The organism is Streptomyces piniterrae, from assembly GCF_005048155.1.
GTDB lineage: Bacteria > Actinomycetota > Actinomycetes > Streptomycetales > Streptomycetaceae > Streptomyces > Streptomyces piniterrae.
Genome location: NZ_SUMB01000008.1, coordinates 114,763 through 172,433, shown reverse-complemented (window position 1 = coordinate 172,433; position 57,671 = coordinate 114,763). Strand labels below are relative to the sequence as shown.

Below are 57,671 nucleotides of genomic sequence, written 5' to 3'. Positions count from 1 at the left end.
TGGCTGGACGACCGCAAGTGGGCCTATGTCCGCCTCGAGGGCCGCGCCTTCGGTGACGTCCCGCTGAACCTCGAGTACAAGCTCGAGGTCTGGGACTCCCCGAACTCCGCCGGCGTCATCATCGACGCCCTGCGCGCCGCGAAGATCGCCAAGGACCGGGGCATCGGCGGCCCGATCCTCTCCGCTTCGTCGTACTTCATGAAGTCGCCGCCGGTGCAGTACTTCGACGACGAGGCTCGCGAGAACGTCGAGAAGTTCATCAAGGGCGACGTCGAGCGCTGAGGCGTCCGCCGCTCAACGCTCCACGCAGGCCCCCGGATATTCCACCCGGGGGCCTGCGGGCTGTGTGAGGCTGTGCCTCATGCATGCTGTGCGCGATCTCCGCGTATTACTCCAGCTCCGGGACTTCCGATCCCTCCTGGCCGCACGGCTCCTCTCCCAAGGCGCCGACGGCGTCTACCAAGTCGCACTCGCGACCTTCGTCGTCTTCTCGCCCGAGAAGCAGACCTCGGCCGCGGCCATCGCCTCCGCCATGGCCATCCTGCTGCTTCCCTACTCGCTCCTCGGCCCCTTCACCGGTGTGCTGCTCGACCGCTGGCGCCGCCGCCAGGTCATCCTGTACGGGAATCTGCTGCGGACTCTGCTGGCCGCGGTGACGGCCGCCTTGATGGTGGCCAAGGTCCCCGACTGGCTGTTCTACGCCTCCGCCCTGTCCGTGACCGCCGTGAACCGCTTCGTCCTGGCCGGCATTTCGGCCGCGCTCCCCCGCGTGGTCCGGGGCGAGAAGCAGCTCGTGATGGCCAACTCCCTTGCGCCCACTGCCGGAACGCTCGCCGCGACCGCCGGCGGCGGGCTCGCCTTCGCCGTCCGCCTCGCCGGCACGAATGTGGACGCCGTCGTCGTCCTGCTCGCGGCGGCCCTCTACCTCTGTTCGGCTCTCACCGCGCTGCGGATGGCGCCCGGGCTCCTCGGCCCCGACCCCTCACTGCTCCAACCGCACCTGCGGGAAGCCCTGTTGAGCACGGTACGGGGGCTCGCGGACGGCCTTCGTCATCTCGCCGAGCGGCGCCCCGCTGCCCGCGCGCTGACCGCGATGACCATAGTCCGCTTCTGCTACGGAGCCGTGACGGTCATGGTCCTCATGCTGTGCCGATACGCCTGGACCGACAACGAGTCCGACGGCCTGGCCCTGCTCGGGATCACCGTCGTGGTGTCGGGAGCAGGTTTCTTCGCGGCCGCTCTCGTGACGCCCTGGGCGGTCGGGCGGCTCACCGCCTTCGGCTGGATTGCCGTTTGCGCCGCCCTGGGCGCGGTGTTGGTACCCACGCTCGGCCTGCTCTTCGCTCCGGTGCCGATGCTGGCAGCCGCGTTCGTGCTCGGTATCAGCACACAAGGCACCAAGATTTCCACCGACACAGTGGTCCAGTCGTCGGTCGACGATGCCTTCCGCGGCCGGATCTTCGCCATCTACGACGTGCTGTTCAACGTCGCCTTCGTCGGTGCCGCGGCGGTCGCCGCCCTCATGCTGCCGCCGAACGGGAAGTCGGTCGTTCTGATAGTCGTTGTGGCCGCGGTCTACGCGGCGGTCGTCGCGGCATTGGTCCGCTTTAGGCGCCGTTAGGCGTCACGTCTTCTGCCGATGGGGCACCCAGCCCCCGCCGACGTCACCCGACCCGATAACTTACGGGCGTCCTACACAAGCCTGTACACATCAATATCGGGGGAATCGCATGACGACGCCGCCTCATGGCCAGAATCCGTACGGTCAGCAGCCCTACGGGCAGAACCCGTATCCGCAAGCGCCGCAAGCTCCGTACGGCCAGCCCCAGGGCGGCTACGCGTACCCGCAGCAGCAAGCCCCGTATGGACAGCAGCCGCAGCCGGGTTACCCGCAGGCACCGCAGCAGCCCTACATGCACGGTGGGGCACCGGTTCCCCCGCCGCCGCCTTCCACCCGCCGGTCCCCCATGGCGATCCTGAAGATCATCGGGCTCATCATCGCCGTGATCTTCGCGGGAGTCATCTGGGTGATGAGCTGGGACGACGCTGACACCGCCGAGGTGGGGGACTGTCTGAAGAACAACGGCAACACCATCAACCCCGATCTCCAGGTGGTGGATTGCGGCACTTCGGAGGCCGAGTTCAAGGTGAAGGAAGTCCACACGGAGACCACCGACATCACTCTCTGCCCCGAGGGCACCAGGGGCTATGGCGAGCAGCAGCGCAGTCGCAGGGGCTCCGGCAAGCGGTTTGTGCTCTGCCTGACAGATGTGAAGTAGAGCGGCCCGAAGCTCTCGGACACAACGAAGGGGCGGTGTTTCACGTGAAACACCGCCCCTTGGTTTCACGTGAAACATTGCGGTTCGACGCCCGCCTGTTTCACGTGAAACATCAGCTCTGAGTGGCCCACCACTCCTTGAGAGCCGCAATCGCGGCCTCGCGGTCCATCGGACCGTGCTCGAGTCGCAGCTCAAGCATCTGCTTGTACGCCTTGCCGACCTGCGGCCCCGGGCCGATGCCAAGAATTTTCATGATCTCGTTGCCGTCCAGATCCGGGCGGATCGCGTCCAGCTCTTCCTGCTCCTGCAACCGCGCGATGCGCTCCTCGAGCCCGTCATAGGCACGGGACAGGGCAGTCGCCTTGCGCTTGTTGCGGGTGGTGCAGTCCGAGCGCGTCAGCTTGTGCAGCCGCTCCAGCTGCGGGCCGGCATCCCGTACGTAGCGACGGACCGCCGAGTCCGTCCACTCACCGGTCCCGTAGCCGTGGAAGCGCAGATGCAACTCCACCAGAAGCGACACGTCCTTGATCATGTCGTTGGAGTACTTCAGGGCGGTCATCCGCTTTTTGGTCATCTTCGCCCCCACCACCTCGTGGTGATGGAAGGAGACCCGGCCGTCCATCTCGAAGCGCCGCGTCTTGGGCTTTCCGATGTCGTGCAGGAGGGCCGCCAGCCGCAGCACCAGATCGGGCCCGTTCTCTTCGAGGGCGATCGCCTGCTCCAGGACCGTCAGCGAATGCTCGTAGACGTCCTTGTGGCGGTGATGCTCGTCACGTTCCAACCGCAGCGCCGGCAGCTCGGGCAGCACCCGGCCGGCTAGCCCCGAGTCGACGAGCAGCCGCAGACCCTTGCGCGGGTTCGGCGCCAGGATCAGCTTGTTCAGCTCGTCCCGCACCCGCTCCGCGGAGACGATCTCGATCCGCTCCGACATCGCCTTCATCGCGGCGACGACCTCGGGAGCGACCTCGAAGTCCAGCTGGGCGGCGAACCGAGCCGCCCGCATCATCCGCAGCGGATCATCGGAGAACGACTGCTCGGGCGTCCCCGGGGTCCGCAGAACGCGGGCAGTCAGGTCCTCCAGACCGCCATGGGGATCGACGAACTCCTTCTGCGGCAGCAGCACCGCCATGGCGTTCACCGTGAAGTCCCGGCGGACCAGGTCCTCCTCGATGGAGTCGCCGTAGGACACCTCCGGCTTGCGCGAGGTGCGGTCGTAGGCCTCGGAGCGGTAGGTCGTGACCTCGATGTCGAACGAGCTCTTCTTGCAGCCCACCGTGCCGAAGGCGATGCCGACCTCCCATACCGCGTCCGCCCACGGCCGGACGATCTTCAGAACGTCCTCGGGGCGGGCATCGGTGGTGAAGTCCAGATCGTTGCCGAGCCTGCCGAGCAGCGCATCCCGGACCGAGCCACCGACCAGGGCAAGCGTGAACCCGGCCTCCTGGAATCGGCGGGCCAGGTCGTCCGCGACGGGGGACACCCGCAGAAGCTCGCTCACGGCACGGCGCTGTACATGGTTCAGCGCGTTCGTCGACTGCGGAGTCTGCTCGGGCTGCGGGGCGGCGATGTCATTGTTGGGGTTCGGCACAACAAAACAGGGTACGTGGCCACGCCGAGCGAAGCGTCACCCTAATAAGGCGACGGGTATCGGGCCGTCCGCCCCGCGATCATGTGGAGCAGTCCCCGGCACCACGCCGCTGCGGGCCTCGTTACCATTCGTGGACGCACAATCCGACGACCACTGACGACGACGAGGGACGGGCGAGCGCGTGGCCGAGGCGGCAGGGTTCCAGGGGACTGAACGGCCGCGTGGTCGATGGCTGCGAAGGACCGTGGCACTGGTCACCGGAGTGCCCCTGCTCGTGGGGGTGCTGCAGGTCCCGCACCCCTCCTCCGCGCAGGCGGCTCCGAGCGGCTCCCGCACGGTCGACGTCACCATCAATGCGATGTCGCCGTCCGCCCCCGCGAAGGACGACAAGGTCACCTTCTCCGGCACGCTGACCAACGACGGCAATACCACGGTCACCGACGCGCACGTCGGAATGAACCGCGGCCCGTCGCTCAACGGCCGCAGCTCCATCGAGACGGCGTCCAAGCGCACCGGCTACCTGGCGAGTGTGGACGGCAAGGAGATCGACGGGCACACAGCGAAGATCGGCAAGCTGGAGCCCGGCGCGAGCCGTCGCTTCACCCTGAGCGTGCCGGTCAAGGATCTCGACCTCGGCGACGACGGTGTGTACCAGGTCGGTGTCTCGCTGTCCGGACGGACCCAAGCCGCGCCCTACGAGCAGGTACTCGGCATCGACCACACCTTCCTGCCCTGGCAGAAGGCCGATGCCGACAAGAAGACCCAGCTCACCTACCTGTGGCCGCTGATCTCCTCCACGCATCTCACCGCCGAGACCGACGCCGACGCCCAGCAGACGCCGGTCTTCCGTAATGACGACCTGGCCGCGGAGCTCGCGCCCGGAGGCCGTCTGCAGAAGATGGTCGCGCTCGGCAGGAACCTGCCGGTGACCTTCGTCATCGACCCCGACCTGCTCGCCACCGTCGACGCGATGACCAAGTCCTACAAGGTCAACGGCCCGGACGGCCCCATGGGCAAGAACCAGGCGGTCGCCAAGCAGTGGCTGCACGACCTCGAGGAATCGGTGAAGACGCACGAGGTCATCGCGCTGCCGTTCGCCGACCCCGACCTGGCCTCGCTCGCCCACCACGGCCGGAGCGTCCCCAGCGCGCTCAGCCACCTCGGTCCGGCCACCGAACTCGCCGGCAGGACGGTGGACACGATCCTGGGCGTGAAGGCGCGTACGGACTTCGCCTGGCCCGTCGACGGAGCCATCGACAGCTCGATCGTCGACGTGGCCACCTCGGCCGGTGCGCACAACGTCATCACCCGCAGCGACAGCCTCCGGGAGACCGGCGGACTGCCCTACACCCCCACGGCAGCTCGGCCCATCGGCGGCGGCAACACCGCCATCGTCGCGGACCGGGGGCTCTCCCGGGCCTTCGAAGGCGATCTGTCGAAGGCCGGGGACGCCACCCACGCGGTCCAGGAGTTCCTCGCCCAGACCCAGATGATCAACCTCCAGGCCCCCGACCGGCAGCGCAGCATCGTCGTCGCACCGCAGCGCATGCCCTCGGCGGGCCAGGCCCAGGCCATGGCCGCCGCCCTGCGGGCGCTGGAGTCGGGGCGCTGGACACAGCCGCTGAACCTCAGCGGTGCGGCGAAGGCAGAGCCCGACCGCGCGGCCACCCGTCGAGTGCCCAGCGGAGCCGCCTACCCAGGCTCGCTGCGCAGGCAGGAACTCCCGACCGACGCCTTCCGGCAGATCCAGGACACCCAGGCCGCGCTGGACGATTTCCAGGTGATCCTGGCCCAGCCGGAACGTGTGGTGACCCCGTTCGGGAACGCCATAATGCGCGAGATGTCGACGGAGTGGCGGGGCGATGCCGTGGGCGCCACCGCGTACCGCAACTCCGTGCGGAGCTACCTCGACGGCCTGACCAAGAAGGTGCACCTGATCCAGAAGTCGGACGCGACGCTCTCCGGGCGCAGCGCGACGATTCCGGTGACGGTCCAGAACAACCTCGTACAGGGCGTCGAGGACATGACGCTGGAGCTCCGCTCCTCGCAGTCCAACCGTCTGGACGTGGGGGAGGCGCAGCGGATCAAGGTGGACGGCGGGCACAGCCAGTCGTTCAAGTTCGACACCACGGCGAACGCCAACGGCCGCGCGTGGGTGACCGCTCAGCTCTATACCTCCGACGGCAAGCCCTACGGTGACCCCATGACGTTCCAGGTGAACGTCACCGAGATCACCGCGACCGTCATGCTCGTCATCGCGGGCGGCGTGCTGCTGCTCGTCCTCGCCGGTGTGCGGATCTACCTCCAGCGCAAGCGGGCTGCCGCCCAGCGCGCCGAAGACGGGTCCGAGGGCGACGACGGCGAGGGTCCCGCCGACGAGGAAGACACGGACGGCGACAACGGCGGCACGGACGGCGACGACCCCGAGCAGCCGAGTGACCCCACGCCGGACACCGGTTCGGAAAACTCCGACCCGTCCGGCTCAGGTGAGAAAGTGGACCGTTGATATATGGCGGGGCCGGATGGCCGGCTACGGATGAGGTGGGGCAGCGATGAATGCGCCGTACGACGGTGACCGCGGCCGGGGCGCCCATGGCGACCCCACGGGGCCGGTCCCTCCGACGCCTCAGGTACCCACGGCCGAGGACCCCTTCGTCCAGGACACCTACAGCGGCGCTCCGCACCACCCGGGCCCGGCTGCCCAGGAACCGGTGACCGAGGCGCTCTACGACCGCGCCGCGCATCCGCCTCAGGGGCAGACCCCGCATCCGCTGTATCAACAGCCCTCCGCCACACAGCACACCGCCAACCCGCAGTTGTGGGCCTCGCCTCCGCCGCCCGAGCCGCAGGGCCCGGCCCGCGACTTCCCGTATGGGGACGACGCCGCGACGACACAGTTCGCTGGCATCCGCGACGAGCGGACCGCTCGGGGCGCCGACGAGCGGCCCGAGAACGACGCCTTCGCGCATCTTTTCCGGGACCAGCAGCAGCCGTACGAGCCCCAGCGCCCCACGCCGTCCCCGGCGGATCCCACCGCCGGGGGAGCCCAGGGGCCCGAGGCCGTGCCGCAGGAGCCCGCAGCGGCCCCTGAGCCGGCCCCCGCCGCTCCCACCGGCAAGTCCTCCGGCGGCCGCGCCTCCAGCCTGCTCAAGTCCAGCGCGCTGATGGCCGCCGGCACGATGGTGTCGCGGCTCACGGGCTTCGTCCGCTCGGCGCTGATCGTCGCCGCGCTGGGTGGTGCGGTCCTCGGTGACTCCTGGCAGGTCGCCTACCAGCTGCCCACGATGATCTTCATCCTGACCATCGGCGGCGGTCTGAACTCCGTCTTCGTCCCGCAGCTGGTCCGCGCGATGAAGGAGGACGACGACGGCGGCGAGGCCTATGCCAACCGGCTGCTCACGCTGGTCATCGTGATCCTCGGCGCCCTGACCGTCCTCGCGGTGTTCGCGGCGCCGCTCCTGGTGAAGCTGGTCTCCTTCGACATCTCCCGCGATCCGGCGGCCAATGAAGTCGCCGTCGCCTTCACCCGCTACTGCGTGCCGACGATCTTCTTCATGGGCCTGCACGTCGTGATGGGGCAGATCCTCAACGCCCGTGGCCGCTTCGGCGCGATGATGTGGACCCCGGTCCTCAACAACATCGTCATGATCGCCACTTTCGGGCTGTTCATCTGGGTCTACGGCACGGCGAAGACCTCCCACATCGGGGTCACCACGATCCCCTCCGAAGGCATCCGGCTGCTGGGAATCGGCACGCTCCTGGGACTCGTGGTGCAGGCCCTGGCGATGATCCCCTACCTGCGGGACGCCGATTTCAAGCTTCGGCTGCGCTTCGACTGGCGCGGCCACGGCCTGGGCAAGGCCGCGAAGCTCGCCAAGTGGACGGTGCTGTTCGTCCTCGCCAACCAGGCGGGCGTCCTCGTCGTCACCCAGCTCTCCACCTGGGCCGGCAACACCGCCGACCAACAGGGCTATCCCGGCACCGGCTTCATCTCGTACGCCAGCGCGCAGCTGATCTGGAACATGCCGCAGGCCATCATCACCGTCTCTGTGATGGCGGCGCTGCTGCCACGGTTGGCGCGGTCCGCCCACGACGGTGACACCGGCGCCGTCCGGGACGACATGTCGCAGGGGCTGCGCACCTCCGCCGTCGCCATCGTCCCGATCTCGTTCGGCTTCCTCTCCCTCGGCATCCCGCTCTGCACCCTGGTCTACGGCTCGTCCGGTGCCGGCGTCCCGATGGGCTACATGCTGATGGCCTTCGGCGTCGGCCTGATCCCGTTCTCCGTGCAGTACGTCGTCCTGCGCGCCTTCTACGCGTACGAGGACACCCGCACCCCCTTCTACAACACGGTGATCGTCGCCGCCGTCAACGCCGTCGCCTCGGCCCTGTGTTTCCTGGTCCTGCCCGCCCGCTGGGCCGTGGTCGGCATGGCCGCTTCGTACGGCCTGGCCTACATCATCGGCGTGGGCGTGGCCTGGCGCCGTCTGGGCAAGCGAATGGACGGCGACCTGGACACGGCGCACGTGGTTCGTACGTACGCCCGTCTGGCGGGCGCCAGCGTCCCGGCCACGCTCGTCTCAGGGGCCGCGGTGTACGGGATCATGCAGGGCCTCGGCACCGGGGTTCTCGGGTCGCTCGCCGCCCTCATCGGCGGCGGTGCGGCACTGCTGGCGGTCTTCTACGTCGCCGCGCGGAAGATGCGTATCGAGGAGCTCAACGCCTTGGTGGGCATGGTCCGCTCGAAGCTTGGGCGTTGATTGAGCACAACCATCGACCGCCACCGTGTGTCGTGCATAGTGGCGGACTGTGGGCACAATTGTCTTGGCTCATTGAGCCTGCAACGGATGGGGAGGCAGGAACGACGGTGGCGGAACGGAGCACGGCTGCCGTCGACGTGGCCGACACGAGCGGTGAGGAACCGCTGACCGCCAAGGCGGGTAAGGCCACGGACGACGGTGCGGAGGCCGAGAAGGTATCCGGCAGGGAAAAGGACGCCGCAGGCACCGACGAGAAGAGTGCCGAGGCAGCAGACTCCCAGCCACCCGAACTGCACAGTGGCCACAAACTCGCCAGACGCTACCGGCTCGAGGAGTGCGTCACCCGACTGGACGGGTTCAGCAGCTGGCGTGCGGTCGACGAAAAGCTGCGCCGGGCCGTAGGTGTGCACATCCTGCCCGCCGATCATCCGCGGGCCCGCCCCGTGCTGTCGGCTGCCCGCTCCTCCGCGCTCCTCGGTGACCCCCGGTTCGTCCAGGTCCTCGACGCGGTGGAGGAGAACGACCTCGTCTACGTCGTCCACGAATGGCTGCCGGACGCCACCGAGCTCTCCACCGTGCTCGCGAACGGCCCGCTCGAACCGCACGACGCCTACCAGCTCGTCAGCCAGGTCTCCCAGGCCATGGCGGCCGCGCACCGCGAGGGCCTGGCGCACCTGCGGATCAATCCCGGCTCGGTGCTGCGTACGGAGTCCGGGCAGTACCGCATCCGGGGCCTGGCCGTGATGGCCGCGCTGCGCGGCATCAGCTGCGACCACCCCCAGCGCACCGACACCGAGGCGATCGGCGCACTCCTGTACGCCGCCCTGACCCAGCGCTGGCCCTACGAGAGCGACGCCTACGGTCTCGCCGGGCTGCCGAAGGGCGTCGGGCTGATCGCTCCCGACCAGGTACGCGCCGGGATCCACCGCGGGCTGTCCGAGCTCGCCATGCGCGCGCTGGTCAACGATGGCGCCACGGCCTCCCGGCAGGAACAGCCGTGCACCACCCCGGAGGAGCTGTCCAAGGCCGTCGCGGCCATGCCGCGTATCCGGCCTCCGGAGACCGCCTTCTCCACACCCCCGCCCTACCAGCGCACCGGGTTCCAGCAGGGCACCTACCGGCAGTCGCCGGCCCGCAACGGTCAGCCCGGCTCGCCGACACAGCCCGTCCCGGCACCGCCGCCCCCGCTGCAGAGCCGCACCGGCAAGGCGCTGAAGTGGTCGGTCTCCGCGCTGCTGATCGCGGCGCTGGGGCTGGGCAGCTGGCAGCTGGCGGACACCCTGTTGAAGATCGAGAACGATCAGGGCGGATCGAGCCCCGCTCAGTCGCACGATGGAGAGAAGCAGAAGCCCTCGAAGCCCCTGCAAATCGAGAATGCCACCGAGTTTTCTCCGCTTGATGTTCCTATCGCCGGCGAGAAGGCTTCCCAGGCCACGGACCGCAACCCGGAAACCGCCTGGGTGACGGCCGGTTTCAAGGGCTGGCCGAATTTCGGCAACCTGCCGAGCCGCAAGGACGGCAGCGGAATCATCGTGGATCTCGGGAGCGTGAAAGAGCTATCCGGCGTCCAGGTCAGCATGTACCGGCCGGGGCAGACCGTGGAAGTCCTGGGCGCGTCCCAGTCCGCCTCGGATCCCACATCGCTCAGCGACTTCTCACAACGTCTCTCGAAGCCGGAAAAGGCCGGTGACAAGCTGACGGTGAAGCTCGACAAGGTGGTGAAGACACGGTACGTGCTGATCCACGTCACTGAGCTGCCCAGCGAGGCGTCCGGATCGTACCGCGGTGGCATTTCCGAAATCACCGTGCTCGGCTGATTTATTTACGGCCTCGCAAGCCGTCCACAAAATAAAATCCTGGGTTGCTCATCGCGGAAACTTCGGGAGATTCTCAGTCCAGCCAAGCGCTGGGCCGGGAATCTCCCGAGCGCCCAAAGGGATACGCACATTCACCCCGCGCATTCACACGCCGTCTCATCTCCCCAGAACAAGGGGGTCCCTGATTGACCGCGGTGCCATAGGGTAGTCCGCAACATGGGCAGTGAATGACCGGCCTCGGTATCACCGAGGTGACGCGCAGGGGAGGGGGCAATAGGTGAACTCGCTGGATGGCTGCAGCGATCAAGACCTCCTCGCTCGCCATGTCGCGGGCGATCCCGACGCCTTCGGAGAGATCGTCCGCCGCCACCGCGACCGGCTCTGGGCCGTGGCCCTGCGCACGCTCGGCGACCGCGAGGAAGCCGCCGACGCCGTGCAGGACGCTCTGGTCTCCGCCTACCGCGCGGCCCACACGTTTCGTGGGCAGTCCGCCGTGACGACCTGGCTGCACCGCATCACGGTGAATGCCTGTCTGGACCGGGCCCGCAAGGCCGCCTCCCGGCGCACCTCGCCCGTCGCCGAGACCGAGCGTCTGGAGCAGCTCCTCGAGCCTCAGGAATCCGCTGCGGTTCCGGCCGAGCGCCAGGATCTGCACCGTGAAGTGCTCAGTGCGCTGCGCACACTGCCCGAGGAGCAGCGTGCCGCTCTCGTCCTTGTCGATATGCAGGGCTATCCAGTCGCCGAAGCCGCCGCGATCCTCGATGTCCCGACCGGAACGGTGAAAAGCCGGTGCGCACGAGGCCGTGCTCGGCTGCTTCCCTTGGTCACCCATCTGCGCGCCGATGGCGGGGGTAGCGGACCCGTGAGCGGGGGAAGGAACCGGGCGCAGGGGACATCCGTCCCACCGACGGCAGGACCGAACGACACAGGTGCCGTGAAGGGCGGAGGTGGGCGAGCGTGACGTCGACGACCGGAACAGGCGAGCACCCGGAGGTCGCCGAGATCTCCGATCTCACCGACGGGCTCCTTTCCCCCTCCCGCACCGCGGATCTGCGAGACCATCTCGCCAGCTGCGCCCTGTGCGAAGACGTCTATGAGTCCTTGGAGGAAATCCGGGGGCTCCTCGGTACCCTTCCCGGTCCTACGCGTATGCCGGCCGATGTCGCGGGGCGCATCGATGCCGCCCTGGCCGCCGAGGCACTCCTGAACGCCACGTCGCCCAGCACGGGGACGCTGGTTTCACGTGAAACATCCGTCGCGCCGGCTTCGGTTTCACGTGAAACCGATGTGGAATCGCTCACCCCCGGTGCCAGGCCCAGCAGGCCGGCCGGTCGTCCCCGGGGCGCCTCCGGACCGGGTCGGCGGACACCGGGTGGCCGCTCGTCCCGTGCGCGCCGCTGGCCCCGAATCCTCCTCGGCACCGCAGCCGCCGCCGCGGTGTTCAGCATCGGTGGGCTCCTCGTCCAGAACGCCGCCCTCAACGGGAGCCAGGCGAGCAACCAGGACCGCAACACCGCGGTCACCGAAAAGAGCGCGGGCGCTGCCGGCGGCCTGACCCGCACGAACCTCGGCTCGCACGTCCACGACCTGCTCGCATCCAAGGCCTCGCACAAGTCACCGGACATCGGCACGCGCAGCTCCCCCGAGACCCCGATGCGCGGTGCGGCCGACACCGTCCCGTCCTGCGTACGGCAGGGCATCGGGCGGACGGAATCCCCGCTCGCGGCCAGCCGCCGCACCTTCGAGGGCAAGGACGCCTACCTCGTCGTGCTGCCCTATCCGTCCGACCCCTCGCGGGTCTCCGCGTACGTCGTAGCCTCCTCTTGTGTCTCCGCCTCTCCGCCGGTCCCCGGGAAGGTCCTGCTGTCCCACTCGTATCAGCGAGACTGAACGACGGAACGTGCGCTGTGACACTCCGGGAATGCTCGACCCGTAGGATCCGTTGGGTGGGGTGAGAGTTCCCAGAGAGCCCCAGCAAGCAGTCGGCAGAGACAAGGAAGACACCCGTGAGCGACGTCCGCAACGTGATCATCATCGGCTCCGGGCCCGCGGGATACACCGCAGCGCTCTATACGGCCCGCGCGTCCCTGAAGCCGCTGGTCTTCGAAGGTGCCGTCACCGCCGGCGGCGCGCTGATGAACACCACCGACGTGGAGAACTTCCCCGGATTCCGCGACGGCATCATGGGTCCGGACCTGATGGACAACATGCGCGCCCAGGCCGAGCGCTTCGGCGCCGAGCTTGTACCGGACGACATTGTCTCGGTCGACCTCTCCGAGGAGATCAAGACCGTCACCGACACCGCGGGCACCGTGCACCGCGCGAAGACCGTCATCGTCAGCACGGGCTCTCAGCACCGCAAGCTCGGCCTGCCGCGAGAGGACGAGCTGTCCGGCCGCGGTGTCTCCTGGTGCGCCACCTGCGACGGGTTCTTCTTCAAGGACCAGGACATCGCCGTCATCGGCGGTGGCGACACCGCGATGGAGGAGGCGACCTTCCTCTCGCGCTTCGCCAAGTCCGTCACGGTCGTCCACCGCCGCGGCACGCTGCGCGCGAGCAAGGCGATGCAGGATCGTGCCTTCGCCGACCCGAAGATCAAGTTCGCGTGGGACAGCGAGGTCGCCGAGATCCACGGCGAGAACAAGCTCTCCGGTCTGACGCTGCGCAACGTCAAGACCGGCGAGACCTCCGAACTCCCGGTGACCGGTCTGTTCATCGCGATCGGCCACGACCCGCGGACCGAGCTGTTCAAGGGCCAGCTGAACCTGGACGACGACGGCTACCTCAAGGTCGACGCCCCCAGCACGCGTACGAACCTGGCGGGTGTCTTCGCCGCCGGTGACGTTGTCGACCACACCTACCGCCAGGCGATCACCGCTGCCGGCACGGGCTGCTCCGCCGCCCTCGACGCCGAGCGGTTCCTCGCGGCGCTGACGGACGGCGAGTCCGTGCCCGAGCCGGACAAGTCGCCTTCCGTCTGAACCCTCGTACCCCCCGCCTCCCACCACCCATCCAGTAAGGAGATTGCCATGGCCGGCGCCACGGTGACCGTGACGGACGACAACTTCGAAGAGGTCGTCCTCAAGAGCGACAAGCCCGTCCTCGTGGACTTCTGGGCCACCTGGTGCGGCCCGTGCCGCCAGGTCGCCCCGTCCCTGGAGGCCATTGCCGCCGAGCACGACGAGATCGTCATCGCCAAGCTCAACACCGACGAGAACCCGGCGACCACCGCCAAGTACGGCGTCATGTCCATCCCGACCATGAACGTCTACAAGGGCGGCGAGGTCGTGAAGACCATCGTCGGCGCCAAGCCGAAGGCGGCGATCGAGCGCGACCTCGCGGACTTCCTCGCCTGAGTCACACGCTCATGTTTCACGTGAAACGGGCCCGCCCCTTTCGAGGGGCGGGCCCGTTCGCCGTTCGCCACCGCTACAAGGGGCGCAGGGCGGGTTCCTTCTGCACCGCCCCCAACAGCCGGTCGAGGGCCAGCTCCACGTCTTCCTTCCACGAGATCGTGGTCCGCAGCTCAAGCCGCAGCCGCGGAAAGCGCGGGTGCGGGCGTACGGTCTTGAAGCCCACTGCGAGGAGATGGTCGGCCGGCAGGACACATGCCGGCTCGGTCCAGCGGGCATCGCCGAATGCCTCGATGGCCTTGAACCCGCGCTGGATGAGGTCCTTGGCAACCGTCTGGACCATCACCCGCCCCAGCCCCTGGCCCTGGTAGCCGGGCATCAGCCAAGCGGTCAGCAACTGCACCGCATCCGGTGACACAGGGCTGGTGGGGAAGGCGGTGGACCGCGGCACATAGGCCGGCGGGGCATACATCACGAACCCGACCGGCACATCGTCGACATAGACAACGCGCCCGCAGGATCCCCACTCCAGCAGCACCGCCGAGATCCAGGCTTCCTTCTCCAGCTCCGGCCGGCCCGCCTTTACCGCGGCTTCACCGCTGACGGGGTCGAGCTCCCAGAAGACACAGGAGCGGCAGCGCTTGGGGAGATCTGGAAGGTTGTCCAGCGTGAGCGGTACGAGCTGACGGCCCATGAAGCCAGGTCCTCACTTCCCTCGCCCGCCGCACCACGAAGCGCCGTCAGCGTTGCTCGCTCTCTGAGCAGACCACCAACGAACCCTCCGACGGCTGCGAGGCCGAACCCCGCCGCCGCCATGAGTCCGGTGCGGCTCACTGATCGCATGGCTCTCTCCTCGATATGAGGTGTCTCCACGTGGATGCGCGCCATACCCGATCGCATCGTATCCACCCTTTACGGGCACGGGTACCGCCAGAGAGCAAAGGGCGGGCCGTGTTCCGGTAAGCCCCCCCGGAACACGGCCCGCCGCGAGCCGAAACGTCAGCTCACTCCTCGTTCTGGTTCTCTTCTGCCAGCGACTTTCCCAGAACGCGTCCTTCGCCGGGGGCCAGCGTGCCGAGGATGCGCTCCAGGTCGTCTATCGAGGCGAACTCGACGACGATCTTTCCCTTCTTCTGGCCGAGGTCGACCTTCACCCGGGTCTCGAAGCGGTCGGACAGTCGCGACGCGAGACCCGTGAGCGCAGGGGACACCCGGGTACCCGCACGGGGCCCCTTCGCCTTGCTCGCGCTCTTGGGAGTCGAGCCCATCAGCTTCACGATCTCCTCGACCGTGCGCACCGACAACCCCTCCGCCACGATGCGACGTGCCAGGTGGTCCTGCTCCTCCGAGTCCTCCACGGAGAGCAGGGCACGGGCATGTCCCGCGGAGAGCACACCCGCAGCGAGCCGGTTCTGCACGGACGGCGAGAGATTCAGCAGACGCAGCGTGTTGGAGACCTGCGGACGGGATCGCCCGATCCGGTCGGCCAGCTCGTCATGCGTGCACTTGAAGTCCTTCAGCAACTGGTCGTAGGCGGCGGCCTCTTCCAGCGGGTTGAGCTGAGCCCGGTGGAGATTCTCCAGGAGCGCGTCCAACAGCAGCTTGTCATCGTCGGTGGCCCGGACGATGGCGGGAATCTTCTCCAGTCCGGCCTCACGGCAAGCCCGCCAGCGGCGCTCGCCCATGATGAGCTCGTACTTGTCCGGGGCGGTCTGACGGACCACAACCGGCTGGAGCAGACCCACCTCCCGGATGGAGGTGACCAGCTCGGCCAGGGCGTCCTCGTCGAAGACCTCACGCGGCTGCCGGGGGTTCGGCGTGATCGCATCCAGTGGCACCTCGGCGAAATGGGCACCCGCGACTTCCGCCACCGCCCCCGCCGTTGTCCCCGCCTCGGCCGGTGGCTCCGTTTCACGTGAAACACCGTGTGCCGGCAGCCCGGCGACCTTGGCCGCCGCGACTCCTCGCTCCGGCGCCAATACGGGTACCGCCGACGGTGACGTCGCTCCCCGCCCCACCGCAGGGCCGGTAGGGTCCGTGCTCTGCGGTGCCGCAGGGATCAGCGCACCGAGCCCACGGCCCAGCCCTCTACGTCGTTCACTCACTGAGTCCCCTCCGACATGCTGTGCTGTGCTTCATAGTTGATGCCCAGGCCCTGGCTCCCGATCTGGGGCACCCCGCGCAACGCGATCTCTCTGGCCGCTTCGAGGTACGAGAGCGAGCCGCTGGATCCCGGGTCATAGGTGAGCACCGTCTGCCCGTAGCTGGGCGCCTCGGAAATGCGCACCGAGCGGGGGATGCTGGTACGGAGCACCTCGCTGCCGAAGTGACTGCGCACCTCGTCGGCAACCTGGGAAGCCAGCCGGGTACGCCCGTCGTACATGGTGAGCAGGATCGTCGAGACATGGAGCTTGGGGTTGAGATGGCCCCGCACCAGGTCGACATTCCTCAGAAGTTGCCCCAGGCCCTCAAGCGCGTAGTACTCGCACTGGATCGGGATCAGTACCTCGGCGCCGGCGACCAGAGCATTGACGGTCAGCAGTCCGAGCGAGGGCGGGCAGTCGATGAGGATGTAGTCCAGCGGCTGTTCATACGCCTGGATGGCCCGGTCCAGCCGGCTCTCCCGTGCCACCAGTGAGACCAGCTCGATCTCGGCGCCGGCGAGGTCGATCGTGGCGGGCGCGCAGAACAGGCCCTCCACGTCCATCACCGGCTGCACCACGTCGGAGAGTGGCTTGCTCTCCACCAGCACGTCATAGATCGACGGCACTTCGGCATGGTGGTCGATCCCCAGCGCCGTCGAGGCATTGCCCTGAGGGTCGAGGTCGATCACAAGAACCCGCGCCCCGTGCAGGGCGAGTGAGGCCGCCAGGTTCACCGTGGTCGTGGTCTTGCCGACCCCGCCCTTCTGGTTGGCGACCACCATGACCCGGGTGTGTTCGGGCCGGGGTAGCCCCTCGCCCGCGCGGCCGAGTGCCTCTACCGCCAGCTGAGCTGCACGACCGATCGGGGTGTCGTCCATCGGGGGCGGCGTTTCACGTGAAACGTCGTCCCCGAACGACTGGCTACGGGGACCGGGGACCGGATCGGTCATCGGTCCCGCGATGTTGGCGTCGGACCGCAAGGATTCACTCTCCTCGACATCAGGCTCGCAATGTGCAGAGCCTGCCATGCTTTCGGTGTCGTGAACCAGTGAGGTCCGTTCTCCTGTGGATGAACCCACATCTGTGGATACTTCCGTGACCCTTGTGGGCCTGCGGTCACGCGGCGCGGCAGCCGCGCGACCACGACTGATAATCCCTTGCAGCAGAGAACGACGTTTCACGTGAAACACGATGCCAGCGCCGCGCCCAATTAAGCCGCAACACTCCGTCTTATGGCGTTTTGTGTTGTTTACTGAATTCGCCCTGTTCACGGCGATGCGGTGGACGACACGCCCACCGCATCAGCGCCGGCCAGCGCACCTCCGGCATCAGGGCGTCAGCGCCGCCGGCCCCTGGACCCGCGACTGACGCGAGCAGCCTTCGCCCGCTTGGCCGCAAAGCGCACCCCGCCCGGGCTCTCGCCCACCTCGACCCGCACCACCGTCGAGGGCGGATCCACAATGCCCTCGCCCACATGCACCACCGAGGTCTCCACCACGCCGAGCTTGCTCAGCGCCGCCCGAGCGCTCTTGAGCTCCTCCTCCGCGGTGTCGCCCTTGAGCGCCAGCATCTCGCCGTAAGGACGCAGCAGGGGAACCCCCCAGCCGGCCAGCCGGTCGAGCGGAGCAACGGCCCGCGCGGTCACCACATGCACCTGAGGAAGCTTGCCCATGACCTCCTCGGCCCGCCCCCGGACGACCGTCACATGATCCAGCCCGAGCAGCTCGACGACCTCCTGGAGGAAGTTCGTACGTCGCAGCAGCGGCTCCAGGAGCATGATCTTCAGATCCGGGCGCACCAGAGCCAACGGAATACCGGGCAGCCCGGCCCCCGAGCCCACATCGCAGACCGAGACGCCCTCGGGCACCACCTCGGAGAGCACCGCGCAGTTCAGCAGGTGCCGCTCCCACAGCCGCGGCACCTCGCGGGGGCCGATCAGGCCCCGCTGCACGCCCGCGTCGGCGAGCAGCTCGCCGTACCGCACGGCCTCCGGAAAGCGCTCACCGAATACCTCCTGCGCAGCTTTCGGCGCAGGAGGGAGCTCTGCTGCTGCCTCCGTCACGGGAACCGCCCTTCCTCTGGACTGCTTTTCCTGCCGGGAACCCGGGATAGGCCCGGAATAACACAGAACGCTGACAAGTTTTGGCCCCGCCTGCGAGCAGACGGGGCCAAAGAAAGAGAAGCGCTGGGAGATCAGGCCGGGAGAACAACCACGCGGCGCTGCGGCTCCTCGCCCTCCGACTCGCTGCGCAGCCCCGCCGCGGCCACCGCGTCGTGAACGACCTTGCGCTCGAAGGGCGTCATCGGGTCGAGCTTCACCGGCTCACCGGTGCCCTTGGCCTGCTCCGCCGCCTTGGCGCCGATCTCGGCGAGCTCCTCACGCTTGCGCGCCCGGAAGCCCGCGATGTCCAGCATCAGACGGCTGCGATCACCGGTCTCGCGGTGCACGGCGAGCCGGGTCAGCTCCTGCAGCGCCTCCAGCACCTCACCATCCCGGCCCACCAGCTTCTGCAGATCACGGCTGGTCGAATCGCTGATGATCGACACGGCGGCCCGGTCGGCCTCGACGTCCATGTCGATGTCGCCGTCCAGGTCCGCGATGTCCAGCAGCCCCTCGAGGTAGTCGGCCGCGATCTCGCCTTCCTGCTCCAGGCGGGTCAGGGTGTCGGTGCCCTTGGTGGCAGGGTTCGTGTCCGTCACGAAAGGACTCCTTCTTACTTCTTGGACGGGTGCTTGGGGCGCTGCTGGCCCTTGCGCTGTCCGGACTTGGTGTTACGGGATCCGGAGGCGGAGCCGCCCTTCGCGGGGGTGCCGCCGTTCGCCTTGCTGTCCTGCGTGGCCTTCTTCTCCAGCGACTGCTTCTTCGAAGCCCCCTGCCCGGAGCCCGCGGCGCCGCCCGAGCCGGCACGCGTACGGCCCTGCGCGCCGCCACCCGCGGCACCGGTGGTGGTGTGCCGCTTGGACTTCGGCTGCCGCTTGGGCTGCTGGCGGTTCTGGCGCGCCTCCTCGGCAGCCTTCTTCGCCTCGACCTCGGCCGGAGCCTCCACCAGCTTGCCCTTGGCCCGCAGCCGCTCCTGGCGCTCGGTGAAGGCCTTGCTGCCCGGGGTGGGGTTACGACGGATGACGAACATCTGCTGGCCCATGGTCCACACGTTGGTGGTCAGCCAGTAGACGAGAACACCGACGGGGAAGTTGATGCCGAAGACGGCGAACATGATCGGGAAGACGTACATCAGCATCTTCTGCTGCTGCATGAACGGCGTCTTCACCGTGAGGTCGACGTTCTTGGTCATCAGCTGGCGCTGCGTGTAGAACTGCGACGCCGACATCAGGACGATCATGATGACGGTGACGACGCGGACGTCGGTCACGGAAGCGCCGAGGCTCTGGATCTTCTCCGCGCTGTCCATGAACTTCGCGGCGAGCGGGGCACCGAAGATGTGCGCCTTGTTCGCGCTGTCCAGCAGCGACTGGTTGATGACGCCGACGGTCTGGTTGTTCGCGATGTGGTTCAGGACCTGGTACAGCGCGATGAAGAACGGCGACTGGGCCAGAATCGGGAGACAGCTCGAGAGCGGGTTGGTGCCCGTCTCCTTGTAGAGCTTCATCATCTCTTCGGACTGGCGCTGCTTGTCGCTCTTGTAGCGCTCCTGGATCGCCTTCATCTTCGGCTGGAGCGCCTGCATGTTCCGCGTCGACTTGATCTGCTTCACGAAGAGCGGGATCAGGCAGATACGGATCAGCACCACCAGCGAGACGATGGACAGACCCCACGCCGCGCCACTGTTCTCGTTGAAGATCAGGCTGTAGAACGAGTGGAACTGGACGATGATCCAGGAAACAGCGTAGTAGAGAGGATTCAGGATCGTGTCCACGAATCAGGCTCCTTGGGCGTTGGGCTGAGTCTCGGGCTGGGCGGCAGGGTCAGGGACGGTGGGCCCGCCCAGGCGGCTCCTCAGCCGCTGATGCCAAACCGGACGCTTCCGGGGAGGGACGTGGTCGACACCACCGAGCGACCACGGATTGCATCGCAGGATGCGCCAGGCGGTCAGCGCGGTCCCTTTCACCGCGCCGTGCCTGTCGATGGCGGTATAGCCATAGTGCGAGCACGACGGGTAGTACTTGCAGACCGGGCCCAGCAGGGGGCTGATGGTCCACTGGTAGATCTTGATCAAAAGAAGCAGCGGGTACTTCACTGTGCGCTCCCTCCCGGGTCCCGTCCGGGGTTCCGGGGGCCCGAGGCGAAGCCGCTGTCGGTCGCGGCCCCCGGGGGATTGCAGCCTCTCGGCACCCCTCCCAGCAGCCGCTGAAGAGCGGCATCCAGGTCGCGGGCCAGCTGATCGTGATCTGCGTCACCCGCGCCGGGCAGGGCCCGTACGACAACCAGGCTACCGGCGGGCAGCCGGTCCAGCCGGTCGCGCATGAGATGGCGAAGCCGCCGCTTGACCCTGTTACGGACGACGGCGACGCCAACGGCCTTGCTCACGACGAAACCCGCACGCGTCGGGGGAACGCATTCCCCCGCTGCGTGCGGGTCCGTTGCACCGCTACGAAAATGGACGACAAGGAGCGGGCGCCCGGCCCTGCGTCCCCGGCGTACCGCGGTCGCAAAGTCCTCGCGCCGCCTCAGCCGATGTTCGGTAGGCAGCACGTCATGGACCTTGGGTCAGGCTGCTCAGGCCGACAGACGGGCGCGACCCTTGCCACGACGGGTCGCGAGGATCGCGCGGCCGGCGCGGGTCCGCATGCGCAGACGGAAGCCGTGGGTCTTCGCGCGGCGGCGGTTGTTCGGCTGGAAGGTGCGCTTGCTCACTCGGGGGCTCCAGGAATGCTTGTTGTCTCAAACGAGACAGATGTGGGGCGTCGATTGGCTGTCACCGTGCGCCCACGAGTAGCTCGCAACGCCCGAGTGCACCGCTTCACGATCACCAGGAGCGCGATCTTTGCCCATCGGAGGCAGGCGGCAGCAGCCATCGACAACTCGACCTGGTCACGGTACGCGCGGCTGCGCCATCCGGTCAAACCGGCTCCTTGGCACCGCGGACGCCCCCTTGTCAGGACACACTATGCACAGCCTGTGGACAACAACTTGAATCCCCAGGCCCGGCCTGACTACCGTGGCTGAACTCCGATTCCTTCCCGCCCGTCCTGAGAATCACACATTCGTGGGACTGCTGAGAGAGCGTGCCCTGTGGCTGATGTACCTGCCGATCTTGCCGCAGTGTGGCCACGCGTACTCGATCATCTCCTGAGAGCAGAGGCCGATGGCCTCAAGCCCAAGGACCAGGACTGGCTCAAGCGCACCCAGCCGCTGGCGCTGGTCGCCGACACCGCCCTGCTCGCCGTTCCCAACGAATTCGCCAAGGGTGTGCTCGAAGGGCGCCTGGCGCCGCTGATCGGCGAAGCCCTCAGCCATGAGTGCGGACGGCCGATCCGGATCGCGATCACCGTTGACGACTCCTCCGAGGAGCCGCCGGCGCAATCCGGGCCCCCGGCCTCTCAGCAGCACCAGCAGTCGCAGCACCAGTCGCCGCAGCAGCACTCGCAGCCGCAGCAGCACCCGCAACACCAGCCGCCGCATCAGTCCCAGCCCCAGCACGATGTGTACGAGGGCTACGACAACCGCCACGACGGGCGCCAGGGCTACGGACGGCAGGGCGACGAGCTGCCCAGCGTCCGGCCCGCCTATCCCGATTACCAGCAGCAGCACCGGCCCGAGCCCGGTGCCTGGCCCCAGCACTCCGCCATGGGCCCGCGCGACGACTACGGCTGGCAGCAGCAGCACCTCGGCGGCTTTCCCGAGCGCGACCCGTACGCCTCCCCGCCGCCCTCGCACGTACAGCAGCACCAGCAGGCGCAGAACGACTACCGCTCGCAGGGCGCCGAGCGCTCCGGGCCGCCGCAGCGCCCCGACGGTTCGCGCTCCCCTTACGACCAGCCGCGCCGCGACCTCTCGGAGCACCAGCCGCCGGGGCGGTCAGGCCCCGCGCCCAGCGGTGCGCCCGGCCCGCTCGCCGCGCAGCCCGCGCCGGCGCCCGGCCCCGGTGAGCCGACCGCCCGGTTGAACCCGAAGTACCTCTTCGACACCTTCGTCATCGGTGCCTCGAACCGCTTCGCGCACGCCGCCGCGGTCGCCGTCGCCGAGGCCCCGGCCAAGGCGTACAACCCGCTGTTCATCTACGGCGAGTCCGGCCTCGGCAAGACCCACCTGCTGCACGCGATCGGGCACTACGCGCGGAGCCTGTATCCGGGCACCCGGGTGCGGTACGTGAGCTCGGAGGAGTTCACCAACGAGTTCATCAACTCCATCCGCGACGGCAAGGCGGACGCGTTCCGCAAGCGATACCGCGACATGGACATCCTGCTCGTCGACGACATCCAGTTCCTGGCGAGCAAGGAGTCGACGCAGGAGGAGTTCTTCCACACCTTCAACACGCTGCACAACGCGAACAAGCAGATCGTGCTGTCCAGCGACCGGCCGCCCAAGCAGCTGGTCACTCTGGAGGACCGGCTGCGCAACCGCTTCGAGTGGGGCCTGATCACGGACGTCCAGCCGCCCGAGCTGGAGACCCGGATCGCGATCCTCCGCAAGAAGGCGGTGCAGGAGCAGCTGAACGCACCGCCCGAGGTGCTGGAGTTCATCGCCTCCCGGATCTCGCGCAACATCCGCGAGCTGGAGGGCGCGCTGATCCGGGTCACCGCGTTCGCGTCGCTCAACCGGCAGCCGGTGGACCTGGGGCTCACCGAGATCGTGCTGAAGGACCTGATCCCCGGCGGTGAGGACGCCGCGCCGGAGATCACCGCGACCGCGATCATGGCCGCGACCGCCGACTACTTCGGGCTGACCATCGACGACCTGTGCGGATCCTCGCGCAGCCGGGTGCTGGTGACGGCCCGCCAGATCGCCATGTATCTGTGCCGTGAGCTCACGGATCTCTCGCTGCCGAAGATCGGCGCGCAGTTCGGCGGCCGGGACCATACGACCGTGATGCACGCCGACCGCAAGATCCGCGCGCTGATGGCCGAGCGCCGCTCCATCTACAACCAGGTCACCGAGCTGACCAACCGCATCAAGAACGGCTGACGGCGGGCCGCACAGACGCCCAGGGGCGCTCCGGGACGGGTTTCCGGAGCGCCCTTCGTCGTACGGGGCGCCCCTCGTCGTACGGGGCGGGCGCGGACGAGCGGGGACACCCGCGGGAAACGCGTGCGGAGCGGCCCGGCGGAACAGGCCGGCGAAAGCCTCCTGGAGCTCTCCGCGAGCGCTCCGCACCGTTCCCGGCCCCCGGTTCGTCCGCCCCCATCCCACCCGGCCGCCGTCCCAAACCTGTGGAAGGCACCGGCCGCTGTTCGAATCGGTGGCGGGTAACGGCCTCTCTCCACAGATTGGGCAAGATTCTTCCGTCCACACCCTGGGGACTGGAAAGTTATCCCTGTGGGATCCACAGGGGGGGTGTGCTGACGGGGCATCGGACGAGGTCAGCCGGGTGTGGATTTGTGGCCAACCCCAGTCCACAGCCTGTGGATGGAGGGTTCTTCCACAGGAGGGGGTTGGGCTTGTCCACCGGCTGCCCACAGAAGATCAGGTGTTGTCCCCAGCTTCTCCACACCCCTGTCCACTGTTCGGCAACGCGACACCCGTCCTCACCGCGCCGAGTGAAAGCGGTCACACCAAGGTGCTGGGTTGGGCTGTGGGGAACGTGGGTAAACCTGGGGACGGCACTGGGGAGAAGTACCCCTGCCCTGTGCATCGGGTGTGCAGAACTTTGGGCGGTCCACAGAACCGCCGGCTTATCCACGGCCGCCACCCACAGGACCGGTGGACAAAAAATCCGTGTTGACCTGCGCAAAAGCAGTTGTCCACGGTTTCCACAGGCCCTACTACTACGACCACGGATATCTACCGGGGAACTCGTTTCGAAACGGGGCCTGTGCACAAGTTGGCCGGCCGGTGTCCGACCTCCGCCGAACCGACTTGACCCCGAGCCGCACCGACTGTCGGTGGCGTACGTCAGACTGGTCTCCGGCGAATCAGCCACGAGAAAGCCAGCAGGGCGAGAGCCAGCAACAGCAGGAGGCGGTTTCCGGTGAAGATCCGGGTGGAGCGCGATGTACTCGCGGAGGCGGTGGCCTGGGCAGCCAAGAGCCTCCCGGCCCGTCCGCCGGTGCCCGTCCTCGCGGGCCTGCTGCTGAAGGCGGAGGACGGCGCGCTGAGCCTCTCCGGCTTCGACTACGAGGTGTCGGCGCGGGTCTCCGTGGAAGCCGAGGTGGAGGAAGAGGGCACCGTCCTCGTCTCCGGCCGGCTGCTCGCCGACATCTGCCGTGCGCTCCCCAACCGCCCGGTGGAGATTTCCACCGACGGTGTACGAGTGACCGTGGTCTGCGGCTCGTCCCGCTTCACTCTCCACACACTGCCTGTGGAGGAGTACCCGTCGCTGCCGACCATGCCCACCGCCACCGGCACCGTTCCGGGTGAGGTCTTCGCCGCTGCCGCCGCCCAGGTGGCCATCGCCGCCGGCCGTGACGACACGCTCCCGGTGCTCACCGGCGTACGGATCGAGATCGAGGGCGACACCGTCACCCTGGCCTCCACCGACCGCTACCGCTTCGCCGTGCGCGAGTTCCTGTGGAAGCCGGAGAGCCCGGACGCCTCCGCGGTCGCGCTGGTCCCCGCCAAGACGCTGCTGGACACCGCCAAGTCGCTGAGCAGCGGTGACACGGTCACGCTGGCGCTGTCCGGCTCCGGTGCGGGCGAGGGGCTGATCGGTTTCGAGGGCGCCGGGCGGCGTACGACGACGCGGCTGCTGGAAGGCGACCTGCCGAAGTACCGCACGCTGTTCCCGACCGAGTTCAACTCCGTCGCCGTGATCGAGACCGCGCCGTTCGTCGAGGCCGTCAAGCGTGTGGCGCTGGTGGCCGAGCGGAACACCCCGGTCCGGCTGAGCTTCGAGCAGGGCGTGCTGATCCTGGAGGCCGGCTCCAGCGACGATGCACAGGCTGTGGAGAGGGTCGACGCGGATCTGGACGGCGACGACATCTCGATCGCCTTCAACCCCGGCTTCCTGCTGGAGGGCCTGTCCGCCATCGACTCCCCGGTGGCGCAGCTGTCCTTCACGACCTCGACCAAGCCCGCACTGCTGAGCGGCCGCCCGGCCAAGGACGCCGAGGCGGACGACGCGTACAAGTACCTGATCATGCCGGTGCGGCTGAGCGGCTGAGCGGCTGACCTGGGCTTTTGCCGGATCCAACCCGACCCTCCCGATGAGCGCCTGAGCCCACAGGTGTGCACGCACCTGCGGGCGTAGGCTCGGTCTCGGGTACAGCAACGACTATGTGCAAAGAGGGTCTCTGATGGAGCTCGGTCTCGTCGGTCTCGGGAAGATGGGCGGCAATATGCGCGAGCGCATTCGCCGCGCAGGCCACACCGTCATCGGATACGACCGCAACCCGGACCTGGCCGATGTGGACAGCCTCCAGGAGCTGGTGGAAAAGCTCCGGGGTCCGCGGGTCGTCTGGGTCATGGTGCCGGCCGGTGCCGCCACCCAGTCGACGATCGATGAGCTGGCCGAGCTGCTCTCGCCCGGCGACATCGTCGTGGACGGCGGCAACTCCCGCTGGACCGACGACGAGAAGCACGCCGAGGAGCTGAAGGCCGAGGGCATCGGCTTCGTCGACTGCGGTGTCTCCGGCGGCGTCTGGGGCCTGGAGAACGGCTACGCGCTGATGTACGGCGGCGACAAGGACGACGTCGCCAAGGTGCAGCCGATCTTCGACGCGCTCAAGCCCGAGGGCGAGTTCGGCTCGGTGCACGCCGGCAAGGTCGGCGCCGGCCACTTCGCGAAGATGGTCCACAACGGCATCGAGTACGCCATGATGCAGGCGTTCGCCGAGGGCTGGGAGCTGCTGGAGAAGGTCGACTCCGTCACCGACGTGCGCGAGATCTTCCGCTCCTGGCAGGAGGGCACGGTCATCCGCTCCTGGCTGCTCGACCTGGCCGTCAACGCGCTGGACGACGACGAGCACCTGGAGAAGCTGCGGGGCTTCGCCGCCGACTCCGGTGAGGGCCGCTGGACGGTCGAGGCCGCGATCGACAACGCCGTGCCGCTGCCCGCGATCACGGCGTCGCTCTTCGCCCGCTTCGGGTCCCGCCAGGACGACTCGCCGCAGATGAAGATGATCGCCGCGCTGCGCAACCAGTTCGGCGGCCACGCGGTGGAGAGCAAGAAGTAACCGAAGAGAAGTCAGCAACAGCAGTACGCAACAACGCTCAGCAGCAGGGGAGGCCGGCGGATAGCCATGCACGTATCGCATCTGTCGCTCGCCGACTTCCGCTCGTACGCCCGGGTCGAGGTTCCGCTCGACCCGGGCGTCACGGCCTTCGTCGGCCCCAACGGGCAGGGGAAGACCAATCTGGTCGAGGCCGTCGGCTATCTCGCCACCCTCGGCAGCCACCGGGTCTCCTCGGACGCCCCGCTGGTGCGGATGGGCGCCGACCGGGCCGTCGTCCGGGCCGCGGTGGTCCAGGGCGAGCGGCAGCAGCTGATCGAGCTGGAGCTCAATCCCGGGAAGGCCAACCGCGCCCGTATCAACAGGTCGTCGCAGGTCAGACCGCGTGATGTGCTCGGTATCGTCCGGACGGTGCTGTTCGCGCCGGAGGATCTGGCGCTGGTCAAGGGCGATCCCGGTGAGCGCCGGCGGTTCCTGGACGAGCTGATCACCGCGCGGGCGCCGCGGATGGCCGGGGTGCGCTCGGACTACGACCGTGTCCTCAAGCAGCGGAACACCCTGTTGAAGACGGCGGCGCTGGCGCGCCGGCACGGCGGGCGGCAGATGGATCTGTCGACCCTCGACGTGTGGGACCAGCATCTCGCGCGCGCGGGCGCCGAGTTGCTGGCGCAGCGGCTCGATCTGATCGCCGCGCTGCAGCCGCTGGCGGACAAGGCGTACGAGCAGCTGGCACCGGGCGGCGGGCCGCTGGCGCTGGAGTACCGCGGCTCTGCGGGCGAGGCGATGGCCGCCGCGTCGACCCGCGAGGAGCTGTACGGCGTGCTGCTGGCGGCGCTCGGGGAGGCCCGGAAGGGCGAGATCGAGCGTGGGGTGACGCTGGTCGGTCCGCACCGCGACGATCTGGTGCTGAAGCTGGGGCAGCTGCCGGCGAAGGGGTACGCCAGTCACGGCGAGTCCTGGTCGTATGCGCTGGCGCTGCGGCTGGCCTCGTACGACCTGCTGCGGTCCGAGAGTTACTGCGGGCCCGGAGGGCCCTCCACTGAGGGCGGTGGCGGGCGACGGGCGGGCGAGCCGGTGCTCGTCCTCGACGATGTCTTCGCCGAGCTGGACGCGCGCCGCCGGGAGCGGCTGGCCGAACTGGTGGCGCCGGGTGAGCAGGTGCTGGTGACGGCGGCGGTGGACGACGATGTGCCGGGGGTGCTGACCGGGGCGCGCTATGCGGTCGCGGACGGCGCCGTGACGAGGGTGTCATCGTGACGAAGGCCCGGCCGTGAGCGGCGAGCAGCTCCCGGAGCGTCCCGAGGCGGCCGCCCCCGAACCGGCCGGTCACCAGACCGACCGGCCCAAACCGCCGGAGCTGTCCGGTGTGGACCTGGCCCGTCAGGCGCTGGTGGCCGCCAAGGAGCAGGCGCGTGCGCGGGGCGCGGCCGCGCAGCAGAAGAAGCAGGCCCGGCGCGGCGGGCTGCGCTCGGGCGCGCGGGCGGACGGCCGCGATCCGCTGCCGCTGGGTGCGGCGATCAACCGGCTGATCACGGAGCGCGGCTGGGAGACCCCGGCGGCGGTCGGCGGGGTGATGGGGCGCTGGCCGCAGATGGTGGGGCCCGAGGTGGCGCAGCACTGCGAGCCGCAGAAGTACGACGAGGACGCCCGGGTGCTGACGGTGCAGTGCGATTCGACGGCGTGGGCGACGCAGCTGCGGCTGCTGGCACCGCAGCTGGTGGCGCGGCTGAACCAGGACCTGGGGCAGGGCACCGTAAAGCTGATCAAGGTGCTGGGGCCCGGTGGTCCGGGGCGGCGCTACGGCCCGCTGCGGGCACCCGGCAGCAAGGGTCCGGGCGATACGTACGGCTGACCGATACGGGGGTTGGGCATGCCGTGCCACTCCTGGCTACAGGTGTGACGTATGAGACTCCGCTCACGGTAGCCGGCGGTTGACAGCCCGAAGCGCTGAGTGCCCGCGTGAGCGTCCTGAGGCCCCGTCTCGGATATGGGGAGTCGGCGGACGTCAGTTCAGGGCGGCACGTGACGACTCAGGCACCCGCAAACCCCCATGAGTGTCAGTGCTACCGGTAGACTGGTAGCAATCCCGCCCACTCGCGGAATATGTCGAACGACGCAGCCGCTCCCGCCTGCCTTCCTGGGGTGAATCCCGCAGGCGCGGAAGGGCTCGTGCTGTGCCAGAAAGGGCGCTTCGTGGCCGACTCCGGCGACCTCAACGAGAACATCACGGCTTCTACTGAAGAGGGGGTTCCGGCCGGCGCCATGAGCGACTCCTCGGCGGAGAAGTCGTACGACGCCAGCGCGATCACCGTCCTCGAAGGCCTGGACGCGGTCCGTAAGCGCCCCGGCATGTACATCGGCTCGACCGGCGAGCGCGGTCTGCACCACCTGGTGCAGGAGGTCGTCGACAACTCCGTCGACGAGGCGATGGCCGGGCATGCCGACACCATCGACGTGACGATCCTGCCCGACGGCGGGGTGCGGGTGGTCGACAACGGCCGCGGTATCCCCGTCGGCATCGTGCCGTCCGAGAACAAGCCGGCCGTCGAGGTCGTGCTGACCGTCCTGCACGCCGGCGGCAAGTTCGGCGGCGGCGGCTACGCGGTCTCCGGTGGTCTGCACGGCGTGGGCGTATCCGTCGTGAACGCGCTGTCGACGCGCGTCGCGGTCGAGGTCCGCACGGACGGCTACCGCTGGACGCAGGACTACAAGCTCGGCGTGCCCACCGCCCCGCTGGCCAAGCACGAGGCCACCGAGGAGTCCGGCACCTCGGTGACGTTCTGGGCCGACGGCGACATCTTCGAGACCACGGCCTACAGCTTCGAGACGCTCTCCCGTCGCTTCCAGGAGATGGCGTTCCTCAACAAGGGCCTGACGATCGCGCTGCGCGACGAGCGCCCGGACCATGTGGACGAGGAGGGCAACCCGCTCTCGGTTCGGTACCACTACGAGGGCGGCATCGTCGACTTCGTGAAGTACCTGAACTCGCGCAAGGGCGAGCTGGTGCACCCCACCGTCATCGACGTGGAGGCCGAGGACAAGGAGCGGATGCTCTCGGTCGAGATCGCGATGCAGTGGAACACCCAGTACAGCGAGGGTCTCTACAGCTTCGCGAACACCATCCACACCCATGAGGGCGGTACGCACGAGGAGGGCTTCCGTGCGGCGCTGACCGGTCTGATCAATCGTTACGCCCGCGACAAGAAGCTGCTGCGCGAGAAGGACGACAACCTCACGGGTGAGGACATCCGCGAGGGTCTGACGGCGATCATCTCGGTCAAGCTCGGCGAGCCGCAGTTCGAGGGCCAGACCAAGACCAAGCTGGGCAACACCGAGGCCAAGACCTTCGTGCAGAAGATCGTGCACGAGCACCTCACGGACTGGCTCGACCGCAACCCCAACGAGGCCGCGGACATCATCCGCAAGGGCATCCAGGCCGCCACGGCCCGGGTCGCGGCCCGTAAGGCGCGCGATCTGACCCGCCGCAAGGGGCTGCTGGAGACGGCGTCGCTGCCCGGCAAGCTGAGCGACTGCCAGTCCAACGACCCGACGAAGTGCGAGATCTTCATCGTCGAGGGTGACTCCGCCGGCGGCTCGGCCAAGTCCGGCCGTAACCCCGAGTACCAGGCGATCCTTCCGATCCGAGGCAAGATCCTCAACGTCGAGAAGGCGCGGGTCGACAAGATCCTGCAGAACAACGAGGTCCAGGCGCTGATCTCCGCGTTCGGCACGGGTGTGCACGAGGACTTCGACATCGAGAGGCTCCGCTATCACAAGATCATTCTGATGGCGGACGCCGACGTCGACGGCCAGCACATCAACACCCTGCTGCTCACCTTCCTGTTCCGCTTCATGCGGCCGCTGGTCGAGGCCGGGCACGTCTATCTCTCCCGCCCGCCGCTGTACAAGATCAAGTGGGGTCGGGACGACTTCGAGTACGCCTACTCCGACTCGGAGCGGGACGCGCTGATCGAGCTCGGCAAGCAGAACGGCAAGCGCATCCGGGACGACTCGGTGCAGCGGTTCAAGGGTCTCGGTGAGATGAACGCCGAGGAGCTGCGCGTGACGACCATGGACATCGACCACCGGGTGCTCGGCCAGGTCTCGCTGGACGACGCGGCCCGCGCGGACGACCTGTTCTCGGTGCTGATGGGCGAGGACGTGGAGGCACGTCGCTCCTTCATCCAGCGCAACGCCAAGGACGTCCGCTTCCTCGACATCTGAGCCCTGTCGGCCCTTACAACAGCCGCAGCTCGAAAGGACTTTGAACAGCAATGGCCGACGAGAACCCCCCTGTGACCCCGGACGGTGTGACCCCCGAGGGCGCGCCCGCCGCCATCGAAGGCGTGGGCATGCGCGTCGAGCCCGTCGGGCTCGAAACGGAGATGCAGCGCTCCTACCTCGACTACGCGATGTCGGTGATCGTCTCGCGTGCGCTGCCGGATGTGCGGGACGGCCTCAAGCCGGTGCACCGCCGGGTGCTGTACGCGATGTACGACGGCGGGTACCGCCCCGAGAAGGGCTTCTACAAGTGCGCCCGCGTCGTCGGCGACGTCATGGGTACGTACCACCCGCACGGCGACACCTCCATCTACGACGCGCTGGTGCGTCTGGCGCAGCCGTGGTCGATGCGGATGCCGCTGGTGGACTCCAACGGCAACTTCGGCTCTCCGGGCAACGACCCGGCCGCGGCCATGCGGTACACCGAGTGCAAGATGAAGTCGCTGTCCATGGAGATGCTCCGGGACATCGACGAGGAGACCGTCGACTTCCAGGACAACTACGACGGCCGTAACCAGGAGCCGACGGTCCTGCCGTCCCGCTTCCCCAACCTGCTGATCAACGGCTCGGCCGGTATCGCGGTCGGTATGGCCACCAACATCCCGCCGCACAACCTGCGCGAGGTCGCGGACGGCGCGCAGTGGGCGCTGGCCCACCCGGAGGCTTCGAACGAGGAGCTGCTGGACGCGCTGATCGAGCGGGTCAAGGGCCCGGACTTCCCCACCGGCGCGCTGGTGGTGGGCCGTAAGGGCATCGAGGAGGCGTACCGGACCGGCCGCGGCTCGATCACCATGCGTGCGGTGGTGGCGGTCGAGGAGATCCAGAACCGCCAGTGCCTGGTGGTCACCGAGCTGCCGTACCAGGTCAACCCGGACAACCTCGCGCAGAAGATCGCCGACCTGGTGAAGGACGGCAAGATCGGCGGCATCGCGGACGTCCGCGACGAGACCTCCTCGCGCACCGGCCAGCGCCTGGTCATCGTGCTCAAGCGGGACGCGGTCGCCAAGGTCGTCCTCAACAACCTCTACAAGCACACCGACCTGCAGACCAACTTCGGTGCGAACATGCTCGCCCTGGTGGACGGGGTGCCGCGCACCCTCTCCCTGGACGCGTTCATCCGCAACTGGGTCAACCACCAGGTCGAGGTCATCGTCCGGCGGACGAAGTTCCGGCTGCGCAAGGCCGAGGAGCGGGCGCACATCCTGCGCGGTCTGCTCAAGGCGCTGGACGCGATCGACGAGGTCATCGCGCTGATCCGGCGCAGTGAGACGGTCGAGGTGGCGCGCGAGGGCCTGATGGGCCTGCTGACGATCGACGAGATCCAGGCGAACGCGATCCTGGAGATGCAGCTGCGCCGGCTGGCCGCCCTGGAGCGCCAGAAGATCACCGCCGAGCACGACGAGCTGCAGCGGAAGATCAGCGAGTACAACGCGATCCTGGCCTCCCCCGAGCGCCAGCGGCAGATCATCAGCGAGGAACTCGCCGCGATCGTCGAGAAGTTCGGCGACGACCGGCGCTCCAAGCTGGTGCCCTTCGAGGGCGACATGTCCATCGAGGACCTGATCGCCGAGGAGGACATCGTCGTCACGATCTCCCGTGGCGGCTATGTGAAGCGGACCAAGACCGACGACTACCGCTCGCAGAAGCGCGGCGGCAAGGGCGTCCGCGGCACGAAGCTCAAGGAAGACGACATCGTCGACCACTTCTTCGTGTCGACGACGCACCACTGGTTGCTGTTCTTCACGAACAAGGGCCGTGTCTACCGCGCGAAGGCGTACGAGCTGCCCGACGCGGGCCGCGATGCGCGGGGTCAGCATGTGGCCAACCTGCTCGCCTTCCAGCCGGATGAGCAGATCGCGCAGATCCTGGCGATCCGGGACTACGAGGCCATGCCGTATCTGGTGCTCGCCACCAAGGGCGGCCTGGTCAAGAAGACGCCGCTCAAGGACTACGACTCGCCGCGCTCGGGCGGTGTGATCGCGATCAACCTGCGTGAGCAGGAGGACGGTACGGACGACGAGCTGATCGGCGCCGAGCTGGTGTCGGACACCGACGACCTGCTGCTGATCAGCAAGAAGGCACAGTCGATCCGCTTCACCGCGACGGATGACGCGCTGCGGCCGATGGGCCGGGCGACGTCCGGTGTGAAGGGCATGAGCTTCCGCGAGGGCGACGAGCTGCTCTCGATGAACGTGGTGCGTGAGGGCACGTTCGTGTTCACCGCCACCGACGGCGGCTACGCCAAGCGCACTCCGGTCGACGACTACCGCGTCCAGGGCCGCGGCGGCCTGGGCATCAAGGCCGCCAAGATCGTGGAGGACCGGGGTTCGCTGGTCGGCGCGCTGGTGGTCGAGCAGACCGACGAGATCCTCGCGATCACGCTGAGCGGTGGCGTGATCCGTACGCGGGTCAACGAGGTGCGGGAGACCGGGCGTGACACCATGGGCGTCCAACTGATCAACCTGGGCAAGCGGGATGCCGTGGTCGGCATCGCACGGAACGCCGAGGCCGGTCGTGAGGCCGAAGAGGTGGACGGGGTCGAAGGGCCCGACGAGACTGATGCGGCCGAGGGGATCGAGCCCACGGCGGCCGAGGGCGAGCAGCCCGCGGCGGAGTAGCACGAGGAGTAGGTCGTGAGTGGAGCCACGGGCGCTGCGGCGGGTGGGCCGGGAGACAGGAAGACGTCCCCGTCCCGACCCGCGACCGTGAAGGATGACAGCGCCCGTGGCTCCGCCGCGTCCGACGGCCCCCGAGACGAGGGCTCCTACGAGGGGGTAACCGTGACCGATACGCGTCAGCCGTATCCGCAGCAGCCGCACTCCCAGCCGCAACCGCAACCGCAGCCCCAGCCGCGGGCCGAGGGCGGCCAGGGGCAGACACAGGGCGGGCAGCAGCCGTACCAGCCGCCCCAGGCGTACAGCACGCAGTCGGTGCGCAAGCCGCGTACGGGGGCCCGTACGGCGCCGCGCACGCGCAAGGCCCGGCTGCGGGTGGCGCGTGCCGATCCGTGGTCCGTGATGAAGGTCAGCTTCCTGCTGTCCATCGCGCTGGGTATCTGCACCGTCGTGGCGGTCGCGGTGCTGTGGATGGTGATGAACGCGATGGGCGTCTTCTCCACGGTCGGCGGGACGATCAGCGAGGCGACCGGCTCCGGCGAGGGCGGCGGCTTCGATCTTCAGTCGTTCCTCTCGCTGCCGCGGGTGCTGCTCTTCACCTCGATCATCTCGATCATCGATGTGGTGCTGGCGACGGCGCTGGCGACGCTCGGCGCCTTTATCTACAACCTGTCGGCGGGCTTCGTCGGCGGTGTGGAGCTCACCCTCGCCGAGGACGAGTGAGCCCCTGGTGGCGGGGGTGCCCGGGGGCTCTCGGAACCGATTTTGGGAACGCCTCTGAAGTGCGCTAATCTTTCGGTGCAGCGAACGAGCGGCTATAGCTCAGACGGTTAGAGCGCTTCCCTGATAAGGAAGAGGCCCCAGGTTCAAGTCCTGGTAGCCGCACCGCACACATCGGCCCGGCCGGAGATTTCTCCGGCCGGGCCGATGCGTTGTGCGCGGGTGGAAGTCGGGCCGCGGGCCGGGGCGTTGCTCAGCGCGGCCTAGATAACCGATCGGTATCGGCCGGTGTGTATCATCGGCCGACATAGGTCCCCTACGTCAACGAAAGACGAGGTCGCGCGGTGAAGAAGCTTCTCCTGGTCGCACTGGCCGCCATCGGCGGGCTCCTCGTGTACCGCCAGATCCAGGCGGATCGCGCCGAGCAGGATCTGTGGACGGAGGCGACCGACTCCGTGCCCGCAGGTTCGGGTGTGTGAGACCAAACCCAGAGCATTTCCCACGAGACCCCGGTTGCCCCCAGGTGACCGGGGTTTCGTGCGTCTGGGGGCGGGGCGGGGTCGCATGGCATGCTGCCGTCCGAGCCTGCGCCGGGCGGCGGTGTTGTTGCGGGACCGTGACGCCGGCTCTCTTGAATTTGCTATCGCACACTATTAGCTTGCACAAGCAAAGTTGTTCTGTGTGATGTGACTTGTGGGACACGAGGGGGACGTGGGACATGGCTCGACGATCACGCACTGGGGTGGTGGCGCTGCTCGGCGGGCTGCTGCTGGCCCTCGCCGCCGCGCCGCTCCAGATCGCACCGGTCGCGGCGGCCGCACCGGTCGCGCCCGCGGCGCCGGCCGGTGACGGCACCGGAATGGTGATGGTGCTGGACTCCTCCGGCTCGATGGCCGAGGACGACGGCTCCGGCAGCACCCGGATCGCCTCCGCCCGTAAGGCAGTCGGCACCGTCGTCGACGCGCTGCCCACCGGCTATCCGACCGGTCTGCGGGTCTACGGGGCCGACAAGCCCAAGGGCTGCGACGACACCCGGCTCGCCCAGCCCGTGGCCGCCCTCGACCGGGCGGGCATCAAGCGGGCCGTCGCGCGCGTGACGCCCAAGGGCGACACCCCCATCGGGCTGTCGCTGCGCAAGGCCGCCGCCGACCTTCCCAAGGCCGCCGACGGCTCGATCGGCAAGCGCACGATCCTGCTGATCTCCGACGGCGAGGACAACTGCCAGACGCCGCCGCCCTGCAAGGTCGCCGCCCAACTCGCCGCGTCCGGCGTCGATCTGCATATCGACGCCATCGGCTTCCAGGTGGCGGGCAAAGCCCGTGCCCAGCTGGAGTGCATCGCCAAGTCCGGCAACGGCCAGTACTACGACGCTCCTGACGCCAAGTCACTGGCCCGTCAGCTGCAACGGGCTGGCCAACTCTCCGCGGACGGCTACCGGTTCAAGGGCATGAAGGTCCACGGCACCCCGACCCGGAACAACGCGCCCGGCATCTTTCCTGGGCAGTACCTGGACAGCATCGGGCCCAACGAGAAGCGTTACTACGCCACCGACCTGGACGCCGTCTCGACGGCCGAGTACTCGGCGACCGTGGTGCCGCAGCCCGGCGCGGCCATCGGCTACCTCGACGCCCTGCACACCGAGATCGCCTATGGCGTCGACAGCACCTGCGAGTCCACCACCGAGCTGTTCGGACAGCGGGAGGGTGCGACGCCGCTGACCTCGGGCATCAGCCGGATCCCGTCGCAGACCGGCACCCGAGGCTGTGACAAGTCGGGCCGGTACTGGCTGGTCGTCGAGCGCAAGGCGGCCAAGGGATCGGACGCCTCCAGCTGGCCGCTGGAGCTGACGTTTCACGTGAAACATCCGCTGGAGAAGGGCGTGACTCCCGCGCAGTCGTCGCCGGAGTACGGCGCGGGCGGCAAGGACGCCCCGGTGCCCACCACCGCCCCCAAGGACGTCACCGGGGGCACCGGCTTCAACGACGCCCGGCCGCTCACCCCGGGCGTCTGGCGGGACAAGGTCCTGCCGGCCCAGACCCTCTGGTACAAGGTGCCGGTCGGCTGGGGCCAGCAGCTGCGCTACGACGTGGAGTTCGCCAATGAGCCGACGGTCAGGCACTACAGCGCGACCACGTCCTTCGGGCGCACCCAGGTCTATACGCCGTCCCGCGCACCGGTGGGCGGCGGTACCGGTGAGTTCACCCCGCAGGTCTCCTACAACGGGCGGCTGACGTCGCTCCAGATGGGGACGGTGCCGGTCGCCTGGACCAACCGCTACGAGACCAACCCCAATGTCGTACCCGTCCACGACAAGGGCGACTTCTACATCGCGGTGACGCTGGGCGCCAAGGCCTCCGAGATCGCACAGAACCCCCAGATCGGTGTGGTGCTGCGGGTCGCGGTGCTGGGCAAGGAGAAGACCGGCCCCGAGGCGGGCGCCGCCGTGGCCAAGGCCGATGTCTCCCATGGCGATTCGGGCCCCTCCGAGGAGGGTGCGCAGGACGGCGATGGAGGATGGTCCACGGGACGCGTGGTGGCGGTCGCCGTCGGCGGCGTGGGCGTTCTGCTGCTGGCCGGCCTCGTGGCGGCCTTCGTACGGGCTCGCAGGAAGCAGCAGCCGGGTGACGGGAGTTCGGATCCGATGAGGGGTGGGTCGTGGTGACCGGGCGCACGACGAACAGGGGGCTCGCCGTGCTGGCGGCGCTCGCGGTGGTGGCGTTGCTGCCGGGGACGGTGGGCGTGGCCTCGGCGGACAACATCCCCGGCTATCGGCCGGCGGAGGGCGCGCCGACGATCAAGGGTTCGCCCAGTAGCGCGAATTCGCCGCAGATCAAGCCCGGCATCTACCGAGACTCCATCAAGCGCGGGGAGGAGAAGCGCTACGCCGTCTCCCTGGACGCCAAGACCAGCGCGTACTTCTCGGCGGTCGCCGCGCCCACGCCCGGCAGCAAGGTCGAGGACTACGGCGACAAGCTGAAGATCCGCCTTGAGGACAACGATGGCACCACCTGCGGCTCCGAGGCGTCGCCGACCTTCCGCGGCGGAGGCACGGCGTACCCCCTCGCCGACTACGCCAACCGCACCATCGAGGACGGGTCGTCGGAGTGCCAGGAGGCCGGGCCCTACTACCTCGTGATCAGCCGAGAGGGCTCGGCGACCTCGGGGCCCGACCCCTGGCCGATCGAGCTGGACTACCTCGAGGAGCCGCCGCTCAAGGGCAGCACGCCCGCCAAGCCGGGCGACGGCAGCTGGAGCACGGCGACGCCCGCACCGCGCACGGACCCCACCAAGCGCAGCGCCAAGGGGGGCACCGGCTTCAATGACGCCGGCTCGGTCGCCTCGGGTGTCTGGAAGGACCGGATCCGGCCCGGCGAGACCCGCTTCTACCGGGTGCCGGTGGACTGGGGGCAGCGGCTCAACCTGAGCGCGGAGCTGCCGAACGGGACGTCAGGGAACGGGTCGTCGGCGTACGTCTCCAACGCGCTCGGGCTGGGCGTCTACAACCCCGCGCGCGGCCTCGTCAGCGCCGACAGCTTCGTTTCGTACAGCGGAAAGCCGGCAACCGCACCGGCGTTCACCGCGCCCGTCGACTACGGCAACCGCTTCAACTCGACCGACTCGGTCAAGGCGATGCGGTTCGCGGGCTGGTACTACCTCGAGGTCACGCTGAACCCCGATGCCGCGCAGTACTTCCGCAAGGGCACGGACTTCACCCTGCGCGTGGACGTCCGGGGCGAAGCCAAGGCCGGCCCCGGCTACGCCAAGCCGGCCGGTGACTTCTCCGTCACGGCCGAGGACCGTGAGATGGCGCGGACGGGCCAGACCGCCCAGGAGGCCTCGAAGAGCGGCACCTTGATGACGGTGGCCTACGCCGGGATCGGCACGGGTGTGGTCCTGCTGGCCGGGCTCGGCGCATGGACGGTGGTGGCGCGGCGCAAGGCCGGGGCGCCGGCCGCCACGGGGCCGGCGCTCATCCCCCAGCAGGGGCAGCAGCTGTCGTCCCAGGCGTCCCAACCCACCCTGCCGTCACAGCAGGACCAGCAGGCCCAGTTCCGGCCCCCACAGGGCTGGTAGCGGGCCTGTGGGCCCTGGTGGGGCCCATCGGGACCGCCAGGGCCCTCGCGGCGCCTCAGGCGGCCGTCAGCGCCCAGACGCCCACCGCGATGCACAGCAGCGCGACGATCAGTACCGGGACCGCCACCTTCGGGGGCGGTCCCGGCTTCTTGTACGGGGCGACCGGCCGGCCGGCGGCGGCGTGTGCAGCGGGCGTGTGGTCCACCGGAGTCACCACGGCCGGCTGGACCGGCAGGCCCGGCGCGCCGACCGGAGGCTGCCCCGGGACCGGGTGCGGCCCTGCCGTGTAGGGGCGGGTGCCGCCCGAATCCTGCCGGACGGCGGCCGTCGGCTCGTACGAGGGCACCGGCGGCGGGGTGGCCGGCGCGGCCGGTACGCCATGGCCCGGAGGCGTACTGCCCGGCAGGGGCGCCGGGGTCGGTGTCGGCGGGGTGCTGGGCTGCTGCGGCAACGGGGTGCTCGGCTCCGGCGGCGCCAGCTGGAAACTCCCGGTCTCCGACATGGACGCCGACGAACCCGTCCCGGCGTCCGTGGACGGCCCGGCCGGCGGACTCCCGGCGCCCAGCGGCCCGTTCGGCCCGAATCCCTTGGGCAGCGGCCCGATGTGGTCGAAGACCTCGACGATCTCTTCCTCGATCGTCGCGTCCGGCAGCATCTCGGCCGCCGCCAGTACCGCCTTGCGTGCCCCCGTGGCGGTCCTGAACCGCGACTCCGGATCCGGGTGCAGCAGGGAGGCCAGCACCTGCCACAGCGGTTCCGGCACGTCCTCCGGCGCGTTCGGGATGCCGTGCTCCGCGAAGTGCCGGATCAGCGCCTCGGAATCGGGCTTGGTGCCGGTGATCAGATACAGCCCGACCAGGCCGACCGCGAACAGGTCGGCGGGGAAGTCCGGTTCGGCGCCCAGCATCTGTTCGGGCGCGAAGTAACCGGGCGTGCCCACCACGTAGTTGGTCTCGGTCAGTCGCGGCTCGCCCTTGCGCATCGCGATACCGAAGTCGGACAGCCGCAGATGCGGCCGGCCGGTGCCGGTGGCCTCCAGCAGGATGTTCGCCGGCTTGATGTCGCGGTGCACCACGCCCTCCGCGTGCACCGCGGTCAGCCCGGCCAGCAGCTGGTCCAGCAGGGTGCAGACGAACCGCGGCGGCAGCGGGCCGTAATCGCCGGTCAGATGCGCCAGCGAGCCGCCGTTCACCAGATCCATGGTGAACAGCACCTTGTCGTCGTCCGCCGCCCAGCTCGCCGGGGCCAGCACATGGGGATGGTCGATCCGCAGCGCCTGTTCGCGTACGAAGCGCAGCAGCGTGTGCGCATCGCTCTGTTGCAGCACCTTCGCCGCGACATAGCGGCGGCGCCGGTGGTCCCAGGCACGCCAGACGGCGCCCACCCCGCCCCGTCCGATCGGGTCGATCAGCTCATACCGACCGGCGAAGATCTCACCCATTGCGCCCCGTCCGCTTTCTGAACTCCGCAAGCTCTGCTGTGGCCAACGCTGTGGCTGCCGCCGCTAACTCTGGTGCGCCTCGTAGTGGGCGACCGCGTCCCCGGTGCGGCCGGCACCGTAGACCCGGAGGAACTCTGCCAGTTCAGGGTGAGTGGGGGCGAGGGTGTTCGCCGCATCGATGATGTCCCCCGCGTCCGAGACCGACCGCAGCAGCGACTGGATCTCCCGCACCACCCGCCGCACGGTCGTCGCGCCCGTGGACGACGTCTGCTGTGTGGTGTTGTTCAGCACCGAGCCGCCGGCCGTCTTCTTGATCTCTTCCATCCGGTCGGTGGCCTCGGCGGCGCTCACGCTGCCGTCGGCGACCTGACCGGCGAGCTCCTGCAGGGCCTGGACCCGCTGCACCACGGCCGGGTTGCCTATCTTCGCGCGCTGCCCGCTCATCAGCTGGGACAGCATCGGCGCGGACAGTCCGAGTACGGAGGCGAGCCGGGCCTGGTTGAGGCCGAGATCGTCTATCAGACGGCGGAACAGCGCGCCCAGAGGCTCCCCATACCAGGTGCGCTGCAGCTCCCGGGCCCGCGCGGTGGCTTCCTGCTGTGCTGCGTCCATGCCGTCTCCCCAGTCTCCCCGATCGCGCTTCGCTGCCGCGAATCTCGCGAAGCATCCTACGGAGAGCGACCTTGTGCGGCGATACCCGGTCGGGAAAGCGGCCGGGCACCGGGTACCCTGGTCCGCGAAGGGGCCTTAGCTCAGTTGGTAGAGCGCTGTCTTTGCATGGCAGATGTCAGGGGTTCGACTCCCCTAGGCTCCACCCATCAAATGCCCTCCGCACTGCGAAATCGCAGGTAGGAGGGCATTTTTCGTGCGTTGTGGGGTGCCTGCGGCGGTGCCGGCGCACTCCTGTCATCGGTGCAGACGCAAGCGCTGCCCCCGGTAGACGCGGTCCGGGCCCTCGTCGAGCGTGTGCTTGTTCAGCTCGTACAAAGCCCGTGTACCGCCGCGCTGGCCGGCGTGTTCCGCGATGACCGAGAGGCAGTCTCCGGTCCTCACGACGTACCTGTGGTGGGTACCCGGGGCGCGGTGGGAGCGCTGCCGGGACCCGGGAGCCGAGGAGGTACGCCGGCTGGTGCCGGCGGCTGTGTCCTCATCGCTGTCTTCGTCACCGTTGCCGCCGTCACCGTCGCTGTCACTGCCCTCACCGTCGCTGCCGGGGGCGCCCAGGTGCCCGCAATGGGGCCACGGGGACAGGCCGCGGTCCCGGACGATGCGCTCGCCCACGGCGATCTGCTGCGCCCGTGTGGCGAGGTCCGGGCGCGCGGCGTACCGGTGGCCGCCGTAGGCCCGCCAGGTGGAGGGGTGGATCTGCAGGCCGCCGTAGAAGCCGTTGCCGGTGTTGACGTGCCAGCGGCCGCTGCTCTCACAGGCGGCGATCTTCGCCCAGTTGGTGCCCCCGGGTGGCGGCGATCCGGTCGTTGCCGCGGCACTGCGGCCCGAGGGGCCGACGACCGGCAGCAGGACCAGCGCCATGGACAGAATCGCTTCGACGGACCGCTTGGCGTGACGTGACGACATGACGGAACTCCTCCGCTGTGCCTGGCAGCGCCGTGACGCGGTATGCGCCACGACCGGTGGCACGGACCAAGTAACCCGCCAATATGGTCGGTGGCATGTCCGGAGTGTCAGATGTGGGCGTTTTTCACCCGAGCGGTCGCATGCTTCTGACGTAGCGTCAGGTATCCGGTGTGGGCGCGCTGAGCGCGGGTGCGAGGGCCGGCCGGGGCACCGTCGCGCGCTGGAGGAGCCCGTACGGTGTCATGGCGCAGCAGGCCCCAACGGGCCGTGCCCGCCGCCCCGTTGGGGACGGCGGGCACGGCCCGTCGCTGTCGTGGCCGGCGTCAGGCCGTGTTGCCCCTGCCGCGCTCGTCGGCTTCGGCCTCCGCCTGTTTGGCCTGGACCTCCGGGTCGAGGGAGGCGCCCTCGCTGCCGTCGACCGCGCTGAGGCGGCCGTGCTCGCCGACCTCCGTGGGCGCCGGCGGTTCGACCAGCCAGTCCGGGTTGGCCTGCTTGTCCCACCACTTCCAGATGGCGACCGCGCCGCCCACCAGGACGCCGACCACCGTGGCCCGCGCGGCGATCTTGCGGCGCCGGGCCCGGTGGCTGTGCTTCTTGGCGAGCTTCTCGATCTCGGCGGCCGTCACGTGGCCGCGCAGTGCGGCCAGCGCGGCGCTGCCACGCGCGATCGCCTCGTCGCGGACCGGCTCGGCCGCGGCGCGGGCGCTGACCATGGCGTGCTCCAGCCGTGGCCCCGTGTACTCGGCGGCGTGCCGGGCGGCTTCGCGGGTCCGGCAGGCGGCCCGGTGCGCCGCCGCGTCCACCTTGGGCGGCAGCGCGCCCCGCGCGTGCTCGATGCGCGGCCGCAGATGGGCGCTGTACTGGGAACGGGCCTGTGATCGGGCCTGGTGCGCCGCGTCGGCCAGCTTGGGAGCCGCGCGGGTCCGGGCTTCATGAGCGAAGTGCACGGCGGCATCCTTGGCCGTACCGGCATACGGAGCCACCACCTCCGCGGCGTGCCGCACGCTGTCCCTGGCCGTACCGGTCGCGGCGCGCACGCTGTCCTTGCGGGTCACGGGATCCTCCTCCTCGGTGGCATGTCCGGGGCTCGGGGGTTTGGTCTGAAGTGTCGCCTGTCCACCCGTTTGAAGATCATGCCTGCTCATGCGACGTACGGCATGTGCGAGCGGGCATCCGGGTCATCGGTGACCTTCCGGAGAGCCTTGTTGACGACAATGCCACGGTTTGCCGCTGGTCGCCCTGGTTCCTCGGGTTTGCCCGGCGAAAGCGGCTGTTATCCCGGTGAAGCATCTCTATTACGTCGCATGACGTAGCAAAGAAATCAGTGCGAAGACCGTCCGGCGGTGGTGGCCGGACGACTGCCGTGGCTGTCCATGCGAGGATCAGGAACCGTCAGTGAAGACTTATGGAAGGTAGATCGTGGCTGAGCAGCTCTACGCCACCCTGAAGACCAACCAGGGCGACATCGAGATTCGGCTCCTGCCGAACCATGCACCGAAGACGGTCAAGAACTTCGTCGAGCTCGCCAAGGGCGAGCGGGAGTGGACCCACCCGGCGACCGGCAAGAAGTCGCACGACCGGCTGTACGACGGAACGGTCTTCCACCGCGTCATCAGCGGTTTCATGCTCCAGGGCGGCGACCCGCTGGGCAACGGCACCGGCGGCCCCGGCTACGAGTTCGCGGACGAGTTCCACCCGGACCTCGCGTTCAACAAGCCGTACCTGCTGGCCATGGCCAACGCCGGTCCGGGCACCAACGGCTCGCAGTTCTTCATCACCGTCGCGCCGACCGCGTGGCTGACCGGCAAGCACACCATCTTCGGTGAGGTCACCAACGACGCCAGCAAGAAGGTCGTCGACGCCATCGGCAACACGCAGACCAACCCGCGCACCGACCGTCCGATCCAGGACGTCGTCATCGAGTCGGTGGTCATCGAGACCCGCGAGGGCTAGTCCCCGTCTTGCCCTCGGCCCGCTCCGAGGGAACCATTACGCCCCGCTCGGTCGTACTCCGGGCGGGGCGGCGTGCTGACGTGCGGCCCACACGGAGAAGAGGACGAGGACCGATGGACCAGGTGCCAGGCAGCCCGCAGGAGCCGCGGGACGCGCACGGCGATGACGGCCTGCCGGGCTGCTATCGCCACACGGACCGCCCCACGGGTATCCGCTGCACCCGCTGTGAGCAGCCGATCTGCCCGGACTGCATGGTCAGCGCCTCGGTCGGCTTCCAGTGCCCGGACTGCGTCCGCGACGGCAGCGGGCGGGCGGCACAGGCGACGGCGCCGCGGACGATAGCGGGCGCTTCGATCGCCGCCAACCCGCGGCTCGTCACGATGATCCTGCTGGGCATCAACATCGCGGTCTTCATCGCGGCCCAGCTGACGGACGGCCGGCTGGTCGTCGACCTCTTCCTGTACGGCGGCAGCGTCGCGTACGGCGAGTCGTACCGCCTGCTCACCGCGATGTTCCTGCACCAGCAGATTCCGCATATCGCGTTCAACATGCTGTCGCTGTGGTGGCTGGGGCCGCCGCTGGAGGCCGCGCTCGGCCGGGTGCGGTTCCTCGCGCTGTACATGCTCGCCGGCCTGGGCGGCAGCGCCCTGTCGTATCTGCTCGCCGCGCCGGATCAGCCCTCGCTCGGTGCCTCCGGCGCGATCTTCGGGCTGCTGGGCGCGACCGCCGTACTGCTGCGCCGGCTGAAGTACGACATGAAGCCGGTGCTGATCCTGCTCGGCCTCAACCTGGTCTTCACGTTCCTGTGGCCGAATATCGCCTGGCAGGCGCATGTGGGCGGCCTGGTGGTGGGCGCCGCGGTGGCCTTCGGGATGGTGCATGCGCCGCGCGACCGCCGTACGACGGTGCAGATCGCGACCTGTGCGGTGGCGCTGCTGGCGATCGTCGCCGTGGTGTGGGTACGGACCCTCCAGCTGGTGGGCTGAGGGCCCGCACCGCGCTCAGCGCGCCCGTACCGCCAAGTTGTCCACAGTGCGTGGCGGATCTTGTGCATGCTGTGCGGAACCACCGTTCCGGTCCGCCCTGACCTGCGTTTCCCCAGTACGGACCGGGAAGACCGGGGACCGGAGGCGGATGCCACCGATCACACCGGCGTCAACCTCCGGAGGGTTATCCACAGATCTTCTGAAGTTTTCCCCGGCTGTGGATAACCGTGTGGATGGTCTTGGGCAGGGCTTGCGCTACTTCCACTGCGTGGATACGCCGAAGCCCACCGCGATGAAGCCGAAGCCGCACACGATGTTCCAGTTGCCCATGCTCTTGATCGGAAGATCGCCCTCGGACACGTAGAACAGCACGATCCAGGCCAGCCCGATCAGGAACATCGCCAGCATCAGCGGCGCGACCCAGCCGCGGCCTGAAGTCATCTTCAGACTGGTGGTCTTCGCCGGCGGCGGCGTGAAGTCGTCCTTTTTGCGGATACGTGACTTCGGCACGAGGAACTCTCCTGTCGATGCGCTGCTCCCCCACTCTCGACTTCGCTCGAGCGGGCTGTGCCCCCAACCGCGCGGGGGCCGTACGGGATGGGAGCCGGGTGGGGAACCGGCGGGGAGCGGATCCTCGCCCGGGCGTCCGTTAGCGTAGTGCTTCCGCGGCGTCGTAAGGAGTAAGGGTACGTTGAGCAATTCCGCTGACTCCGCCGGCCGCCCCGCCCGGCCCCACCTGCGGCCGGTACGGCTCCTCACGCTCGCCGTCTTCGCGCTCGCCGGGCTGCTGTTCTGGGTGAGCTTCGAGACCGCGCGCGGCACCAACCTGCGCTCGGACGATTCGATGCTGCGGCTCTCCGACCTCATCCAGGAGCGCAGCCACAAGAACGGCGCGCACGACGAGACCAACGCCCTGCTCCGCGAGGAGGTCGACGCGCTCGCGCAGCGCGACAACGGCAGCTCCAAGGCCGAGGAGGCCAAGCTCAAGGCGCTGGAGAAGAGCGCCGGCACCAAGAAGCTGGCCGGCCAGGGCGTGACGGTCACCCTCACCGACGCCCCGCCGAACGCCACCGCCAAGATCCCCGGCGTGCCCGAGCCGCAGCCCAACGACCTGGTCATCCACCAGCAGGACCTCCAGGCCGTGGTCAACGCCCTCTGGCAGGGCGGCGCCAAGGGCATCAAGGTCATGGACCAGCGGCTGATCTCCACCAGCGCGGTGCGCTGCGTCGGCAACACCCTGATCCTCCAGGGCCGGGTCTACTCACCGCCGTACAAGGTCACCGCCGTCGGCGACCGGGACGCCCTGAACAGGGCGCTGACCGCCTCCCCCGCCATCCAGAACTATCTGCAGTACGTGAACGCCTACGGCCTCGGCTGGAAAGTCGACCAGCACGAGGCGGTGACTCTGCCCGGCTACTCCGGCACAGTGGATCTCCACTACGCACAGCCTGTGAAGCCGTAGCCCGCACGCCGCGGGGCGGCGGGGAGGGGCGGGGCCGGATGACGCTGCGGTGGATCGTGCGGACGTTCAGCGAAATCTGCGTAACCCTCGGCACCCTGATCGTCCTCTTCGTCGTCTACCTGCTCTTCTGGACCGGCGTACGGGCCGACAGCGCGATGGACGGCGAGATCGGCAAACTGCACGATCAGTGGGCGGCCGGCCAGGTCACCCCGCCCGACACCGCACCCGAGCCCGGCGGCAGCGAGCGGCCCCGCCGCTATGAGGCGGGCAAGTCCTTCGCGGTCATGTACATCCCGCGCTTCGGAGCGGACTGGACGAAGCCCGTACTGGAAAGCACCGCGCCCGACGTCCTCAAGCGGGGCCTCGGCCACTACGACCGCACCGCCCGGCTCGGCGAGGTCGGCAACTTCTCCGTCGCAGGGCACCGCCGCACCTACGGCGACCCCTTCAAGGACTTCCCACGGCTGCGGCCCGGCGACGCGGTGGTGCTGAGCGACGGCGCGACCTGGTTCACCTACCGCATCGACAACCGGCCGTATACGACGCTGCCCGGCGACACCGGCGTGATCGATCCCGTGCCGCGGAAATCCGGCTTCAACGGCCCCGGGCGCTATCTCACGCTGACGACCTGCGAGCCGGAGTGGGGCCACAGCCACCGGCTGATCGCCTGGGCCCACCTGGATTCCACCCAACCCGTGGCACACGGAAGGCCATCGGCTTTGCCCGGCTGACCCACCAGTCACCGCCCTCGCCCCTTAGTCTGGTGGGGCAATCGACATCGTCATCGGCATCGGCAAGGGGACAGCGAGCGCATGTACGGCTGGATCTGGCGGCATCTGCCGGGCAACGCATGGGTGAAGGCGCTGATTTCACTGGTGCTGGTGCTGGCGGTCGTCTTCGTGCTTTTCCAGTACGTCTTTCCGTGGGCGGAGCCGCTGCTCCCCTTCAATGACGTCACGGTCGATGAAGGGATGGCGGCCGCCCGATGAGCGCACGGATTCTCGTCGTCGACAACTACGACAGCTTTGTCTTCAACCTGGTCCAGTACCTGTACCAACTGGGTGCCGAATGCGAGGTGCTGCGCAATGACGAGGTCGCGCTGAGCCACGCACAGGACGGCTTCGACGGCGTGCTGCTGTCGCCGGGGCCCGGCACCCCCGAACAGGCCGGTGTCTGCGTCGACATGGTCAGGCACTGCGCGGCCACCGGCGTCCCGGTGTTCGGCGTCTGCCTGGGCATGCAGTCGATGGCGGTCGCCTACGGCGGCGTGGTCGATCGCGCGCCGGAACTGCTGCACGGCAAGACCTCGCTGGTGACGCACGAGGGCGCGGGAGTCTTCGCCGGCCTGCCCTCGCCCTTCACCGCGACCCGCTACCACTCGCTGGCCGCCGAACCCACGACCGTCCCGGACGAGCTCGAGGTCACGGCCCGCACCCACGACGGCATCATCATGGGACTGCGGCACCGCGAACTCCCCGTGGAGGGCGTGCAGTTCCACCCCGAGTCGGTACTGACGGAGTGGGGGCACAAGATGCTCGCGAACTGGCTGGTGGAGTGCGGCGACAAGGGGGCCGTGGAGCGCTCGACGGGGCTTGCCCCGGTGGTCGGCAAGGCCGGCGCGTGACCGCCCTACGCCCAGAGCGTGAAGGGAGGTCCCACGATCCGTACGAGCCACACCAGGGGGATTCCCGGCAGCGCGGGTACGAGCAGGATCCGTACGGGACACCGGATCCGTACGGCCACCCCGACGCGTTCGAGGCAGCCGTCGGCCGGCTCGACGACCCGCTGAACGACCCGCTGCCCGGCCAGGAGGCGCCGACGCCCGCGCCGGGGCCCCGGGCGTCCGAGCAATCCGCCCATCCCGCTCAGCAGGCCGGAACACAGGGATCGCCCTGGTTCCGGCCGCATCGTCAGGACCAGCAGCCCGGCCAGCCGGAACCGCCGGCGGCTCCCGAGCCGCAGCCCTACGAGCCCGCACCGGCCGCCTACGACGACATCTACGGCGGCCTGAGCCAAGGCTCCGCGTACGAGCCCTACACCCCGGCGGCCGAACCCATACCGGAGCTCTTCGCCGCCCCGGAGACACCGGATCCGGCACCTGCCCCTCCGGCCCCTCAGGCCGCGTCCGAGTCGTTGCGGGACGACGAGACCATGGCGCTGCGGCAGGCCGAGGAGTCCGGCGCGAAAGGCGACGGGGACGCTGTTTCACGTGAAACCAGCACGGTTTCACGTGAAACCGACGCGGCACCGGCGCCCGGCGGCCGAGCGGCCCGACGCAAGGCCGCACAAGAGGCCGCCAAGCGGGGCGGCAGACGCGGCCGCCACAGCGGCGCGGCCGTCGCCGCCACGGCAGCCGCTTCCGCCGACGACAAACCGGCCGCCCCCCTCTCCCGGCTGGAGGCCCGGCGTGCCGAACGAGCCGCCAAGGACAGCCCCAGCCTGATCGTCAGCCGCGCGGTGGGTGAGGTGTTCATCACCCTCGGCGTGCTGATGCTGCTGTTTGTGACCTACCAGCTGTGGTGGACGAACGTGCTCGCAGAGGAGGAGGCGGGCGGCGCCGCCAACACCCTCCAGAACGAATGGAACAAGGGCGGCGGCGAGAAGAAGAACCTGGCGGCCGGCGAGCGCTTCGCGATCATGTACATCCCGAAGCTGGATGTGAAGGCGCCCGTCGCCGAGGGCATCGACAAGCACTCGGTGCTGGACCGCGGCATGGTCGGTCACTACGACAAGAGCAGCGGCATCAAGACCGCGATGCCCTGGGACAAAAAGGGCAACTTCGCGGTGGCGGCCCATCGCAACACCCACGGCGAGCCGTTCCGCTACGTCAACCGGCTCGTCAAGGGCGACAAGATCATCGTTGAGACGCAGCGCTCGTACTACGCGTACGAGATGGAGAGCATCCTCCCGCAGACCTCCCCCAGCAATACCAGCGTGATCGGACCGGTGCCGCCCGGTTCGGGATTCACCGGTCCGGGGCGCTACATCACGCTGACGACCTGCACACCGGAATTCACCAGTACCTTTCGATTGATCGTCTGGGGCAAGATGGTCGACGAGCGGCCGCGCAGCAAGGGCAAGCCGGATGCGCTCGTCAGCTGAGCGAACGTAAAAAGGGGTATGACGCGGTGACTGCCACGGGACACGACGAGGACACCGACCGGTCCACGCCGTCACCGAAACCGCGCCGGGTACGGAGGACCGTCGCCTCCGTCGTCAGCGTCATCGGCGAGCTGCTGATCACGGCCGGGCTGGTCCTGGGCCTGTTCGTCGTCTACTCGCTGTGGTGGACCAACGTCCTCGCCGACCGTGAGGCGCACCAGCAGGGCGACAAGGTGCGCAAGGACTGGGCGAGCCCCGGCCCCACGGGCCCCGGCGCGCTGGACACCAAGGACGGCATCGGCTTTCTGCACGTGCCGGCGATGAGCAACGGCGAGGTGCTGGTCAGGAAGGGCACCGAGGCCGAGATCCTCAACGAGGGCGTGGCCGGCTACTACACCAAGCCCGCCAAGTCGGAGCTGCCGAAGGACAAGAAAGGCAACTTCACCCTCGCCGCGCACCGGGACGGGCACGGAGCGCGGTTCCACAACATCGACAAGATCAAGGACGGCGACCCGATCGTCTTCGAGACCAAGGACACCTGGTACGTCTACAAGGTCTTCTCGATCCTCGCCGAGACCTCGAAGTACAACGTGGACGTCCTCGACGACGTCCCGAAGGAGTCCGGCAAGCGCAAGGCGGGCCGCTTCATCACGCTCACGACCTGCACCCCGGTCTACACCTCGAACTACCGCTACGTCGTCTGGGGCGAGCTGGAGCGCACGGAGAAGGTCGACGCGGAGCGCACGCCCCCGAAGGAACTCCGTTAGGCCCTCCCCACAGGCCTCCACACGCGACAGAGCCCCGGCAAGCCCTCCAAGGGCTGCCGGGGCTCCGTCATGGGCCTCTCAGGCGCTACAGCGGGCCGCTAGTGCCCCCAGGGGCCGCCGAAGAACCCGCCGTCATCGCCGCCGTTCCCGCCGTTCCCGCCGTTCCCGCCGGGACCGCCGTTACCGGGGACGGTGGTCAGCGTCACGGTCGTGGTGCTGGGGTCGGACGGGGTGTCCGCCGGCGGGTCCTGAGCCGCGACCTGCGCGTTGTCGTCCGTCGGGCTGCCGGGCGCGAACTGGATGTTCTTGAAGCCGGCATCCTCCAGGATCTTCTTCGCGGCCTTCACGGTCTGGCCGACGACGTTCGGAACCGGCGACTGAGCCGGTGCCTTGCCGACCGTCAGCGTGACGGTCGAGCCGTCCTTGACCGGGGTCTGGGCCGTCGGGTTCTGCGAGATGACCTTGCCGACCTGGTTCGGGTCGGAGGTTTCCTGCTCCTGCTTCTCCACCGTCAGGCCGAGGCCTTCCAGCTGGGTCTTCGCCGCGTTGTAGTCCTGTCCGACGACGTTCGGAACCGGCGTCTTCTTCTCCGCCTTGGCGATGGACAGCGTGATCTTGGTGTTCTTGGGCTTCTTGCTGTTCGCCTTCGGGTCCTGGTCGGCCACCGTGCCCGGGTCCCGCTCGGAGATCACGAACTTGGTGTCGATGTTCTTGAAGCCCTTGGCCGCAAGCTCCGAACGCGCGTCCTCCTCGGACAGGCCCGTGACGCTGGGAACCGAGACCCGCACCGCGCCCGTGCACATCGTGACCGTGACGGTGCCGTCCTTGTCGATCTCTGTGTTGGGCTCCGGGTCTTGCTCGGTGACCTGGCCCTTCTTGACGTTGTCGCAGGCCCGGCGGCCACCCTCGGTGACCTTGAAGCCGCCGTTCTTCCCCAGCTCCTTGGCGTCCCTCAGCTCCCTGCCGACGAGATTGGGCACCGGCACCTTGCCGGCGGCGCTCCCGCCGGTGAACATCGCCTTGCCGATGAAGATCGCGCCGACCAGCACGAGGATGCCCGCGAGCACGAGCAGGATCGTCGAGGTGCGGCCCTTCTTCTGGCCGCCACCGCCCCGGCGCCGGTCGGGGCGGTCGTCGTAGCCGTAGCCCCCGTCGTCCGGGTTCATCGGCGGCAGCATCGAGGTCTGGCCCGCCGGGTCCTGCGGACGCAGCATCGTGGTCGGCTGGTCCTGGTCGTAGCCGGCCGCGCCCATCGCGGAGGCGGCGGCGACCGGCTGGCCCTCCAGCGCCGCCTCGATGTCGGCGCGCATCTCGTCCGCCGACTGGTAGCGGTAGTCCGGGTCCTTGACCAGCGCCTTCAGGACGATGGCGTCCATCTCGGGCGTGATCTCGGGGTCGAAGTTGCTGGGCTTCTGCGGCTCCTCGCGGACATGCTGATACGCCACCGCGACCGGCGAGTCACCGACGAACGGCGGCCGCACGGTGAGCAGCTCGTAGAGCAGACAGCCGGTGGAGTACAGGTCGGAGCGGGCGTCGACCTGCTCGCCCTTGGCCTGCTCGGGCGAGAGGTACTGCGCCGTGCCGATGACCGCCGCGGTCTGCGTCATCGTCATCCCGGAGTCGCCCATCGCCCGGGCGATACCGAAGTCCATGACCTTGACCTGGCCGCTGCGCGTCAGCATGACGTTCGCCGGCTTGATGTCGCGGTGCACGATCCCGGCCCGGTGCGAGTACTCCAGCGCCTGGAGGACGCCGGTGGTCATCTCCAGGGAGCGCTCGGGCAGCAGCTTCCGCCCGGAGTGCAGCAGCTCACGCAGCGTCGAGCCGTCGACGTACTCCATGACGATGTACGGGATCGAGACCCCGTCGACATAGTCCTCGCCGGTGTCGTAGACCGCGACGATCGACGGATGGTTCAGCGAGGCGGCCGACTGGGCCTCACGGCGGAACCGGGCCTGGAAGGACGGGTCACGGGCGAGGTCCACCCGGAGCGTCTTCACAGCTACGGTGCGGCCCAGGCGGGTGTCATGGGCGAGATAGACCTCCGCCATGCCACCGCGGCCGAGCACCGAGCCCAGCTCGTACCGGCCGCCGAGGCGACGCGGCTCTTCCATAAGCTTCTCCAGCCCTCTCCGTCAGTCCCGACCGCACCGGTGTGTGGTCCGGCGGTGTGCTGTTCGGGCATACCGTACCCGGCACGCCGTACCGGGCCGGGCCGCTGCCGCAACCTGATATCCGACCGGTATGGGTACGGCCCGGCTCATTTTTCGCCTTCGAGTACCGCTTCCATGACGCTCTTCGCGACGGGAGCGGCGAGCGCGCCACCCGCGATGTCGTCGCGGAGTGTGTCGGATCCCTCAATGACGACGGCGACCGCGACGGGGCTGCCGTTGGCGGTCTTCGCGTAGGAGATGAACCAGGCGTAGGGGTTGTCCTTGTTGTTCTCGCCGTGCTGCGCCGTACCGGTCTTGCCACCGACTTCGACGCCGGAGATCTGAGCCCTGGTTCCCGTGCCCTTCTGGACCACGGTCTTCATGATGTCCTGGACCTTCTGGGCGTTCTCCGGCGTGAGCGGCTGGCTCATCTTCTGCGGAGTGTGCTGCTGGACGACGTTGAGGTTCGGCGCTTCCAGCTTCTCGACCATGTACGGCTTCATCAGCTTGCCGTCGTTGGCGACCGCCGAGGCGACCATGGCCATCTGCAGCGGAGTGGCCCGGTTGGACGCCTGCCCGATGCCGGCCATCGCGTTCTGCGGCCGGTTGTCCTTGGGGAAGATGCTCTCCGAGGCCCGGACCGGGGTGTCGATCTCCGGGTTGTTGAACCCGAACTTCTCCGCCTCGTCCATCATCTTCTTGTTGCCGAGATCGGCGCTGATCTTGCCGAAGACCGTGTTGCAGGACCAGCGCAGCGCCTCGCGCAGGCTGGCGTCCTTGCACGGGATGTTGCCCTCGTTCTTCAGCTCGACGCCGGAGGTGTCGGGCAGCGTGTAGGGCAGCGGCGACTCCGTCTTGGCGTCGACGTCGTCGTAGAGCCCGTTCTCCAGCGCCGCCGCGGCCGTCACGACCTTGAAGGTGGAGCCGGGCGGGTAGGTCTGGCGCAGCGCCCGGTTGAGCATCGGCTCATCGGGGTTGTTCTTCTTCTGCAGCGCGTTGTACGCCTCGGAGTCCTTGTTGCTCATCCCGGCGAAGGTGGACGGGTCGTACGACGGGGTGCTGGCCAGCGCCAGGATCGCGCCGGTCTGCGGGTTGATCGCGGCGACCGCGCCCTTCTTGTCGGCGAGCCCCTCGAAGGCCGCCTTCTGCGCCTTGGCGTTGAGGGTGGTCACGACATTGCCGCCCTTTTGCTTGTCGCCGGTGAGCATGTCGACCGTGCGGCTGAAGAACAGCTTGTCGTCGGTCCCGGAGAGGATCCCGTCGTTGAGCTTCTCCAGCTGGTTGGCGTCGAAGGCCTGCGAGGCGTAGCCGGTGACCGGCGCCCACATCTTGCCGTTCTTGTACGTCCGCTTGTACTTGAAGTCGCCGCTGTCGGTCGTCGTGGACCCGGTGACCGGCTTGCCGTCGACGATGATGTTGCCGCGCGGCGTGCTGTAGCGCTCGATGGCGACCCGGCGGTTGTGCGGGTCGTTCTTGAGTTCGTCGGCCTGGACGAACTGGACCCAGTTGACGCGGACGAGCAGAGCGAGGATCAGCAGGCCGCAGAAGATCGCGACCCGGCGCAGGGGCTTGTTCACGGGCGGACCACCTGGGTCATCTCGGCGTCGGTGGACGGGGCGGGGGCCGGCGCCGGGCGCCGCGCGGTGTCGCTGATACGCAGCAGGATCCCGACGAGCGCCCAGTTGGCGATCACGGACGAGCCGCCCTGGGCCAGGAACGGCATCGTCATACCGGTCAGCGGGATCAGGCCGGTCACACCGCCGGCGACGACGAAGACCTGCAGCGCGAAGGCGCCGGACAGGCCGACCGCCAGCAGCTTGCCGAACGGGTCGCGGGCGGCCAGCGCCGTACGGATACCGCGCTCGATCAGCAGGCCGTACAGCAGCAGGATGCCCATCAGCCCGGCGAGGCCGATCTCCTCGCCGACCGTGGCGAGAATGTAGTCGCTCTTGGGCGCGATGCCGAGGATCAGACGCGAGTAGCCCTGGCCGAGGCCGGAGCCGAAGATGCCGCCGGAGCCGAAGGAGTACATCGCCTGGGCGGTCTCGGTGACACCGCCGCCCTGCAGCTCCAGCGGGTTGAGCCAGTTGTGGACACGGGTCTGGACGTGCGACTCGAAGGTGCCCACCGCGACTGCGCCGCCCGCGCTGAGCAGCAGACCGAAGACGATCCAGCTGGTGCGCTCGGTGGCGACGTACAGCATCACGACGAAGAGGCCGAAGAAGAGCAGCGAGGTGCCCAGGTCGGTCTCGAAGACCAGGATCATCAGGCTCAGTGCCCAGATGACCAGGATCGGGCCGAGGTCGCGGCCGCGCGGGAGGTAGAGCCCCATGAAGCGGCGGCTGGCCAGCGCCAGCGCGTCCCGCTTCACCATCAGATAGCCGGCGAAGAAGACCGCGATGATGATCTTCGCGAATTCCCCGGGCTGGAGCGACCCGAGCCCGGGAATCGTGATCCAGATCTTGGCGCCGTTCACGCCGGGGAAGAACACCGGCGCGATCAGCAGGACCAGCGCCACGACCATGGAGATATAGGTGTAGCGCTGCAGGACGCGGTGGTCCTTGAGGAAGATCAGGATGGCGAGGAACAGCGCCACGCCGAACGTCGACCACATCAGCTGGTTGGGCGCCATCGCCGAGCCCAGCGACGGCTCCTGGTCGAGCCGCCAGATGAAGACCAGCCCCATGCCGTTGAGCAGGGTGGCGATCGGCAGCATCAGCGGGTCGGCGTACGGCGCCCACTTGCGGACGACGAGGTGCGCCACGCCGGCCAGCAGGCCCAGGCCGAGCGCATAGCCGAGAACGCCGGCGGGCACGGAGTGGTCCTTCGCCAGGCCGACGTTGATGTACGCGAACACGGGGATCAGCACCGCGAAGACGAGCATCGCCAGCTCGGTGTTGCGGCGGCTCGGGGCCCCGATGGTGCCGACGGTGGTGGTGTTGGTGGTACTGCTCATGAGATGTCCGGCCCCCTACGCCCTCACTGCTGGGTGCTGCAATTTTTTTCCAGCTTCTGCTGCTCCTCGGAGGGGGCCTGGCTGGCGGTGGGTGTGGGAGTGGGAGACGGGCTCGCGGCGAGCGTGCCGGCGGTCGCGGAGGAGGACGGCTTGCCGCTGGGCGTGCCCGGCTTGCCGCCGGTCGTCCCGCCGGCCTGGCCCTCGCCCTTCTCCCGCGCGGCGTCGCGCTCGGCGGCCTCCCGCTGCTCCTTGCTGCGGCAGGCGAGGGCCTGCCGGCTGAGCTCGGTGACCTTCTCGCTCGCCTGACTGCGGCTGTCGACCGCGATCGTCTCCTTGACCTGGTTGCGCTGGTACATCGGCAGGTACTTGAGTTCGATCTCGGGGTGGTCCTCATCGACGTCGCTGAGCGAGATCCACGCCAGGTCCTGGCTGAGGCCCCGGTACAGCGCCACGTGATTGTCCTTGGAACCGACGTAGTACTGCGTCTGCGTCCACTGGTAGCCGGCGTACAGCCCACCGCCGACGACGCCCAGCACAAGGGCGATGATCAGCGACCGCTTGAGCCACTTCCCGCGCTGCCGCGGCTTGACGAAGTCCTCGTCCATGAACGCGCCGAACGAGCCCTGCGGCGGCATGCCGACGTCAGGGCCGCCGCTTCCGGGCGGGCCGAAGGCGCCTCCGGGGGGTGCCGGCGGGGTGTCCCGGCGGCCGAGCTCGGCGGCCCGGGCGGCCGGCGTCTGCATCGTGCTGGGGTCGCTGAGCTGGTTCTGGTTCTCGGCGACGGCACCCACGATGACCGGGGTGTCGTTGAGCTGGCCGGCCAACGTGTCGTTGCCGTCCACGTCCAGGACGTCGGCGACGATGCAGGTGATGTTGTCCGGTCCGCCGCCGCGCAGCGCGAGCTGGATCAGCTCCTGGATGGTCTCGTGCGGCCCGTGGTAGCTGGCGAGGGTCTCTTCCAGCGTCTGGTGGCTGACGACGCCGGACAGCCCGTCCGAGCAGATCAGATACCGGTCGCCGGCCCGCACCTCGCGGATCGAGAGATCCGGCTCGACATGATCACCGCTGCCCAGCGCCCGCATCAGCAGCGAACGCTGCGGGTGGGTGGTGGCCTCTTCCTCGGTGATCCGGCCCTCGTCGACGAGCCGCTGCACCCAGGTGTGGTCCTGTGTGATCTGGGTCAGCACGCCGTCCCGCAGCAGGTAGGCGCGCGAGTCGCCGACGTGCACCAGGCCGAGCCGCTGGCCGGTCCACAGCAGGGCGGTGAGCGTGGTGCCCATGCCTTCGAGCTGGGCGTCCTCCTCGACCATGACCCGCAGCTGCTCATTGGCGCGCTGCACGGCGCTGCCGAGGGAGGTGAGGATGTCGGAGCCGGGCACATCGTCGTCGAGCTGGACGAGGCTGGAGATCACCTCCGAGCTGGCGACCTCACCGGCGGCCTGGCCGCCCATGCCGTCCGCGACGGCCAGGAGGCGGGGCCCGGCGTAGCCGGAGTCCTCGTTGCCCTCCCGGATCATGCCCTTGTGCGATCCGGCGGCGAAGCGCAGTGACAGGCTCATGCGCACCTCACCCGTCGGCTCGGGGTACATCCGCACGGTGCCCACCCTCCGGTCGGGAGCGCGCTGGGGTCCGTCGAGTGGACCGCCGCGGCTCGCTCGCTCCGCTCGCTCATTGTCGTACTACTTCCGCAGCTCGATGACGGTCTTGCCGATGCGGATCGGGGCTCCCAGCGGAATCGGTGTCGGGGTCGTCAGTCGGGTCCGGTCAAGATACGTGCCATTGGTGGAACCGAGGTCCTCGACGATCCACTGGCCGTCACGGTCCGGGTAGATCCTGGCATGCCTGCTGGACGCGTAGTCGTCGTCCAGCACGATCGTGGAGTCGTGCGCACGGCCCAGGGAGATGGTCTGGCCTTGGAGCGCGACGGTAGTACCGGTCAGCGTGCCTTCGGAAACCACCAGCTTGGTGGGGGCTCCGCGACGCTGGCGGTTACCGCCGCGGCCGCTGTCCTGGCGGCGCTGCTGCTGCGGCGGCGGCGCGGCCTGGCGCTGCGCACGCGGTTCCTGCCCGCCGCGCCGGGCGGCACCGCGCTGGGTGACGCGCGTGCCGAACAGATCGCTGCGGATGACCTGGACGGCCACGATGACGAACAGCCACAGTACGGCGAGGAAACCCAACCGCATGACCGTGAGGGTCAGCTCTGACATTGCCCCCGCTTCACCCTTCGGCTTGCCGGTAAACGATGGTGGTACTGCCCACGACGATTCGTGAGCCGTCGCGGAGATTAGCGCGAGTGGTGTGCTGCCCGTCCACCACGATGCCGTTCGTGGAGCCCAGATCCTGGATCGTGGGGGGCGTTCCGACGCGGATCTCACAGTGCCGACGCGAGACACCGGGATCGTCGATCCGTACGTCCGCGTCGGTGCTGCGGCCCAGTACGAGGGTGGGGCGCGAGATCTGGTGGCGGGTGCCGTTGATCTCGATCCAGCGCCTGGTCTGCGCATAGGGCTGCGGCCCCGCACCGGGCGGCGCGGCACGGGGTACGGGCTGTGCGGCGCCGGGGGGCGGGGACGAGGGCATGGGGGGCGGGCCCACGTGGCCGCCGCCGTGGCCGCCACGGGGTGCCATGGAGGCGCGCGCGGCGGCTGCCTGGCCCGGCTGCTCCTGGGACGTGCTGGACGCGAGAGTGCGGCTGCGGACGCGGTACAGGCCGGTGTCCAGATCGTCGGCCTTCTCCAGGTGCACCTTGATCGGGCCCATGAAGGTGTAGCGCTGCTGCTTGGCGTAGTCGCGGACCATGCTGGAGAGCTCGTCGCCGAGCTGCCCGCTGTACGGGCTGAGCCGCTCGTAGTCGGGGGCGCTCAGCTCGACGATGAAGTCGTTGGGGACGACCGTGCGGTCGCGGTTCCAGATGGTCGCGTTGTTGTCGCACTCACGCTGCAGTGCGCCGGCGATCTCGACGGGCTGTACCTCGGACTTGAACACCTTGGCGAAGGTGCCGTTGACGAGACCTTCGAGACGCTGCTCGAAACGCTTCAGTACTCCCACGGGGCACCTCCTTCCTCAGTCTTCGTCGGGGTCGGCCTGGTACTGCTTACTGATCGTATCCACGCGTCGGGAAATCGGCTGGTTCCCCTTTCCCGCCTGGAGGACGAGTGTCGCCCCTCACAGGGTTGCCCGGTACTGACCTCTCCTTGCCCACTGCTTGTGCACTGCGATCGTAGATGTGCCCCAGAGACAGTGTCCCGCAACCGCCCACCTCTCCGACCGGGCGGGGGGCCGGAGCCCTTCCGGCCGGCCCCGGGCCCCGATGCCGTCACCGGCGGCCCGTGCCCCCCGGTGGCGGACACCGTGAGTGTGAACCCTCCCGGGGTCCCCTGGCGAACCCCCGGCACACGGCCGCCCACCGTCCCGGGCT

Annotated in this window: 49 protein-coding genes, 2 tRNA genes and 1 pseudogene (1 of these 52 running past the window's edge); 31 read left to right on the top strand and 21 right to left on the bottom strand. The window is 68.8% G+C overall.

Annotation, left to right across the window (positions count from 1 at the left end; translation table 11 throughout):
- The 3 genes from FCH28_RS23125 to FCH28_RS38565 form a co-directional block, all read left to right on the top strand.
- Nucleotides 1-282: the final stretch of an inositol-3-phosphate synthase gene (locus tag FCH28_RS23125; RefSeq protein ID WP_136742022.1), read on the top strand. Its footprint begins 801 nt before the window's first position; 282 of the gene's 1,083 nt are visible here — the last part of the coding sequence; its start codon lies beyond the left edge, outside the window; its stop codon occupies nt 280-282.
- 79 nt (nt 283-361) lie between these two features.
- On the top strand, nt 362-1,621 hold the full coding sequence (locus FCH28_RS23120) for an MFS transporter (RefSeq protein ID WP_136742021.1): 1,260 nt from the start codon (nt 362-364) through the stop codon (nt 1,619-1,621).
- Between the two features lie 109 nt (nt 1,622-1,730).
- Nucleotides 1,731-2,279: an LppU/SCO3897 family protein gene (locus FCH28_RS38565; RefSeq protein ID WP_187363912.1), complete on the top strand. Its 549-nt coding sequence runs from the start codon at nt 1,731-1,733 to the stop codon at nt 2,277-2,279.
- 112 nt (nt 2,280-2,391) lie between these two features.
- Here FCH28_RS38565 and FCH28_RS23110 read toward each other — a convergent pair whose 3' ends face one another.
- Complete coding sequence (locus FCH28_RS23110; RefSeq protein WP_136742020.1) at nt 2,392-3,867, bottom strand: CCA tRNA nucleotidyltransferase; 1,476 nt, start codon at nt 3,865-3,867, stop codon at nt 2,392-2,394.
- A 181-nt stretch (nt 3,868-4,048) separates the two neighbouring features.
- Between FCH28_RS23110 and FCH28_RS23105 the strand changes: the two genes are divergently transcribed.
- The 7 genes from FCH28_RS23105 to trxA all read left to right on the top strand — a co-directional run bounded on the left by FCH28_RS23105 (nt 4,049) and on the right by trxA (nt 13,800).
- On the top strand, nt 4,049-6,373 hold the full coding sequence (locus tag FCH28_RS23105; RefSeq protein WP_187363901.1) for a DUF6049 family protein: 2,325 nt from the start codon (nt 4,049-4,051) through the stop codon (nt 6,371-6,373).
- 46 nt (nt 6,374-6,419) lie between these two features.
- Nucleotides 6,420-8,627 (top strand): murein biosynthesis integral membrane protein MurJ, encoded by a 2,208-nt coding sequence (gene murJ, locus FCH28_RS23100; RefSeq protein ID WP_136742018.1) that lies wholly within the window; start codon nt 6,420-6,422, stop codon nt 8,625-8,627.
- A 107-nt stretch (nt 8,628-8,734) separates the two neighbouring features.
- On the top strand, nt 8,735-10,444 hold the full coding sequence (locus FCH28_RS23095; protein WP_136742017.1) for a protein kinase family protein: 1,710 nt from the start codon (nt 8,735-8,737) through the stop codon (nt 10,442-10,444).
- Nucleotides 10,445-10,721: 277 nt separating this feature from the next.
- Entirely contained in the window at nt 10,722-11,405 is a 684-nt protein-coding gene (gene sigM / locus FCH28_RS23090; protein ID WP_136742016.1) for an RNA polymerase sigma factor SigM, read from the top strand.
- Complete coding sequence (locus FCH28_RS23085; protein WP_136742015.1) at nt 11,402-12,334, top strand: anti-sigma factor family protein; 933 nt, start codon at nt 11,402-11,404, stop codon at nt 12,332-12,334. Before sigM ends, FCH28_RS23085 begins: the two co-directional genes overlap by 4 nt.
- A gap of 116 nt (nt 12,335-12,450) precedes the next feature.
- Nucleotides 12,451-13,425 (top strand): thioredoxin-disulfide reductase, encoded by a 975-nt coding sequence (gene trxB, locus FCH28_RS23080; protein WP_136742014.1) that lies wholly within the window; start codon nt 12,451-12,453, stop codon nt 13,423-13,425.
- Between the two features lie 48 nt (nt 13,426-13,473).
- On the top strand, nt 13,474-13,800 hold the full coding sequence (gene trxA, locus FCH28_RS23075; protein WP_136742013.1) for a thioredoxin: 327 nt from the start codon (nt 13,474-13,476) through the stop codon (nt 13,798-13,800).
- A 73-nt stretch (nt 13,801-13,873) separates the two neighbouring features.
- Here trxA and FCH28_RS23070 read toward each other — a convergent pair whose 3' ends face one another.
- The 9 genes and pseudogenes from FCH28_RS23070 to rpmH all read right to left on the bottom strand — a co-directional run bounded on the left by FCH28_RS23070 (nt 13,874) and on the right by rpmH (nt 20,754).
- Nucleotides 13,874-14,491: a GNAT family N-acetyltransferase gene (locus FCH28_RS23070; RefSeq protein ID WP_136742012.1), complete on the bottom strand. Its 618-nt coding sequence runs from the start codon at nt 14,489-14,491 to the stop codon at nt 13,874-13,876.
- A gap of 310 nt (nt 14,492-14,801) precedes the next feature.
- Complete coding sequence (locus FCH28_RS23065; protein WP_136742011.1) at nt 14,802-15,902, bottom strand: ParB/RepB/Spo0J family partition protein; 1,101 nt, start codon at nt 15,900-15,902, stop codon at nt 14,802-14,804.
- Nucleotides 15,899-16,969 carry an AAA family ATPase gene (locus tag FCH28_RS23060; protein WP_136742010.1) on the bottom strand — a complete coding sequence of 357 codons (1,071 nt, stop codon included), beginning with the start codon at nt 16,967-16,969 and terminating at the stop codon, nt 15,899-15,901. The genes FCH28_RS23065 and FCH28_RS23060 overlap by 4 nt, the downstream gene beginning before the upstream one ends.
- A gap of 308 nt (nt 16,970-17,277) precedes the next feature.
- A complete protein-coding gene (gene rsmG / locus FCH28_RS23055; RefSeq protein WP_136742009.1) occupies nt 17,278-18,003 on the bottom strand; it encodes a 16S rRNA (guanine(527)-N(7))-methyltransferase RsmG in 726 nt (241 codons plus the stop codon).
- 131 nt (nt 18,004-18,134) lie between these two features.
- Nucleotides 18,135-18,641 (bottom strand): Jag family protein, encoded by a 507-nt coding sequence (locus FCH28_RS23050; protein WP_136742008.1) that lies wholly within the window; start codon nt 18,639-18,641, stop codon nt 18,135-18,137.
- Between the two features lie 14 nt (nt 18,642-18,655).
- Complete coding sequence (yidC, locus tag FCH28_RS23045) at nt 18,656-19,816, bottom strand: membrane protein insertase YidC (RefSeq protein WP_136742007.1); 1,161 nt, start codon at nt 19,814-19,816, stop codon at nt 18,656-18,658.
- Between the two features lie 3 nt (nt 19,817-19,819).
- Nucleotides 19,820-20,137, bottom strand: coding sequence for a membrane protein insertion efficiency factor YidD (yidD, locus tag FCH28_RS23040; protein ID WP_136742006.1), 318 nt, complete (start codon nt 20,135-20,137; stop codon nt 19,820-19,822).
- Between the two features lie 86 nt (nt 20,138-20,223).
- Nucleotides 20,224-20,592: pseudogene (gene rnpA, locus FCH28_RS23035) on the bottom strand (ribonuclease P protein component); the annotation flags it as partial.
- A 24-nt stretch (nt 20,593-20,616) separates the two neighbouring features.
- Nucleotides 20,617-20,754 (bottom strand): 50S ribosomal protein L34, encoded by a 138-nt coding sequence (gene rpmH, locus FCH28_RS23030; RefSeq protein ID WP_030354375.1) that lies wholly within the window; start codon nt 20,752-20,754, stop codon nt 20,617-20,619.
- A 378-nt stretch (nt 20,755-21,132) separates the two neighbouring features.
- Between rpmH and dnaA the strand changes: the two genes are divergently transcribed.
- The 12 genes from dnaA (at nt 21,133) to FCH28_RS22965 (ending at nt 37,858) form a co-directional block, all read left to right on the top strand.
- Nucleotides 21,133-23,025, top strand: coding sequence for a chromosomal replication initiator protein DnaA (dnaA, locus tag FCH28_RS23025; protein WP_136742004.1), 1,893 nt, complete (start codon nt 21,133-21,135; stop codon nt 23,023-23,025).
- 1,003 nt (nt 23,026-24,028) lie between these two features.
- Complete coding sequence (gene dnaN, locus FCH28_RS23015) at nt 24,029-25,159, top strand: DNA polymerase III subunit beta (protein WP_136742003.1); 1,131 nt, start codon at nt 24,029-24,031, stop codon at nt 25,157-25,159.
- A 133-nt stretch (nt 25,160-25,292) separates the two neighbouring features.
- Nucleotides 25,293-26,171 carry a phosphogluconate dehydrogenase (NAD(+)-dependent, decarboxylating) gene (gene gnd / locus FCH28_RS23010; RefSeq protein ID WP_136742002.1) on the top strand — a complete coding sequence of 293 codons (879 nt, stop codon included), beginning with the start codon at nt 25,293-25,295 and terminating at the stop codon, nt 26,169-26,171.
- Between the two features lie 66 nt (nt 26,172-26,237).
- Nucleotides 26,238-27,425 carry a DNA replication/repair protein RecF gene (gene recF, locus FCH28_RS23005; RefSeq protein WP_136742001.1) on the top strand — a complete coding sequence of 396 codons (1,188 nt, stop codon included), beginning with the start codon at nt 26,238-26,240 and terminating at the stop codon, nt 27,423-27,425.
- A 100-nt stretch (nt 27,426-27,525) separates the two neighbouring features.
- Nucleotides 27,526-28,020 carry a DciA family protein gene (locus FCH28_RS23000; protein WP_136742212.1) on the top strand — a complete coding sequence of 165 codons (495 nt, stop codon included), beginning with the start codon at nt 27,526-27,528 and terminating at the stop codon, nt 28,018-28,020.
- A 317-nt stretch (nt 28,021-28,337) separates the two neighbouring features.
- Nucleotides 28,338-30,392, top strand: coding sequence for a DNA topoisomerase (ATP-hydrolyzing) subunit B (gyrB, locus tag FCH28_RS22995; protein WP_136742211.1), 2,055 nt, complete (start codon nt 28,338-28,340; stop codon nt 30,390-30,392).
- A 50-nt stretch (nt 30,393-30,442) separates the two neighbouring features.
- Nucleotides 30,443-33,067, top strand: coding sequence for a DNA gyrase subunit A (gyrA, locus tag FCH28_RS22990; RefSeq protein WP_136742000.1), 2,625 nt, complete (start codon nt 30,443-30,445; stop codon nt 33,065-33,067).
- A 15-nt stretch (nt 33,068-33,082) separates the two neighbouring features.
- Nucleotides 33,083-33,787 (top strand): DUF3566 domain-containing protein, encoded by a 705-nt coding sequence (locus FCH28_RS22985; RefSeq protein WP_425471977.1) that lies wholly within the window; start codon nt 33,083-33,085, stop codon nt 33,785-33,787.
- Nucleotides 33,788-33,875: 88 nt separating this feature from the next.
- Nucleotides 33,876-33,949: transfer RNA gene (locus FCH28_RS22980), tRNA-Ile, on the top strand.
- 179 nt (nt 33,950-34,128) lie between these two features.
- Nucleotides 34,129-34,263, top strand: coding sequence for a DLW-39 family protein (locus FCH28_RS38695; RefSeq protein ID WP_003958712.1), 135 nt, complete (start codon nt 34,129-34,131; stop codon nt 34,261-34,263).
- A gap of 239 nt (nt 34,264-34,502) precedes the next feature.
- Nucleotides 34,503-36,446 carry a vWA domain-containing protein gene (locus FCH28_RS22970; protein ID WP_136741998.1) on the top strand — a complete coding sequence of 648 codons (1,944 nt, stop codon included), beginning with the start codon at nt 34,503-34,505 and terminating at the stop codon, nt 36,444-36,446.
- Nucleotides 36,440-37,858: a hypothetical protein gene (locus tag FCH28_RS22965; RefSeq protein WP_136741997.1), complete on the top strand. Its 1,419-nt coding sequence runs from the start codon at nt 36,440-36,442 to the stop codon at nt 37,856-37,858. Before FCH28_RS22970 ends, FCH28_RS22965 begins: the two co-directional genes overlap by 7 nt.
- Nucleotides 37,859-37,913: 55 nt before the next feature.
- Here the strand turns inward: FCH28_RS22965 and FCH28_RS22960 are convergent, their stop codons facing one another.
- Entirely contained in the window at nt 37,914-39,299 is a 1,386-nt protein-coding gene (locus FCH28_RS22960) for a serine/threonine protein kinase (RefSeq protein WP_136741996.1), read from the bottom strand.
- A gap of 63 nt (nt 39,300-39,362) precedes the next feature.
- Nucleotides 39,363-39,911: a helix-turn-helix domain-containing protein gene (locus tag FCH28_RS22955; RefSeq protein ID WP_136741995.1), complete on the bottom strand. Its 549-nt coding sequence runs from the start codon at nt 39,909-39,911 to the stop codon at nt 39,363-39,365.
- A 129-nt stretch (nt 39,912-40,040) separates the two neighbouring features.
- On the opposite strand from FCH28_RS22955, the gene FCH28_RS22950 reads away from it, so the two are divergent.
- Nucleotides 40,041-40,113: transfer RNA gene (locus FCH28_RS22950), tRNA-Ala, on the top strand.
- Nucleotides 40,114-40,205: 92 nt separating this feature from the next.
- Here FCH28_RS22950 and FCH28_RS22945 read toward each other — a convergent pair.
- Together FCH28_RS22945 and FCH28_RS22940 are read right to left on the bottom strand one after the other, a co-directional pair.
- Complete coding sequence (locus tag FCH28_RS22945) at nt 40,206-40,874, bottom strand: LysM peptidoglycan-binding domain-containing protein (protein ID WP_136741994.1); 669 nt, start codon at nt 40,872-40,874, stop codon at nt 40,206-40,208.
- 323 nt (nt 40,875-41,197) lie between these two features.
- Complete coding sequence (locus tag FCH28_RS22940; protein WP_136741993.1) at nt 41,198-41,929, bottom strand: DUF5324 family protein; 732 nt, start codon at nt 41,927-41,929, stop codon at nt 41,198-41,200.
- 364 nt (nt 41,930-42,293) lie between these two features.
- On the opposite strand from FCH28_RS22940, the gene FCH28_RS22935 reads away from it, so the two are divergent.
- Together FCH28_RS22935 and FCH28_RS22930 are read left to right on the top strand one after the other, a co-directional pair.
- Entirely contained in the window at nt 42,294-42,827 is a 534-nt protein-coding gene (locus tag FCH28_RS22935) for a peptidylprolyl isomerase (RefSeq protein WP_136741992.1), read from the top strand.
- A 113-nt stretch (nt 42,828-42,940) separates the two neighbouring features.
- The gene (locus tag FCH28_RS22930) at nt 42,941-43,813 is read left to right on the top strand and encodes a rhomboid family intramembrane serine protease (RefSeq protein ID WP_136741991.1); all 873 of its coding nucleotides are present in this window, start codon (nt 42,941-42,943) and stop codon (nt 43,811-43,813) included.
- A gap of 255 nt (nt 43,814-44,068) precedes the next feature.
- Here the strand turns inward: FCH28_RS22930 and crgA are convergent, their stop codons facing one another.
- Nucleotides 44,069-44,323, bottom strand: coding sequence for a cell division protein CrgA (crgA, locus tag FCH28_RS22925; protein WP_136741990.1), 255 nt, complete (start codon nt 44,321-44,323; stop codon nt 44,069-44,071).
- Between the two features lie 181 nt (nt 44,324-44,504).
- On the opposite strand from crgA, the gene FCH28_RS22920 reads away from it, so the two are divergent.
- From FCH28_RS22920 to FCH28_RS22900, 6 genes are all read left to right on the top strand, one after another.
- Entirely contained in the window at nt 44,505-45,275 is a 771-nt protein-coding gene (locus FCH28_RS22920) for a DUF881 domain-containing protein (RefSeq protein WP_136741989.1), read from the top strand.
- A gap of 38 nt (nt 45,276-45,313) precedes the next feature.
- Complete coding sequence (locus tag FCH28_RS22915) at nt 45,314-46,006, top strand: class E sortase (RefSeq protein WP_136741988.1); 693 nt, start codon at nt 45,314-45,316, stop codon at nt 46,004-46,006.
- 81 nt (nt 46,007-46,087) lie between these two features.
- Nucleotides 46,088-46,264 (top strand): hypothetical protein, encoded by a 177-nt coding sequence (locus FCH28_RS38240; RefSeq protein ID WP_169314225.1) that lies wholly within the window; start codon nt 46,088-46,090, stop codon nt 46,262-46,264.
- Entirely contained in the window at nt 46,261-46,899 is a 639-nt protein-coding gene (locus tag FCH28_RS22910; RefSeq protein WP_136741987.1) for an aminodeoxychorismate/anthranilate synthase component II, read from the top strand. The genes FCH28_RS38240 and FCH28_RS22910 overlap by 4 nt, the downstream gene beginning before the upstream one ends.
- Complete coding sequence (locus FCH28_RS22905) at nt 46,896-48,377, top strand: class E sortase (RefSeq protein ID WP_136741986.1); 1,482 nt, start codon at nt 46,896-46,898, stop codon at nt 48,375-48,377. The genes FCH28_RS22910 and FCH28_RS22905 overlap by 4 nt, the downstream gene beginning before the upstream one ends.
- A 26-nt stretch (nt 48,378-48,403) precedes the next feature.
- The gene (locus FCH28_RS22900; protein WP_136741985.1) at nt 48,404-49,144 is read left to right on the top strand and encodes a class E sortase; all 741 of its coding nucleotides are present in this window, start codon (nt 48,404-48,406) and stop codon (nt 49,142-49,144) included.
- A 98-nt stretch (nt 49,145-49,242) separates the two neighbouring features.
- On the opposite strand, the gene pknB is transcribed toward FCH28_RS22900, so the two are convergent.
- The 6 genes from pknB to FCH28_RS22865 form a co-directional block, all read right to left on the bottom strand.
- A complete protein-coding gene (gene pknB / locus FCH28_RS22895) occupies nt 49,243-51,258 on the bottom strand; it encodes a Stk1 family PASTA domain-containing Ser/Thr kinase (protein ID WP_136741984.1) in 2,016 nt (671 codons plus the stop codon).
- Nucleotides 51,259-51,404: 146 nt separating this feature from the next.
- Nucleotides 51,405-52,874: a peptidoglycan D,D-transpeptidase FtsI family protein gene (locus FCH28_RS22885; RefSeq protein ID WP_136741983.1), complete on the bottom strand. Its 1,470-nt coding sequence runs from the start codon at nt 52,872-52,874 to the stop codon at nt 51,405-51,407.
- Nucleotides 52,871-54,253 carry an FtsW/RodA/SpoVE family cell cycle protein gene (locus FCH28_RS22880; RefSeq protein ID WP_136741982.1) on the bottom strand — a complete coding sequence of 461 codons (1,383 nt, stop codon included), beginning with the start codon at nt 54,251-54,253 and terminating at the stop codon, nt 52,871-52,873. Before FCH28_RS22880 ends, FCH28_RS22885 begins: the two co-directional genes overlap by 4 nt.
- 23 nt (nt 54,254-54,276) lie before the next feature.
- Nucleotides 54,277-55,812, bottom strand: coding sequence for a PP2C family protein-serine/threonine phosphatase (locus FCH28_RS22875; protein WP_187363900.1), 1,536 nt, complete (start codon nt 55,810-55,812; stop codon nt 54,277-54,279).
- Between the two features lie 120 nt (nt 55,813-55,932).
- Nucleotides 55,933-56,460 carry an FHA domain-containing protein FhaB/FipA gene (locus tag FCH28_RS22870; RefSeq protein ID WP_136741980.1) on the bottom strand — a complete coding sequence of 176 codons (528 nt, stop codon included), beginning with the start codon at nt 56,458-56,460 and terminating at the stop codon, nt 55,933-55,935.
- A gap of 10 nt (nt 56,461-56,470) precedes the next feature.
- Nucleotides 56,471-57,301: an FHA domain-containing protein gene (locus FCH28_RS22865; RefSeq protein ID WP_136741979.1), complete on the bottom strand. Its 831-nt coding sequence runs from the start codon at nt 57,299-57,301 to the stop codon at nt 56,471-56,473.
- Nucleotides 57,302-57,671: the final 370 nt, after the last annotated feature.

Excerpts from the sequence above, each read along its gene's own strand:
- recF (WP_136742001.1), top strand. The coding sequence starts at position 26,238 with ATGCACGTATCGCATCTGTCGCTCGCCGACTTCCGCTCGTACGCCCGG.
- FCH28_RS22880 (WP_136741982.1), bottom strand. The coding sequence starts at position 54,253 with ATGAGCAGTACCACCAACACCACCACCGTCGGCACCATCGGGGCCCCG.
- FCH28_RS22955 (WP_136741995.1), bottom strand. The coding sequence starts at position 39,911 with ATGGACGCAGCACAGCAGGAAGCCACCGCGCGGGCCCGGGAGCTGCAG.
- FCH28_RS22970 (WP_136741998.1), top strand. The coding sequence starts at position 34,503 with ATGGCTCGACGATCACGCACTGGGGTGGTGGCGCTGCTCGGCGGGCTG.
- FCH28_RS38565 (WP_187363912.1), top strand. The coding sequence starts at position 1,731 with ATGACGACGCCGCCTCATGGCCAGAATCCGTACGGTCAGCAGCCCTAC.
- FCH28_RS23120 (WP_136742021.1), top strand. The coding sequence starts at position 362 with ATGCATGCTGTGCGCGATCTCCGCGTATTACTCCAGCTCCGGGACTTC.
- FCH28_RS38240 (WP_169314225.1), top strand. The coding sequence starts at position 46,088 with ATGTACGGCTGGATCTGGCGGCATCTGCCGGGCAACGCATGGGTGAAG.
- pknB (WP_136741984.1), bottom strand. The coding sequence starts at position 51,258 with ATGGAAGAGCCGCGTCGCCTCGGCGGCCGGTACGAGCTGGGCTCGGTG.
- trxA (WP_136742013.1), top strand. The coding sequence starts at position 13,474 with ATGGCCGGCGCCACGGTGACCGTGACGGACGACAACTTCGAAGAGGTC.
- FCH28_RS23060 (WP_136742010.1), bottom strand. The coding sequence starts at position 16,969 with ATGGCAGGCTCTGCACATTGCGAGCCTGATGTCGAGGAGAGTGAATCC.
- FCH28_RS22945 (WP_136741994.1), bottom strand. The coding sequence starts at position 40,874 with ATGTCGTCACGTCACGCCAAGCGGTCCGTCGAAGCGATTCTGTCCATG.
- gyrA (WP_136742000.1), top strand. The coding sequence starts at position 30,443 with ATGGCCGACGAGAACCCCCCTGTGACCCCGGACGGTGTGACCCCCGAG.
- FCH28_RS23070 (WP_136742012.1), bottom strand. The coding sequence starts at position 14,491 with ATGGGCCGTCAGCTCGTACCGCTCACGCTGGACAACCTTCCAGATCTC.
- FCH28_RS22875 (WP_187363900.1), bottom strand. The coding sequence starts at position 55,812 with ATGAGCCTGTCACTGCGCTTCGCCGCCGGATCGCACAAGGGCATGATC.
- FCH28_RS22960 (WP_136741996.1), bottom strand. The coding sequence starts at position 39,299 with ATGGGTGAGATCTTCGCCGGTCGGTATGAGCTGATCGACCCGATCGGA.
- FCH28_RS22870 (WP_136741980.1), bottom strand. The coding sequence starts at position 56,460 with ATGTCAGAGCTGACCCTCACGGTCATGCGGTTGGGTTTCCTCGCCGTA.
- FCH28_RS22915 (WP_136741988.1), top strand. The coding sequence starts at position 45,314 with ATGACGCTGCGGTGGATCGTGCGGACGTTCAGCGAAATCTGCGTAACC.
- gnd (WP_136742002.1), top strand. The coding sequence starts at position 25,293 with ATGGAGCTCGGTCTCGTCGGTCTCGGGAAGATGGGCGGCAATATGCGC.
- FCH28_RS22930 (WP_136741991.1), top strand. The coding sequence starts at position 42,941 with ATGGACCAGGTGCCAGGCAGCCCGCAGGAGCCGCGGGACGCGCACGGC.
- FCH28_RS22910 (WP_136741987.1), top strand. The coding sequence starts at position 46,261 with ATGAGCGCACGGATTCTCGTCGTCGACAACTACGACAGCTTTGTCTTC.
- murJ (WP_136742018.1), top strand. The coding sequence starts at position 6,420 with ATGAATGCGCCGTACGACGGTGACCGCGGCCGGGGCGCCCATGGCGAC.